General features: G+C 71.4%; 45 protein-coding genes. 22 read left to right on the top strand and 23 right to left on the bottom strand.

Annotated elements, in window-relative coordinates; all coding sequences use genetic code 11:
• Positions 1–191: 191 nt before the first annotated feature.
• Positions 192–878, bottom strand: coding sequence for an SDR family oxidoreductase (locus JFN87_RS14215; protein ID WP_209340394.1), 687 nt, complete (start codon positions 876–878; stop codon positions 192–194).
• An 87-nt stretch (positions 879–965) separates the two neighbouring features.
• Here JFN87_RS14215 and JFN87_RS14210 point away from each other — a divergent pair, with 87 nt between their 5' ends.
• Both JFN87_RS14210 and JFN87_RS14205 read left to right on the top strand, forming a co-directional pair.
• A complete protein-coding gene (locus JFN87_RS14210; protein WP_209340393.1) occupies positions 966–1,526 on the top strand; it encodes a TetR/AcrR family transcriptional regulator in 561 nt (186 codons plus the stop codon).
• Positions 1,527–2,009: 483 nt separating this feature from the next.
• Positions 2,010–3,251 carry an acyltransferase family protein gene (locus JFN87_RS14205; protein WP_245179575.1) on the top strand — a complete coding sequence of 414 codons (1,242 nt, stop codon included), beginning with the start codon at positions 2,010–2,012 and terminating at the stop codon, positions 3,249–3,251.
• Positions 3,252–3,412: 161 nt separating this feature from the next.
• Here the strand turns inward: JFN87_RS14205 and JFN87_RS14200 are convergent, their stop codons facing one another.
• Entirely contained in the window at positions 3,413–4,279 is an 867-nt protein-coding gene (locus tag JFN87_RS14200) for a Sco1979 family transcriptional regulator (protein ID WP_209340392.1), read from the bottom strand.
• Positions 4,280–4,646: 367 nt separating this feature from the next.
• Between JFN87_RS14200 and JFN87_RS14195 the strand changes: the two genes are divergently transcribed.
• Both JFN87_RS14195 and JFN87_RS14190 read left to right on the top strand, forming a co-directional pair.
• Entirely contained in the window at positions 4,647–5,522 is an 876-nt protein-coding gene (locus JFN87_RS14195; protein WP_209340391.1) for a glycosyltransferase family 2 protein, read from the top strand.
• A gap of 156 nt (positions 5,523–5,678) precedes the next feature.
• Complete coding sequence (locus JFN87_RS14190) at positions 5,679–6,899, top strand: hypothetical protein (protein ID WP_209340390.1); 1,221 nt, start codon at positions 5,679–5,681, stop codon at positions 6,897–6,899.
• An 87-nt stretch (positions 6,900–6,986) separates the two neighbouring features.
• On the opposite strand, the gene JFN87_RS14185 is transcribed toward JFN87_RS14190, so the two are convergent.
• The 5 genes from JFN87_RS14185 to JFN87_RS14165 all read right to left on the bottom strand — a co-directional run bounded on the left by JFN87_RS14185 (position 6,987) and on the right by JFN87_RS14165 (position 10,157).
• On the bottom strand, positions 6,987–7,175 hold the full coding sequence (locus JFN87_RS14185; RefSeq protein WP_209340389.1) for a hypothetical protein: 189 nt from the start codon (positions 7,173–7,175) through the stop codon (positions 6,987–6,989).
• On the bottom strand, positions 7,172–7,387 hold the full coding sequence (locus JFN87_RS14180) for a hypothetical protein (protein WP_209340388.1): 216 nt from the start codon (positions 7,385–7,387) through the stop codon (positions 7,172–7,174). Before JFN87_RS14180 ends, JFN87_RS14185 begins: the two co-directional genes overlap by 4 nt.
• Positions 7,388–7,491: 104 nt before the next feature.
• Positions 7,492–8,676, bottom strand: a complete 1,185-nt coding sequence (locus JFN87_RS14175) for a helix-turn-helix domain-containing protein (protein ID WP_209340387.1) — start codon at positions 8,674–8,676, stop codon at positions 7,492–7,494.
• Positions 8,677–8,855: 179 nt separating this feature from the next.
• Positions 8,856–9,539 carry a 2-phosphosulfolactate phosphatase gene (locus tag JFN87_RS14170; protein WP_209340386.1) on the bottom strand — a complete coding sequence of 228 codons (684 nt, stop codon included), beginning with the start codon at positions 9,537–9,539 and terminating at the stop codon, positions 8,856–8,858.
• A gap of 72 nt (positions 9,540–9,611) precedes the next feature.
• Complete coding sequence (locus JFN87_RS14165) at positions 9,612–10,157, bottom strand: ATP/GTP-binding protein (protein WP_209340385.1); 546 nt, start codon at positions 10,155–10,157, stop codon at positions 9,612–9,614.
• Positions 10,158–10,281: 124 nt separating this feature from the next.
• On the opposite strand from JFN87_RS14165, the gene JFN87_RS14160 reads away from it, so the two are divergent.
• Positions 10,282–11,517 (top strand): MFS transporter, encoded by a 1,236-nt coding sequence (locus JFN87_RS14160; RefSeq protein ID WP_209340384.1) that lies wholly within the window; start codon positions 10,282–10,284, stop codon positions 11,515–11,517.
• A 52-nt stretch (positions 11,518–11,569) separates the two neighbouring features.
• Here JFN87_RS14160 and JFN87_RS14155 read toward each other — a convergent pair whose 3' ends face one another.
• The gene (locus JFN87_RS14155) at positions 11,570–11,965 is read right to left on the bottom strand and encodes a tautomerase family protein (protein ID WP_209340383.1); all 396 of its coding nucleotides are present in this window, start codon (positions 11,963–11,965) and stop codon (positions 11,570–11,572) included.
• Positions 11,966–12,171: 206 nt separating this feature from the next.
• Between JFN87_RS14155 and JFN87_RS14150 the strand changes: the two genes are divergently transcribed.
• From JFN87_RS14150 to JFN87_RS14140, 3 genes are all read left to right on the top strand, one after another.
• Positions 12,172–12,816 carry a dihydrofolate reductase family protein gene (locus JFN87_RS14150; RefSeq protein WP_209340382.1) on the top strand — a complete coding sequence of 215 codons (645 nt, stop codon included), beginning with the start codon at positions 12,172–12,174 and terminating at the stop codon, positions 12,814–12,816.
• Positions 12,817–12,887: 71 nt separating this feature from the next.
• A complete protein-coding gene (locus JFN87_RS14145; RefSeq protein ID WP_209340381.1) occupies positions 12,888–13,787 on the top strand; it encodes a bifunctional helix-turn-helix transcriptional regulator/GNAT family N-acetyltransferase in 900 nt (299 codons plus the stop codon).
• Positions 13,788–13,959: 172 nt separating this feature from the next.
• Positions 13,960–14,961 (top strand): ABC transporter substrate-binding protein, encoded by a 1,002-nt coding sequence (locus JFN87_RS14140; protein ID WP_307865445.1) that lies wholly within the window; start codon positions 13,960–13,962, stop codon positions 14,959–14,961.
• A gap of 74 nt (positions 14,962–15,035) precedes the next feature.
• Here JFN87_RS14140 and JFN87_RS14135 read toward each other — a convergent pair whose 3' ends face one another.
• Positions 15,036–15,605 (bottom strand): GNAT family N-acetyltransferase, encoded by a 570-nt coding sequence (locus tag JFN87_RS14135; RefSeq protein ID WP_209340380.1) that lies wholly within the window; start codon positions 15,603–15,605, stop codon positions 15,036–15,038.
• Positions 15,606–16,016: 411 nt separating this feature from the next.
• On the opposite strand from JFN87_RS14135, the gene JFN87_RS14130 reads away from it, so the two are divergent.
• Together JFN87_RS14130 and JFN87_RS14125 are read left to right on the top strand one after the other, a co-directional pair.
• Positions 16,017–16,943 carry a L,D-transpeptidase family protein gene (locus JFN87_RS14130; protein ID WP_209340379.1) on the top strand — a complete coding sequence of 309 codons (927 nt, stop codon included), beginning with the start codon at positions 16,017–16,019 and terminating at the stop codon, positions 16,941–16,943.
• Between the two features lie 25 nt (positions 16,944–16,968).
• Positions 16,969–17,796 carry a YqjF family protein gene (locus JFN87_RS14125; RefSeq protein ID WP_209340378.1) on the top strand — a complete coding sequence of 276 codons (828 nt, stop codon included), beginning with the start codon at positions 16,969–16,971 and terminating at the stop codon, positions 17,794–17,796.
• Positions 17,797–18,183: 387 nt separating this feature from the next.
• Here the strand turns inward: JFN87_RS14125 and metG are convergent, their stop codons facing one another.
• Entirely contained in the window at positions 18,184–19,791 is a 1,608-nt protein-coding gene (gene metG / locus JFN87_RS14120; RefSeq protein WP_209340377.1) for a methionine--tRNA ligase, read from the bottom strand.
• A gap of 195 nt (positions 19,792–19,986) precedes the next feature.
• Here metG and JFN87_RS14115 point away from each other — a divergent pair, with 195 nt between their 5' ends.
• From JFN87_RS14115 to JFN87_RS34120, 7 genes are all read left to right on the top strand, one after another.
• A complete protein-coding gene (locus JFN87_RS14115; protein ID WP_209340376.1) occupies positions 19,987–21,042 on the top strand; it encodes a heavy metal-binding domain-containing protein in 1,056 nt (351 codons plus the stop codon).
• 79 nt (positions 21,043–21,121) lie between these two features.
• Positions 21,122–21,958, top strand: coding sequence for a heavy metal-binding domain-containing protein (locus tag JFN87_RS14110; RefSeq protein ID WP_030899042.1), 837 nt, complete (start codon positions 21,122–21,124; stop codon positions 21,956–21,958).
• A gap of 143 nt (positions 21,959–22,101) precedes the next feature.
• Complete coding sequence (locus JFN87_RS14105; protein ID WP_307865443.1) at positions 22,102–22,629, top strand: hypothetical protein; 528 nt, start codon at positions 22,102–22,104, stop codon at positions 22,627–22,629.
• 470 nt (positions 22,630–23,099) lie between these two features.
• Positions 23,100–23,753, top strand: a complete 654-nt coding sequence (locus tag JFN87_RS14100) for a response regulator transcription factor (RefSeq protein ID WP_209340375.1) — start codon at positions 23,100–23,102, stop codon at positions 23,751–23,753.
• Between the two features lie 122 nt (positions 23,754–23,875).
• A complete protein-coding gene (locus JFN87_RS14095) occupies positions 23,876–25,126 on the top strand; it encodes a HAMP domain-containing sensor histidine kinase (RefSeq protein WP_209340396.1) in 1,251 nt (416 codons plus the stop codon).
• A gap of 70 nt (positions 25,127–25,196) precedes the next feature.
• Entirely contained in the window at positions 25,197–25,532 is a 336-nt protein-coding gene (locus JFN87_RS14090; RefSeq protein WP_209340374.1) for a hypothetical protein, read from the top strand.
• Entirely contained in the window at positions 25,529–25,660 is a 132-nt protein-coding gene (locus JFN87_RS34120) for a hypothetical protein (RefSeq protein ID WP_282961597.1), read from the top strand. The genes JFN87_RS14090 and JFN87_RS34120 overlap by 4 nt, the downstream gene beginning before the upstream one ends.
• 127 nt (positions 25,661–25,787) lie before the next feature.
• Here JFN87_RS34120 and JFN87_RS14085 read toward each other — a convergent pair whose 3' ends face one another.
• On the bottom strand, positions 25,788–26,228 hold the full coding sequence (locus JFN87_RS14085; protein ID WP_209340373.1) for a MarR family winged helix-turn-helix transcriptional regulator: 441 nt from the start codon (positions 26,226–26,228) through the stop codon (positions 25,788–25,790).
• A 70-nt stretch (positions 26,229–26,298) separates the two neighbouring features.
• Here JFN87_RS14085 and JFN87_RS14080 point away from each other — a divergent pair, with 70 nt between their 5' ends.
• Positions 26,299–26,673 (top strand): cupin domain-containing protein, encoded by a 375-nt coding sequence (locus JFN87_RS14080; protein ID WP_209340372.1) that lies wholly within the window; start codon positions 26,299–26,301, stop codon positions 26,671–26,673.
• A gap of 389 nt (positions 26,674–27,062) precedes the next feature.
• Here the strand turns inward: JFN87_RS14080 and JFN87_RS14075 are convergent, their stop codons facing one another.
• On the bottom strand, positions 27,063–27,380 hold the full coding sequence (locus JFN87_RS14075; RefSeq protein WP_209340371.1) for a hypothetical protein: 318 nt from the start codon (positions 27,378–27,380) through the stop codon (positions 27,063–27,065).
• Between the two features lie 21 nt (positions 27,381–27,401).
• Positions 27,402–27,695 carry an AbrB/MazE/SpoVT family DNA-binding domain-containing protein gene (locus tag JFN87_RS14070; RefSeq protein WP_209340370.1) on the bottom strand — a complete coding sequence of 98 codons (294 nt, stop codon included), beginning with the start codon at positions 27,693–27,695 and terminating at the stop codon, positions 27,402–27,404.
• A gap of 201 nt (positions 27,696–27,896) precedes the next feature.
• Here JFN87_RS14070 and JFN87_RS14065 point away from each other — a divergent pair, with 201 nt between their 5' ends.
• Together JFN87_RS14065 and JFN87_RS14060 are read left to right on the top strand one after the other, a co-directional pair.
• On the top strand, positions 27,897–28,235 hold the full coding sequence (locus JFN87_RS14065) for a hypothetical protein (RefSeq protein ID WP_209340369.1): 339 nt from the start codon (positions 27,897–27,899) through the stop codon (positions 28,233–28,235).
• A gap of 175 nt (positions 28,236–28,410) precedes the next feature.
• Positions 28,411–29,289 carry a hypothetical protein gene (locus JFN87_RS14060; protein ID WP_245179567.1) on the top strand — a complete coding sequence of 293 codons (879 nt, stop codon included), beginning with the start codon at positions 28,411–28,413 and terminating at the stop codon, positions 29,287–29,289.
• A 28-nt stretch (positions 29,290–29,317) separates the two neighbouring features.
• On the opposite strand, the gene JFN87_RS14055 is transcribed toward JFN87_RS14060, so the two are convergent.
• Complete coding sequence (locus JFN87_RS14055) at positions 29,318–29,521, bottom strand: DUF397 domain-containing protein (protein ID WP_209340367.1); 204 nt, start codon at positions 29,519–29,521, stop codon at positions 29,318–29,320.
• Positions 29,521–30,381: a helix-turn-helix domain-containing protein gene (locus JFN87_RS14050; RefSeq protein ID WP_209340366.1), complete on the bottom strand. Its 861-nt coding sequence runs from the start codon at positions 30,379–30,381 to the stop codon at positions 29,521–29,523. Before JFN87_RS14050 ends, JFN87_RS14055 begins: the two co-directional genes overlap by 1 nt.
• Positions 30,382–30,558: 177 nt before the next feature.
• On the opposite strand from JFN87_RS14050, the gene JFN87_RS14045 reads away from it, so the two are divergent.
• Positions 30,559–31,023 (top strand): ATP-binding protein, encoded by a 465-nt coding sequence (locus JFN87_RS14045; protein WP_209340365.1) that lies wholly within the window; start codon positions 30,559–30,561, stop codon positions 31,021–31,023.
• A 36-nt stretch (positions 31,024–31,059) separates the two neighbouring features.
• Here JFN87_RS14045 and JFN87_RS14040 read toward each other — a convergent pair whose 3' ends face one another.
• From JFN87_RS14040 to JFN87_RS34115, 6 genes are all read right to left on the bottom strand, one after another.
• Positions 31,060–31,698: a DUF4291 domain-containing protein gene (locus JFN87_RS14040; protein ID WP_307865446.1), complete on the bottom strand. Its 639-nt coding sequence runs from the start codon at positions 31,696–31,698 to the stop codon at positions 31,060–31,062.
• A gap of 89 nt (positions 31,699–31,787) precedes the next feature.
• Complete coding sequence (locus JFN87_RS14035) at positions 31,788–32,231, bottom strand: hypothetical protein (protein ID WP_209340364.1); 444 nt, start codon at positions 32,229–32,231, stop codon at positions 31,788–31,790.
• A 30-nt stretch (positions 32,232–32,261) separates the two neighbouring features.
• Positions 32,262–37,037, bottom strand: a complete 4,776-nt coding sequence (locus tag JFN87_RS14030) for a putative T7SS-secreted protein (protein WP_209340363.1) — start codon at positions 37,035–37,037, stop codon at positions 32,262–32,264.
• On the bottom strand, positions 37,037–37,693 hold the full coding sequence (locus JFN87_RS14025; RefSeq protein WP_209340362.1) for a hypothetical protein: 657 nt from the start codon (positions 37,691–37,693) through the stop codon (positions 37,037–37,039). The genes JFN87_RS14030 and JFN87_RS14025 overlap by 1 nt, the downstream gene beginning before the upstream one ends.
• Positions 37,690–38,262, bottom strand: a complete 573-nt coding sequence (locus JFN87_RS14020) for a hypothetical protein (RefSeq protein ID WP_209340361.1) — start codon at positions 38,260–38,262, stop codon at positions 37,690–37,692. The genes JFN87_RS14025 and JFN87_RS14020 overlap by 4 nt, the downstream gene beginning before the upstream one ends.
• 93 nt (positions 38,263–38,355) lie before the next feature.
• Positions 38,356–39,693: a VWA domain-containing protein gene (locus JFN87_RS34115; protein ID WP_209340360.1), complete on the bottom strand. Its 1,338-nt coding sequence runs from the start codon at positions 39,691–39,693 to the stop codon at positions 38,356–38,358.
• Between the two features lie 223 nt (positions 39,694–39,916).
• On the opposite strand from JFN87_RS34115, the gene JFN87_RS14010 reads away from it, so the two are divergent.
• Positions 39,917–40,405: an RNA-binding S4 domain-containing protein gene (locus tag JFN87_RS14010; protein ID WP_209340359.1), complete on the top strand. Its 489-nt coding sequence runs from the start codon at positions 39,917–39,919 to the stop codon at positions 40,403–40,405.
• A 99-nt stretch (positions 40,406–40,504) separates the two neighbouring features.
• Here JFN87_RS14010 and JFN87_RS14005 read toward each other — a convergent pair whose 3' ends face one another.
• Together JFN87_RS14005 and JFN87_RS14000 are read right to left on the bottom strand one after the other, a co-directional pair.
• Positions 40,505–40,762: a DUF2630 family protein gene (locus JFN87_RS14005; RefSeq protein ID WP_209340358.1), complete on the bottom strand. Its 258-nt coding sequence runs from the start codon at positions 40,760–40,762 to the stop codon at positions 40,505–40,507.
• Positions 40,763–40,830: 68 nt separating this feature from the next.
• The coding region (locus tag JFN87_RS14000; protein ID WP_209340357.1) for an endonuclease/exonuclease/phosphatase family protein at positions 40,831–41,641 on the bottom strand (811 nt) is incomplete at its 5' end.

Raw genomic sequence — 41,641 nt, 5'->3', positions numbered from 1 at the left:
AGAAATACAGACGTGTGCTATGCCGATCACGACACCCTCCGCCTCGCCGGCGCCGGCACCCTCGCCGGGGATGACGTCGCCGCCGTCGCCGTCGCCGCCGTCGGGGATGACGGTGATCAGGCCGGGGACGCGGCCGTCGCGCTGATCCTGAGGCCCGCGCCCGGCCGCCCTCACGCCGCGCCCGGCCGCCCTCACGCCGCGTTCGGCGCCGCGGCCAGGCCTTGCTTCACCTGCCGGGTGACGTCGTCGGCGAGGATCTCGGGCAGGCCGGCCTCGATGCCGGACAGGGCCTGGGCGGCGACCTGTGCGGGGTCGACCTTCTGTCCTGCGGGGATGCTCGCGGCCATGTCGGTGTCCATGTATCCGACGTGGAGCGCCGAGACCGCGATGCCGCGGGGCGCGAGCTCCTCCCGGGTCGCGCCCGTCAGCGCCCACGCCGCGGCCTTGGCCGCCGCATAGGCCCCGACATCGGCCGGGTGCAGCCAGGACAGGACCGACAGGACGTTGAGCACGGCGCCGCCGCCGTTGGACTCGATGACGGGCGCGAAGGCCCGCGTGACCGCGAGCGGGCCGAAGAAGTTCGTGTCCATCTCCCGGCGCACCGCTTCCTGGCCGCCCGCGACCAGTGCCGTTCCGGTGGCGATTCCCGCGTTGTTCACCAGCAGCGTGGCGTCCGACGCGATGCCGGCCGCGGCCCGGATCGACTCCTCGTCCGTCACGTCGAGCCGCAGCGGAACGACTCCCGGCAGATCGACGGCCTCGGGGCGGCGGGCCGTCGCGTACACCTTCGCACCGCGCTCCACGAGCTGGGCGGCCAGATGCCGCCCGAGTCCGCGGTTGGCACCGGTGACCACCGCGACCGCGTTCTTCAACTCCATGACGCACTCCCACTCAATAGATTACGACCACAATCTAAACATGGGTCTACGATAGATGCCAGCCGACATCCAAACGGGAGGTGACCCATGGGCCGCGTATCGCAGGCACAGGCGGAGGAGAACCGCCGGCGTGTGGTGGAGACCGCGTCGCGCCTGTTCCGGGAGCGGGGGACCCACGTCAGCGTCGCCGACCTGATGAAGGAGGCCGGCCTGACCCACGGCGGCTTCTACAAGCAGTTCGCCTCGAAGGAGGCACTCGTCGACGAGGCGACCGCCCACGCCTTCGGCGAGCTCGACCGGCGCCACGCGGACGAACTCGCGGCGCACGGCGGGCAGCACGACGCCTCCCAGCGGGCGCTGATCGACAACTACCTGTCCCCCGAACACCGCGACAGCCCGGCGGACGGCTGCCCCGTCGCCGCACTCGCCACCGACATGGCGCGCGAGGGCGGGGACAACGAGGCGCGCCGGATCTACACGGAGGGCGTGGCCGACTTCGCCGAACGGCTCGGCACCGCGGACCAGGACGGCATCACCCGGCTGTGCACCATGCTCGGCGCACTCGTCCTGGCCAGGGCCACCAACGGCTCTCCGCTCTCCGAGGAGATCCTCACGGCCGCGCGCGCGGCACTGACGGTGGCCGACTGATCAGCGGTCCGCGGCGCGGCCAGTCGGCCCTCCGCGGACATATCATCTGCGACCAAAGCAGACATAACGGACACACCGCCGATTCGGCATAACGGTACGGCAACCCCATCGCATCGATACGGGCACTATGAGTTTTGGCTTAATGCATGGCGGCCACCGTGTGCGGCCGCGCTTTGCGGGCACGGGCACGACGTGGACGCTACCCCTGGAACCGACACGGCAGCGGTCGGCCGCACGCGCGGCTCGGCCGAGGAAGCGAACGGCGGCGGCAGACGCGATGCCCGTCCGCGCCCCTGCGCGCCCGCGCGAGCCGCCCCCGACTCCGGATCGGGCTCCGGGTCCGCCACCGACTCCGGCTCCGGATCGGGCTCCGGGTCCACCCCCGACTCCGCCTCGGCCTCGGGGCCCGCCCCTGGCTCGGGCTCCGCGTCCGAGGCCGGCGATGGGTCCGACGCCAGCGCTTCCGGCGAGTCGCACGGTGGCTTGCCCGTCCAGCCGAAGCTCGCCGCCGCTGCGGGCGGCGGGCGGGGGTTCCCGTCCGCGATCCGGCGCAGTGGGCGGGTGCCGGGCGTCGACGGGATGCGGACGCTCGCCGTCGGGCTCGTGATGGTCTACCACCTGGAGCCGGGGCTGCTGCCCGGCGGCTCGATCGGCGTGGACATCTTCTTCACCATCAGCGGTTTCGTGATCACGCGCCTGCTCGTCGCCGAGTACGCGCGCACGGGCAACGTCGCCATGGCCCCCTTCTACTGGCGGCGCTGGCTGCGGCTCGTCCCCGCGCTGCTGACGGTGTGCGCGCTGTGCGCGGTGCTGGCCGGGGTGACGGAGCTCGCCGGGTTCGACGGGGCGTGGACGTCGCTCCTGCTGTCCGTGACGTTCCTGGTCAACCTCGTACGGGCGACCGAGCCAGGACCGTACTCGAACGGCACCGCGCTGCTCGCGCAGAACTGGTCGCTCGGCGTGGAGGAGCAGTTCTACCTGCTGTGGCCGCCGCTGGTGCGCGCGCTGCTGCGCAAGGTGCGTCCGCGCACCGTGCTGATCTGGACCGGCGTGCTCTGCCTGCTGCCGGTCGCCTGGCGGTGGCTGCTGTGGAACCCGACCGAGGCGCACCGCATCTACAACGGCACCGACACGCGCGCCGACCAGCTGCTCGCCGGGGCGCTCCTGGCGATCGCCGTGGCCAGGCTGCGTCACGACGACCCGAGGCTCGCGGCGCTGCGGCGGTGGGCCGGGCGGCTGGCCTGGCCGGCCATGATCCTGCTCGGGCTGATCGTGTGGCAGATCCCGGTGACGGGCGCGACGGCGTGGACGGAGAGCTGGTACACGGTCGGCTTCCTGGCCACGGCGCTGTTCTCGGCGACGATCATCGCCGCGCTCGAGCTGCGGCCGCGCTCGGCGCTCTCCTGGGTGCTGTCGCTCGCGCCGCTCGCCTGGATCGGGCGCAACCTCAGCTATGGGCTCTACCTGTGGCACTACCCGCTGGGACGGCTGATGGCCGACCTCGGCGTGACCCGCTTCCACCTGGTGGCGACACTGGCCGCGTCGTTCGCCGCGGCGACCGCTTCGTACTACCTCGTCGAACGGCCGCTGAACCGGCGCTGGCGGCACCGCGGTCCCGGTGCGTCGCGTGAGCGCGGCGCGGCGGAGGCAGCGGGCGCGGGCTCTGGCTCGGGCTCGGGCTCGGGTCGTGACCGCGAGCGGCAGCAGCCGGTCGGGGTGTCGTGATCCACCGCGGGGGGGGCGGGCGGCCCGTACACGGGGTGCGGCGAGGGGGTCCGCGAGCGGGCGCGGCGATGGGTGCGAGCGGTGCGATGGGTGCGGCGGAAACGCGCCGCACCCTCGGACCTCGGCCCAGGTCGTCGGACCTCAGACCAGGTCGTCAGCCCTCAGACCAGGTCGTCGCGGAACCGCTCCAGCAGCCGGCGCGTGCCGGTGGCGGACTCGGCCATGGCGACCATGCGGTCCATGGCCTCCATGTGCTCGGAGACCTCGTTCTCCTCGTCCAGGTAGAGCGCGCCGGTCAGGTACTCGATGTAGACCATGTCCGGGATCTCCGGGACGTCGAACCTGAACAGCACGAAGGGGCTGTACGTGCCCGGGTGGTGGCCTGCCTCCAGCGTCGCTATCTGGAGCGTCACGTTGGGCAGCTCCGTCATCTCCAGCAGCCGCTCGACCTGTTCGCGCATCAGCTCGGGGCCGCCGACCGGCCTGCGCAGCACCGTCTCGTCGATGACGGCCCAGAACGTCGGGGGCGACTCGGTGCGGGTGAGGAACGACTGGCGGCGCATGCGCAGGGCGACCTGGCGCTCGACGCGCTCGGGGTCGGGCTGGCCGACGGCCCCGTTGATGAGGATCCCGCGCGTGTACGCCTCGGTCTGCAGGACGCCGGGCACGAAGTGCGGCTCGTACTCACGGATGGTCTTGGCTGACTCCTCCAGGCTCACGTACCCGCCGAACCAGTCGGGCAGTACGTCGTGGAACCGCTGCCACCAGCCGGGCTTGTTGGCCTCCTCGGTGAGCTCCAGGTACGCGGCGATCTCGTCGGGCGTCACGCCGTAGGCGGGCAGCAGCACCTGGAGGTACGGGATCTTCAGCGCGACCTCGGCCGACTCCATCCGGCGGATGGTGGCGACGGTCACATGCAGGAACTTGGCCGCTTCCTCGCGGCTGACCTTGGCACCCTCGCGCAGGGCCCGCAGCTGTCTGCTCAGGACGAGTTGACCGATCGTCGGGGCAGAACGCGGCTCACTCATGCCCACCCCTCGTCCGCCGTCCGCGCTGAACCATTCCGGCAGTCTGACACAAGGGGATCGCCGGGGGACCTGCACGGTACACATTGTTCCGCCGCAGTTCGCGCGGCCGTCCCCACGCGACCACGGCGTGACCGGAGGTGATCGTTCCGCGCGGGGGCGCCGGTGCCCCCGCTCCGATTCCGCTTTGGTGCCGGGTGCGCGCCGGCAAGGTGAACCCGCGGCGTCGGCGGCGGTACCTTGCAGTGACCTGACGGTGGAGAGGGCCCTATAGGCTCGGTACGACAGACCCCCGGACCCCCAGGCGGCCACGAGAACCGGCAGGCCGCCGGCGTGCACAGGGGCCCGAAGCAGAGCGGAGTGATGCGGCGTGACGCGACCACGCGTGGGAGTGGCCGTCCTGACCATGGGGACGAGGCCCGTCGAGCTGCGCGCGCTGCTGGACTCCGTCGCCAAGCAGCAGGAGCCCGCACAGCAAATCGTCGTCGTCTGCAACGGCGCGCCGCTGCCCGAGCTGCCCGAAGGGGTCATGGGCGTCGAGCTCCCGGAGAACCTGGGCGTCACGGGCGGCCGAAACGCGGCGATCGAGGAGCTGCGGAAGGCGGGCGACGTGGACCTCCTCGTCGATCTCGACGACGACGGCCTGCTGATCGACACGGACGTGTTCACGCGGGTCGCGGACCTGCACGAGGCGGACCCGCGGCTGGGCATCGTCTCCTTCCGCATCGCCGACGAGACCGGGTACACCGCCCGCAGGCACGTGCCGCGGCTGCGGGCGGACGACCCGATGCGGGGCGGCGAGGTCACCACGTTCCTCGGCGGCGGCCACTCCCTCTCGATGGAGATGCTGGCGGGGATCGGCGGCTGGCCCCAGGAGTTCTTCTTCGCCCACGAGGAGACGGACATGGCCTGGCGCGCGCTCGACGCGGGCTGGAAGATCCGCTACGAGCCGGAGCTGGTGCTCCAGCACCCCCGCACCTCGCCCGCGCGGCACGCCGTCTACTACCGGATGACCGCGCGCAACCGCGTCTGGCTCGCGCGCCGCAACCTCCCGGCCCCTCTCGTCCCCGTCTACCTGGGCACGTGGGTCCTGCTGACGATCGCCCGCACGCGCTCGGTGTCGGGCCTGCGCGCGTGGTTCGGCGGCTTCGGCGAGGGCATGCGCAAGCCGTGCGGCACGCGGCGGCCGATGCGGTGGCGCACGGTACGCAGAATGACGGCGCTCGGCCGGCCCCCGGTGATCTGACCGGCGGGCACGTCCGGTGACGGTGCCGGGCCGGACGACCTGACGGGGACGCGCGAAGGGGCGAGCGAGCACATGCGGGGAGCCGGAACCGGACGCGGAACCGGACGCGGACGCGGATCCGGAACGGAATCAGGCGGCGGGCGGGAGCGCGGGACGATGTCCCGGCGGCGCTTGCTCGCGCTGTCCACGGGCGCGGCGCTCGCGGTCGCCGGCGTGGCGAGCTGCGACGACGCACACGGCGACGGTCGTGGCGGCGGCGGTGACGGCGCTGACGACCCCACACCCGCAGCCGGCGGCCCGTCGCGGGCCGCGCCACCCGCCTCGGGCGTCCTGGCCGCCAACGTCAACGAGTCACTGGACAAGATCGACCACGCCGAGCTGGCGGCCCTCTCCGCGACGTGGATACGCGGCTTCTACCTGATGTCCAAGGCCGACGGGTCGAACCCGGCGACCCAGACCGGGATGGCGAAGCTGCTCCAAGCAGCCTCGGGCGGCTACGGCACCGTGCTCTCCACGAAGTTCCAGTACCACGGCACTCGGATCCCCGCGCCCGGCACCACCTCCATGGACACCGCCCTGGCGCGGCTCGACAAGGTACTCGCCGCGGTGCTCGGCAAGATCGACATCCTCACCATCGGCAACGAGCCGTTCTACGAGACGAGCCCGGCGGACCGGGCCACGTCCCGCATCAACGACTTCTACGAGGCGCTCGCGCGGCACGCCGTGAAGTACCGCAAGACCCACTTCGGCGCGCACTGCAAGACCGCCCTGTACATGGGCGCGCTCAACCGCCTTGAGGACCCCGCGTTCCGCAACGCGCAGACGAAGCGCTGGATGACCTTCGCGGCCGGCGACGCCGGCATCGCCGGCGTGGACATCCACCCGCACGTGGCGAGCATCGGCGCGGCGCGCAAGTACACCGACTTCGTACTGCCGTACCTACGCGCCGACCAGAAGTTCCTCGCCACCGAGTTCTCCCTGATCAAGCTCTGGAAGCAGCACATGCACGACCCGGTGGCCCCGTCCTTCGCCCGCGCCCACGGCACCCCGGCGCACACGCGCGTGTGGCAGGTCATCCACGAGGCGGCCAACAGCCCCTTCACGGAGGGGAAGTGGAACGACTTCCTGCTCTCCAACACGTGGTTCGCCCACCACAAGACGTTCCTCACCAACGAGATGGCGCGCCTGCGCGACACCGGCAAACTCGCCGTGGCCGCCTACGGCATCACGCAGGGCGCACCGATCCGCGACTTCGACGCGAACAGCTCGCCGTGGGTGCTCAACAGTGTGTTCTGCCCGTACGTCTGCCGCCAGGCAACGGACGGCCTGCCGGGCCGTGACCGCACCTGGGCGACGGCCTTCAAGGCCGCGCAGTAGAGCCGGGCGGCCGCCCGCCGGTGACCTCGATACGCGATGCGCGAGCCGCCCCAAAGTCACATCCTCGCCCTCGTGGAGGACGCCCCCTCACGACATGTGCGGGCCGCCCGCCGAGCGTGGCGGCGGCTCGTCCTCGGCGGACGGAGGCGTCGGGGGGTCATGCGGCACCCTTTTGTCGGGATGGCTCCAGATGGCGGTGACGCCGTGCTCTTCGCAGTACGCGCCGTACTCGTCCTCGATGGGGTAGTCATGGCCGCCCTTGAAACACTGCGTCATGACGCAACGTGCGAGGCGCAGTCGCGGTGCGCGCGCGGGAAGATTCGTACGCCGTCGCCGTCGTGGCGTACGCCGAGGTCGACGGCGCTGCCGGTCGACACGGCCAAACCGCAGTACGCGCACACCGCGCCCCGGCGCTGGTCGTCGGACAGATCGTGCGGAAGAAGCGGCAGGGGTAGTGAGGTGGCGTCGTCGCCTCGGCTTCGAACCATGGTCGGCTCCAGGTACGGAAGGGCTGGTGACGACATGGTGGGTGGGCCGCAAGGGCCCGACTATCACGCGGTATTGATAGCCAGGGCCAAGACATGGCGGCGCGTCAGACGCCCAGCCAATTTCCATAGGAGAGGAAGGAGCCAGGCAGTTGGCGCTTGGCAGCCTCCAGACCGGCGTACGTCTCCCGAACCGTCATGTGATACCGGGCCTGCTGGGGCGCGGCCTTCCTCGCCAGGAGCAGGTTCTTGAACGCGCTGTCCAGCTCCCCGGTCCACATCTGTGCTCGGGCCAGTTCGGCATAGTGGTGGCTTCGCCGTGAGGCCGGCCAGTCGGCACCGAACCTGATCCGGCCGCCGACGACCGCCGCGTCCCCGTACTCGTCCAGCTCGGCGGACACGGACACCCGGTGTACGGCGACGTTTGTCGGCCCGAAGGACAGCCAGTGCACCTTGACGGCCTCGCCGGTTCGGTCGGCAAGCGTGTCTGCCTCTGCGAGGTGGCCATCCGCGCGGACCTTGTCCTGCGCTCTCGCGGCCATGACCGCGGCTCCCAGGTGCAGCTGTCCAGCGACGACGTCGCGCTCTCGGCTCGGGTCGCTCTGCTGCAGCGTCGACAGGCCGAGGTTCACCAGGCGATCACCGGTGCGGAACTGGCCCTCTCGTAGGTAGGTGAGGGCGCGCATGTACCGGTACATGCCGCCGATCACGGCGCTCGATCCGCGCTGCGCCGCCCAGTCCATGCGAGTCAGCGCCATACCTGCCAGGTCACCGAACCCGAGCTTCGTGGCAACGTCGTATGCGGTGCGGTACGTGGATGCGAGCAGCAGCCACCCCGCAGTGGTGGGTGACGCGTGTGCCGCGGTCGTTGCCTCCTGGATGAGGCCGGCCACCTGTCCGGCTGCCTTCTTGATCTCGCCCGCACGGACGTCGGCGAGCAGCTGCTCGGCGTCGTCGGCAAGCAGCCGCCGGGGGCGGGGGGCGATGTCGGGGTCCGGACCGAGGTCGTACACGTCCAAGGCCTCGCGGATCGGCCGGACGAGGACGTCGAGTTCGTCTGCGCGCAGTTCGCTGAGGTAGGGCTGTCCGGTGATGGTGGCGACATCCACGCGCATGGCCCGTGCGAGGCTGGCGATGACGTGTGGAGTGGCCGCGATGACGCCTTGCTCGGTCTTGGTCAGGGTGCTGTACGGCACCGTGGACAGGTCGGACAGGGCCCGTTGGGTGAGGTGACGTTCCAGGCGCAGGCGCTTGATGCGTGTGCCGGTGTGGTCATGCGGCAAAGCGTGCATGCTGGCTCCTGTTCTGACTCGGCACAAGAACGGTACCCGCCGCGTGCACGCCGGAGGTTCGGGAGTTCGCCGCGCGGCTTGCAGAATCCCTCTGTACCTGCCCGCGCCAGGGCCTGGGCCCGAATCTGCCTAGCCAGGTCGATCGATCCCGTACCGTCCCGGCCTCGGCCACAGCTGCCTCACCCAGAAGGTACGGCGTACGGGCGCAGAATCATGAGCGAGTCCTCCAGCGTCGCCACCATGGCGAAGGAGAACCGGTCGAGTTCCAGGCAGAGCGCGGCGTCATCCGGATGGGCTCCTTGGCGCACACCTTCCGCCAGTTCCGTGGCGGCGCGCGATCCGCCGGCGCGACGGAGGAACCCGGCCGCGTTCGCTCCTGTCTCAGCAGCCCTGCGAGCGATGTACTGAGCGCATGCCAGATCCTCTTCGGCCTGGCCATCCTCGCCGGTGACCACGAACGTGACGCTGTCGCACTTGTGCGTTCGCAGCAGCCGAGCGGTAGCCTCCGCCACCACGAAGCCGGCGCACAGCAGCAGTGGTGCCTCCTTGACCGCGAGGGCGCCAACCGTCCCGGCGGTGGTCTTCTGCACCACGGTCCGTCCATCAAGGTCAACAGACCTCAGCAGGCCTGGCGAGTTGACCATGTCGAACCCGGGCGCGGGCGGACCGTCTTTGAGCGCCAGCCAATCCGGGTGGCGGACCTTGAGCCCCAGGGCTTCGTCCAGCGACTCAGCCAGAACGATCTTCTCCGCGCCCTGAGCAAAGACCCAGGCGGCCACCGTGAAGGCACGCATGACGTCGATCACGACCGCCACAGGAGGGGCTTCGGCCAGCTCGGCGATGCCAAGGAAACGAGTGTCCACCGCACCATGCTCCCGCATACCCATCCCGGAGGCATCCCACATGAGGTGCATGCAGGCCGGCCCGCAGGGCCCTCACCCGGTGGGCCGGGAGATCACCGCGTTGACCGCGGCGACACGTTGGGGCAGGTCAGCGGCAGGAATGTCGATGAGCTCGTAACCGAACGCGCGGTAGCTCTGTTCGTGGATCTCTTCGAAGACCAGCGACTCCTCGAAACTGATACGGCGGGCCGCGGTGGGCTCGCAGTGGCCCAGATTGCGGACGAAGAGCACCTGCCGCTCGTAGATCCCCATGGAGGTGACCCGTTCGAGCTCGGCCGACAGGACCGGCGATACGGGCCATCCCAGGTAGGTGGCGAGTGCGTGGGTGCAGACCGGTGACCGGTCGAAGACCTGGACGGAGCCGGTGGCGACCGTCTCCAACTGCCGTTGCCGCTGGAGCGCGGCGATCTCGTCGATGAAGGACGCCCGTGCCCACGGCTCGTCCTCGCCCCGCGCCTGCGACCGCGCGATGACCGCTGTCGCCGCCTCCTCGACGACCCCGTGGCCGAGCTCGGCCAGGCTCCGCAGGATCGACGTCTTGCCTGCACCAGGCGTGCCCGTGAGAACGTAACGCCGCATGATCCGTAAGCCTTTCGTTGGAAATCGTGGTCATTTCATCTGGCGAGGCGAAGTGGGGCGTCTCCGGCCTCCGCCGACGCGAACGCGTTGGACACGCGTGCCGTTCGAACCTAGAACGGAAACCATGTCCGCATTCCGTCTGCTACTGCTCTCCACGCTCGGGGCCTTCGCCAACTACGCGCCGCTGCTCCCCGTCGTCCCCGTCTGGGCCGCGCACGGCGGTGCCTCGTCAGCGGGGCTTGGGGCCACGACCGGTGTGACGATGGCGGCGACCGTCGGGGCGCAGTTCGCGATGCGGCGGCTGATTCCGCGGTTCGGGCTGCGGCGCCTGGCCGCTGTCGGGTCGCTGCTCATGGGCCTGCCGACGTTCGGGTACATCATCTCGGACGCGCTCGCGCCCGTGCTGGCCGTGTCCGCGGTGCGGGGCATGGGGTTCGGGATGGTCACGGTGGCCGGTAGCGCGCTCACCGCCGTCTTGGTGCCCGCCGAACGGCGTGGGCGGGCTGTGGGACTGTACGGGGCGGCGATCGGCGTCCCGCAGCTCGTCGGGCTGCCGCTGGGGCTGTGGGCGGCAGAACACCTCGGCTTCGCGGCCGTGTTCGTCGTCGCCGCGCTGCTCAGCGTGGCCGCGGCGCCGCTGGCCTGGGCGATCCGGGAGCCGGACGCCACCACGACCACGACCACGACCGCGACCGCCTCCGCCGACTCCACCGCGGCGGAGCCGGCCCCGCCGCGCGTTTCGGGCGCGGGGCGCGCGCTCGTCCGGCCCACCGCACTGATGGTGGCCGCGGCCATCGCGCTCGGCGTGCTCAGCGCGTTCCTCGCGCTCGCCCCCGGGATCTCCTCCGCCACCGTTTCGGGCGCGCTGTTCCTGCTCCCGGCCGGGATCACGGTCGGCCGGTGGGCGGCCGGGCACTGGTCCGACCGGCATGGCGCCGGCGGGTTGCAGCTGCCCTCCGCCGCCGCGTCCGCGCTCGGACTCGGCGCCCTGGCCGCCTGTGCCGCGGGCGGCTCTGCGGCGGGCGTCCTCGCCGGGGCCGCCCTCTACGGTCTGGGCTTCGGGGCGCTGCAGAACGACACGCTCAGCGTGATGTTTTTGCACACCGACGCCCACCGGGCGGGGACGGTGTGGAACGTCGCCTACGACGGCGGCACCGGGATCGGCTCGTTCGGCGGGGGAATGGTGAGCCACGCGATGGGCGTACCGGGCACGTTCGCCACCGCCGCCGCCGTACTCGCGGCCACGACGGCAGCGACGGCAGCGACGCTACGACGACGCAGGCGCGCTGCGGCCGCGGCGCCCGCGCGTGAGGCCGCGGCGGTCTCGGCGGTCTCGGCGAAGGACCGCTGCGACGTCTAGGCGACGGGGCACGGCGATGGCGCCCTCGGGCTCCGCGCCGCGCGTCGCGGGGTCAGACGCGTACGTTGAAGCCGAGGTCGATGTCGCAGGCCGCTTGGCCTCCTGCGATGCCCCAGTTCTCGGTCGGTGTATCACGGACGGTGATCGTCACGTGGTCTCGCGGGATACCGAATTCCGCCAGCCGATCGACGATTTCCCGGTACAGGTTCCGCTTGGCCTGCAAGGACCGGCCCTCGAAGCAGTCAATGGACACGAGGGTGGAGAACTCGGGCTTCGCCCTGCTGGGCGAGCAGGCGAACCGGTGCGGCTCATGCACGACGAGACGGACGCTCCTGTCCTGGGGCGGGATGAGGAAGGCAGCCACGAGCGCGCCGTGAACCGCATCGATGATGCCCGCCTCTTCGGCCTGTGAGTACTGGCGACGCACCTCGATGAGGGTCGTTGGCATGGCAGGATCCTTCCACCGGACCGATCGGACCATGGTCATGTGCCCGAGCCCATGACACCACCACTCTGTCCGCCGCGTGGCAAACCCATTAACGCTGTTGCACGCTCGGTAAGGGCGCCTTCCGAGCTGCCTCTCGGGCGATGAGTTTGTCCGATCCTGGGAGTCTCACCCTCGTCGTCCACATCGCCGGATCACCGGAGGAACCCGTGAAACAGCTACTGAGGGTGCAGAACTTCAACGTCTCGAGTGACGGGATCGGCGCCGGCGAGGATCAGACGCTGGAGCGGCCGTTCGGTCATGTCGACCCCGGGAAGCTGTTCGCCTGGGCGGGCGCCACGGCGAGCTGGCCCATGCGTGCCGAGCCCGGCGGGAGCCGGGGGCTGGACGACTACCTCACGCGGGACTACGGACGCAACATCGGCGCCGAGATCATGGGCCGCAACAAGTTCGGGCCCCAGCGCGGGCCCTGGCAGGACCACGAGTGGCAGGGCTGGTGGGGTGACGAGCCCCCGTTCCACTCGCCCGTGTTCGTCATGACGCACCACAAGCGTCCGTCCTTCACGCTCTCCGACACCACGTTCCACTTCGTCGACGACGACCCGGCCACGGTCCTGGAGCGGGCGCGGGAAGCCGCGCAGGGCAAGGACGTACGGCTCGGTGGCGGAGCCACCACCATCCGGGAGTTCCTCGACGCCGACCTCGTGGACAGCCTGCACGTGGCGGTGTCGCCGAAGGAGTTCGGGACCGGGATGCGGCTCTGGAAGTCGCCCGACGAGCTGCTCGACCGGTTCCATCTGGATGTCGTACCGAGCCCGAGCGGAGTGACGCACTACCTGTTCTGGCATCGGTGACCGGCGCGGGCGCGGGCGGTGGCTCGTCTGCGGGGTTGGCCGGAAGCTCAGTGTCTGACTAAGGTCAGAGAATGGACGAGACGCAGATCCAGCAGGTGCGGCGGTTCAACCGCGTCGTCACCCAGCGTGTGGGCGTGCTGCACGAGCACTACCTGGGCCGCGACCGGCCCGTCGGTGAGGCCCGGCTGTTGTGGGAGGTCGGGGAGCGTGGGCAGGACGTGCGGCAGTTGCGTGAGCGGCTCGGGCTCGACTCCGGGTACGTCAGCCGGCTGCTGCGCTCCCTGGAGGACGACGGCCTCGTCGTCGTGGAGCCGTCGGCGCGTGACCGGCGCGTGCGGACCGTGCGCCTCACCGAGGCGGGCCGCGCCGAGCACGCGCTGCTCGACGCCCGCAGCGACGAGCTCGCCGGGTCGCTGCTCGAGCCGCTCAACGCGGGGCAGCGCGCCCGGCTCGTCGCCGCCATGGCCGAGGCCGAGCGGCTGCTGACGGCCGCGACCGTCACGCTCGACGCCGTCGACCCGGCCCACCCGGACGCCGAGCACTGCCTGCGCCGCTATTTCGAGGAGCTCGCGGAACGCTTCGATACGGGCTTCGACCCGGCGCGCAGCCTGCTGCCCGACGCGGGCGAACTCCGGCTCCCCCGCGGCCTGTTCCTCGTGGCCAGGCTGCACGGCGAGCCGGTCGGCTGCGCCGGTCTCAAGCTCCCACCGGACGCGCCCGCCGAGATCAAGCGCATGTGGGTGGCGCCAAGTGCACGCGGGCTCGGCCTCGGCCGCCGCTTCCTCGCCGAGTTGGAGGCGCGGGCCGCCGAGCAGGGGCGGGAGGTGTTGCGACTCGATACCAACAAGACGCTGTCCGCGGCGATCGGGCTCTACCACTCCGCCGGATTCCAGGAGGTGCCCGCTTTCAACGACGAGCCGTACGCCCATCATTGGTTCGAGAAGCGGGTCGCGCGTCGGGTCGAGGGCTGACGGCCGAGGACTGAGGCATTGCGGCCCGGGCGGCGCACCGGTCTTCGCGCCCTCCCGTGCACGCAACGCGGTTGGGCTGAAGGGGACTTGTGGGGCCACACCGCCGTGGGCTAGGTTCGGCGGGTTAGGTTCACCTAACTTCGTCGTAACGGCCTAGGGGGGAGGCGCTGTCGTGGTGTTGCGCTGCAGTACGCGCGTCGGGGCGGGGGCCGTCGCCGTCGCGCTCGGGGTGGCGCTGACCGCCTGCGGTGGGAGCAGCGGCAGCGGCGGGAACGGCAGCGGGGCCGGCGCCGCCGCCTCCGGGAGCGGCGCGCACACGCTGAAGACCGCGATGGGCAGCGTCACCGTGAGCGCCCATCCGCACCGCGTCGTCGTGCTCGACACGGACGCCCTGGACTCCGCCGTCACCCTCGGCGTCACGCCCGTCGGCGCCACCACCGTCGCCGCCGGGGCGCCGCTGTCCACGTACCTGCCGAAGTCGGGGCTCGCGGGCGTACGGCCCGTCGGTGTCATCGGCTCCCCCGACCTGGAGACCATCGCGTCCCTCAAGCCCGACCTGATCCTCGGCAGCAAGGTGCGCGACGGCAAGAGCTACAAGGAGCTCTCGAAGATCGCCCCGACCGTCTTCACCAACACCACGGGCCCCAACTGGCGCGCCAACTTCACGCTGCACGCCCGCGCGCTGGGCGAGACCGCGCGCGCCGCGCGGGTCGAGAAGGCCTACACGGCGCACGTGCGGCAGGTCGTCCACGCGCTGGGCGGGCCCGCCAAGGCCGAGGCGACCACCGTCGGGTTCGTGCGGTTCGTGGAGGGCGCGGACATCCGCCTGTACCTCAACGACACGTTCGTCGGCTCGATCTTCCACGACCTCGGCCTCGGCAGGCCCGCCGACCAGGACAAGGACGGCTTCTCGCTGGACGTGAGCCCCGAGCGGATCGACAAGGCCGACGCGGGCCTCCTCTTCTACTCGACGTACGGCGACCCCAAGAAGGCCGGGGAGACCGCCGTCGTCGCGGGGCCGCTGTGGCGCGGGCTCACGGCGGTACGCGACGGGCGGGCCTTCCGGGTGGACGACAACCTCTGGATGCTCGGCATCGGTTACACCGGCGCCGGGCGGATCCTCTCCCGGATCGAGTCCGACTGGTCCAAGGCGGCCGCCACCGGGAGCGGGTGACGCCGGGAGCGGGTGACGCCGGGCCAGCCGTACCGCGCCCGGGCCAGGCGTACCCCGCCCCGGCGCCGGCCCGTTCACGCGCGGCGCAGGGCGCGTCCCCAGATCTCGGTGGCCGGTCCCGTTCCGACCGACGGCACGTGCGCGTCGTCCGCGCCCGCCATGCCGAGACGCACCCACCCCCACGAGCTCAGCGCGCCGAGCGCGCCCGCGTTGGCCGGGTCGACGCGCGTGACAGCGAGCGCCGCGTCCGTGCGCGTGAGCAGCGCGTCAAGCAGCCGGCCCGCCACGCCCGTACGCCTGAACGGGGGCCTCACGGTCAACTCGGCGAGCGCGAACACCTGGCCGGAGACGGTCAGTTCCTCCACGTCCCAGGGCTCGTCCGCGCCGAGCCCGCGCCACCAGCCGCCCGACCTGTCGATCAGGTACCCGTACGCGTGGCCCACCGTCCTGCCGGCCGCGCCGGCCACCACCATGTCGAAACCGTCCCTGGTGAAGGCCCGGTTGAACGCCTTCAGGAACGCCTGCCGGTCCTCGTACTCCGCGCCGTGCGCCCGCCGGTACGTCTCGATGAACTCGTCAGCGAGCTCTTCCTGCTGCTGCTCGGCCTGCCACCTGCTCAGATGGCGCAAGAAGACTTCTGCCACGTGAGGTTGTCCTCCCACCTGGGCCCGTGCGGACCGTGAACGTCTGCGTCCATCGTCGCAGGACGGACGGGGGCCGGGAAACCGCGGCGGAGATCTTTCACGGCCTGAGGCGGGTTCTTCGTATTGACATACGGTGACGTTCGGCAGGCCGCCCGTCACCCGCCGTGCACAGGACGGCTATTGTGTGCGGGACAGCTTCGGGTGTCGCAGGACACCTTCGGGTGCCGCAGGACAACCGAGGGACTGAGGGACACTTGACCGACCGGGTGCCACGCCGGCACGCGGTCGGGTGCCACGCAGATACCCGGTCGGGTGCCACGCAGGCACCCGCGACAGCGCAACAACAGGCGCCGCCTACAGGCCCGTACACCCCGTACGGGCGGGCGGCCTCGTACCGCGAAGGGCTCGTCCATGTCTCTGCCGTCCGTCCGCCCCCGCCTCCGCCGCGCGCTGCGCGGCGGGCAACGGCCGGCGGCCGCGCTGCTGGTCGGGGGCCTGCTGCTCGCCGGCTGCGGCACGGCCGGCCCGGCGGCCGTCCACCACGACGCGACGGGCGACAAGTCGGCGGGCCGTACCGAGTCCGACACGGACGCCGGGCACGGCGCGCAGGGCGGCGGCAGCGGGAAGCAGGGCGGCGGCGCGGGCGGCGGCGGCGGGAAGCAGTCGTCCGACGACGGCAAGGGGAACGCGAACCGCTCGGAGACGCGCTCCGCGCTGACCGCCCGTATCCCCGACCAGTCCGCGCCCACGCTCCCCGGCGTCGGCCCCCTGATGACCGGCGACATCTCCCCGTCGACCCGCCAGGCCGTCCTGGTGACGGGCGCGGACAGCGACACCAACACCGCGACCTTCCGCCTCTACGAGCGCGACAGCGCGGGCTCGCCCTGGCGGCCCGTCACCGACGTCTGGAGCGCGCACAACGCCCTGCACGGCTGGACGCGGCACCACATGATGGACGATCGGCGCTCGCCCGTGGGCGTCTTCTCGCTCACGGACGCGGGCGGCAAGCTCGCCGACCCCGGCACGAGGATGCCGTACGACCACAGCTTCCACTTCACGGCGTACGGGTACGGGTTCGACGGCGAGCCGCTCTCGGGCGCGTTCGACTACGTCGTGGCCATCGACTACAACCGCGACCCGGGCACGAGCCCGCTCGACAAGGACAAGCCGATGGGCGACGCGCGCGGCGGCGGCATTTGGATCCACGTCGACCACGGCGGGCCCACGCAGGGCTGCGTGTCCATCTCCAAGGACCACATCAGGAAGCTGCTGCGCCTGCTCGACCCGGAGAGCCACCCGGTCGTGGTGATGGGTGACGCGGCGTCACTCGCACGCTGACGCCTCCGGCTGCGATGGTGGGGGCATGCGCGGACACGAGGCACGTGAGGGCGGAACGTCCGAGCCAGTGAGCCCCGAACCGGTCAGCCCTGAGCCAGTCGGCCCCGAGCCAGTGAGCCCCGAACCGCTTGGCGGCGAGCTGCGGCGGCCGCTGCTGACGCAGCAGTGGCGTGACCTGACGATGCTGCACTGGGCCGTCGAGCCCGAGGCCGTGGCGCCGCTGCTGCCGGCGGGCACGGTGCCCGACGTGTTCGACGGTGCGGCCTACGTGGGGCTGATCGCGTTCCGGATGTATCGGGTGGGGTTCTTCCGGCTGCCCGGCGTGCCGTACCTCGGCACGTTCCCCGAGACGAACGTGCGGCTGTACTCCGTGGACGGGCGCGGCCGGCGCGCCGTCGTCTTCCGGTCGCTCGACGCGTCGCGCCTCGTCCCGGTGCTGGTGGCGCGCGCGTCGCTGCGGCTGCCTTACATGTGGGCGCGGATGCGGATCAGGCAGGACGAGGCCGGCACGTTCACGTACACCAGCGGCCGCAGGTGGCCGGGTCCCGTGGGCGCCGCCGCCCGGATCGGCGTCCGGGTCGGTGAGGCCATCGCGGAGCCGACCCCGCTCGAACACTTCCTGACCGCGCGCTGGGCCCTGCACACGACCGTGCTCGGCCGCCTCACCCACCTGCCGAACACGCACGCTCGCTGGCCGCTGCACCGCGCGGAACTCCTCGACTGCCGTGAGACGGTGATCACGGCCGCAGGCCTCCCGGCCCCCGTCGGCCCCCCGGCGAGCGTGCTCTACTCCCCGGGAGTCGCGGTCCGCTTCGGCCGCCCGGACGTGCGGGGTGGTCACGGATGTCCGTGATCACCCCGTCCGCGCCGCGCGTGAGGCCCCCCGACGGCCGCTACCGTCCGCGGGACGGGGCCGCCGCCGAGCCCGGGGCGGGCTGTCCGGCTCGTGCCGAACTCAGCCGCCGGACCGGCTCATAGCCCGCCGGGCTTCGGGCCCCACGGGCTCCCCCAGGCCGCTGCCCACCGAGCCCGAGCCCGAGCCCCCGGCGGGTGGCAACAGCGACCCGAGCGAATGCCGCAGACGACCTGAGGCCGCAAGCCCAGCGGCCGACGCGGGACAGAGGCCGCGCGCCCCGCGCCCGGGCGCGAGCCGGGGACATGTGTCCCCGCGGCCGGGCGCGAGCGCGGCACGCTGCTCAGGCGTGAGGCCTCACGCCCCAGGCCTCACGCCGCGACGGGCTCACGCCGTCGGCGGCTCTTCGAGCCTCGGGAAGAGCGCCGCCCCCTTGGTGACCTTCGCCCCCACGGGCAGCCTGCCCCAGTCGGCGACCTCGGCCACCCGCTGGTCGGCCAGCGCGCCGAGGCCTTCCGCCGCGCCGAGCGAGTCCCACAGCTTCGCGCTGGTCTCCGGCATCACCGGGTTCAGCAGCACCGCGATCGCGCGCAGCGACTCCGCCGCCGTGTACAGGATCGTCGCGAGCCGCGCCCGTCCCTGCTCGGAGGTGTCCTTGGCGACCTTCCACGGCTCCTGTTCCGTCAGGTAGCCGTTGACCTGCTTCACGAAGTCGAAGACCGCCGCGATGCCGCCGGAGAAGTCCAGCTCGTCGCCGATGCGCCGGTCCGCCTCCGCCGCCGCCTTCGCCAGGCCCTCGTGCACCGCCTTCTCGGCGTCGCCCGCGGCCGTCGCCTCGGGCAGCTCGCCGCCGAAGTACTTGCCGACCATCGCGGCGACCCTGGATGCCAGGTTGCCGTAGTCGTTGGCCAGCTCGGAGGTGTAGCGGGCGCTGAGGTCCTCCCAGGAGAACGAGCCGTCCTGCCCGAAGGCGATCGCGCGCAGGAAGTACCAGCGGTACGCGTCGACGCCGAAGTGCGTGGTGAGGTCCTGCGGCTTGATGCCGGTCAGGTTGGACTTCGACATCTTCTCGCCGCCGACGAGCAGCCAGCCGTTGGCCGCGACCTTCCCCGGCAGCGGCAGGCCGTTCGCCATCAGCATGGCGGGCCAGATGATGGCGTGGAAGCGGAGGATGTCCTTGCCGACGAGGTGCACGTCGGCCGGGAACGTCGACGCGAATTTCGCCTCGTCGGAGCCGTAGCCGACGGCCGTCGCGTAGTTGAGCAGCGCGTCGATCCACACGTAGATCACGTGCTTGGAGTCCCACGGGACGGGGACGCCCCAGTCGAACGTCGACCGGGAGATCGACAGGTCCTGCAACCCCTGCTTGACGAAGTTGACGACCTCGTTGCGCGCGGACTCGGGCTGGATGAAGCCGGGGTTCGCCTCGTAGTGCGCGAGCAGCTTCGGGCCGTACTCGCTGAGCTTGAAGAAGTAGTTCTCCTCCTTGAGGAGCTCCACCGGCTTCTTGTGGACGGCGCACAGCTGCGTGCCGTCCTCGCCCGCGATGAGGTCGCCGGGGAGCTTGTACTCCTCGCAGCTCACGCAGTACGGGCCCTCGTAGCCGCCCTTGTAGATCTCGCCCTTGTCGTACAGGTCCTGGACGAACTCCTGGACGCGGTCCGTGTGGCGCTTCTCCGTGGTGCGGATGAAGTCGTCGTTCGCGACGTCGAGGTGTTCCCACAGGGGGCGCCAGGACTCCTCGACGAGCTTGTCGCACCACTCCTGCGGGGTGACACCGTGCGCCTCGGCCGTGCGCAGGATCTTCTGACCGTGCTCGTCCGTGCCGGTGAGGAACCACACCTTCTCGCCGCGCTGCCGGTGCCAGCGCGTGAGCACGTCGCCTGCGACGGTCGTGTAGGCGTGGCCCAGATGGGGAGCGTCGTTGACGTAATAGATGGGGGTGGAGACGTAGTACGTCTTCCCGCCTCGCGCTTCTGGTTCTGTGGCCGCCATGGACGAAATGGTATCCGGCGCGTTCCGGTGGGTCCGAATCGTTTCCCGGCGGGTGGACGGCGCGGACGGACGCTTGCGTCTAAGGTTCGGTGCCGCGGGAGCAACCGCGCGGGGCCGATCGTTCGACTTCGTGCGCCGGGTTTCCGGCAGGTCGGTTGTCCGGCAGGTCGGTCGTGGCAGGGAGGTGGCGGTCCGGTGGCGGTGGCGAGTGGGTCGGACGATGCCGGCGGCGCGGAGCCGCCCTCGTGGGGCGCGGGCGAGGTGCTGCCCCCGGCCGCCCGCGAGCGCGTGGAGCGCGCGCACAGCGGCGGCACCTGGACGTCCGCCCTGTCGACGGGCGCGTTCGCGGCGGTGCGCTCGGTCGGGTTCGAGCCCGTGGGGCAGGTCATGGGGTCCGCCGTCTACCACGTAGATCGCGCGGGGCAGTACTGGGGCTACTACGACTGCCAGTACTTCGGCGCCGGCATCTCGCTCTCCCAGGCGCCCGCGCCCGTCGTCCTCTCCGGCGTCGGCGGCGCGAGCGAGCGGCTCGTCGCCGTCTTCGACGAGGCGCGCCGTACGGCCCTGACCCGGTTGCGCGCGGAGTGCTCGGCGCTCGGCGGCGACGGGGTGGTGGCGGCTGAGCTGACGATCGCGCCGTTCGCCACCCAGCAGAACTGCCTGGAGTTCAAGGTCATCGGCACCGCCGTACGGGCGCGGGGCGGGGTGCGCTCGCCGCGCCCGTTCACGTGCCACCTCGACGGCCAGGGCTTCGCGAAGCTCGTCGACAGCGGGTGGGTGCCGGTGGAGCTGCTCGTCGGCATGTCCATCGGCGTCACGCACGACACGTTCCTCACCAGCATGCAGGCCAACGGCTGGGACAACTCCGAGGTCGACGGGTGGACGGAACTCGTGGGTGGCGCCCGCGCCGACTCCCGTCACCAGCTCGAACTGCAGGCGCGCTCGCGCGGCGGCGACGGCGTGATCCTCGCCAACGGCTCGCTGCGGGTGTGGGAGCGCGCGTGCCAGCGCAGCGTGCTGAACGGCTCGGAGGCGCGGGATCGCATCGCGGAGTCCACGATGATCGGCACGACCGTCGCCGGCTTCCGCCGCCGCCCCGCCGAGCCGCGCACGCTGGCCGTCCTGCCGCTCGGCCGCCGCTCGGAGCGGCTGCGCGCACGGCTCGCGGCCGTGGCCTCGTCGCCGTACGGGGACCCGCTGGAACGCGCGCGCCTCGCGGACGAGCTGCGCGAACTGGGGGACCAGGGATGACCAGGGGGCCAGGGACGACCACAGGGCCAGGGATGACCAGGGACAACAGGACGTTTCACACGACAGGGGTGACGACGACGTGAGCGGTACGCGACCGGAGTTCTCGCAGGAGGGCGTGCCCGAGGACGCCATGCGCAGGCTCTCGGAGCTCCAGCCGGGCAAGGCGGGGTCGATCTTCACCAGCGACCTGTCCGTCAACGAGTTCCTGCTCGTCAGGGAGGCCGGGTTCCGGCCCATCGGGCTGGTGCTCGGCAGTTCGATCTACCACGTCGGCATCCAGATCGGCCGATGGAGCAAGAACCAGGAGCTGGAGACGCTCAGCCAGGCCATGTACCACGCACGCGAGCTGGCCATGACGCGCATGGAGGCCGAGGCCGCGCAGCTCGGGGCCGACGGCATCGTCGGCGTGCGGCTCAGCGTCGAGGCGCGGGACTTCGGCAACGACATCGCCGAGTTCATCGCCATCGGCACCGCCGTCAAGGCGGACGAGCCCGCGCCGGGCGGCACGTCCTGGCGCAACAACAAGGGCCAGCCCTTCACGTCCGACCTGTCAGGGCAGGACTTCTGGACCCTGATCAGGGCGGGGTACGCGCCGCTCGGCATGGTGATGGGCACGTGCGTCTACCACGTCGCGCACCAGCGGATGGGCGCCGCGCTGTCGAACATCGGCAAGAACGTCGAGATCGAGAAGTTCACCCAGGCCCTGTACGACGCGCGCGAGCTGGCCATGGCCCGGATGCAGGCCGAGGCGGAGGAGCTGCACGCGGAGGGCGTCGTCGGCGTCCAGCTCAACGCGCACAACCACCGGTGGGGCGGGCACACCACGGAGTTCTTCTCCATCGGCACGGCGGTACGGCCGCTGCGCGAGGACCACGAGATCGCCAGGCCGACGATGGTGCTGAGCCTCGACGGCTGAGGGGCGCGCGGGCGCGAGGGGTCACCATGGTGCTGACGGACGACCATGGACCACATGATCCTCATGGACACCATGGTCACGATGGCGGATGCCGGAGCCGGACTCGGGGCCGGCCGTGGAGCGAGCGAAGGGGGACGTGCACGGTGAACGCGGCGGGAGACGGGCCGGGCGGGACCGGCGGGACCGGCGGGCCGATCGAGCCGAAGGGTCCGGACGAGCCGGGCGTACCGGGTGGCCCGAGTGGGTCGGGGGAGCCGCGGGGCCCGGAGGGCACGGGCGCGTCCGTCGAGCTGCTCGCCGCGGCGCTGCGCAGGGACGCGGCGGACCTGGACGTGTACGCGCAGGTGCTGAGCGGCTCGCTCGCCGAGGCGCTGCCGCCGGGCGCGGTGGAGCTGGAGCGCAAGCGCTCGGTCGCGGACCGGATGGCGGGCCGTGAGGGCAGGATCCAGCGGGCCGAGGTGACGCTCGGCGACGACCGGCTCGTGCTCACCATGGCGCACGGGCGCGTCGCGGCCGAGGTCGTGAAGGTGGTGCGGGGCGTGGCCCTGTCCCGTACGCCGGTGGAGATGGACGACTGGGCGCGCCGGCTCGCCCGGGCCATCACGGACCGCGCCCGCTCGGACGCCAGGGCGCGGGCGGCGCTGGAGCGGCTGGTGGTGGGCGAACAGTAGGCGCGCGCACGCCTACTGGTCTCCCGCACGCGCCTACGTGCCGCCCGCACGACCGCCTGCCTGGTCGGCCCCCAGGGCCGTTGGCGTGGAGAGCTTTGCGAAACACCCGGTCGGGTAGGAGTGGCAGCGGCTGTCATATCTCGGGTGATCCAGGTCAACCAGGTGACCCAATTGAACCCGGCTGAATCCGGTGCTGCGGACGGAGACGAGGGCCGGAGGTCCGGTCCCGGCCCGGCACGGGGCAGGGCAGGCGGAGGCCGCCGGCGGTCGCCCCGAACGGCGGATTCCGTCGAAGGGCGGGGATCATTTGCCGAGGGCCGGGTGCCGAAGCCCAGGGGCCAGGGCGCACCGTGGGGTTCCGGGTCCGGGCGCCGGTGTCGCAGGGCGCTGGGGCACATTCCGGCAGGGGGCCGCACAGGCCCGCACGGCCGCGGGGCCGAAGGAACGGGGCGGAAGGCGGGAGACGTCGCATGCGGGTGCTGGTCGCGGAGGACGAGGAGATCCTGGCGGAGCTGGTCGCCACGGGGCTGCGCCGGGCGGGGTTCGCCGTCGACACGGTCTACAGCGGCGATGCCGCCCTCGCCTACCTGGGACTGCACGACTACGACGTCGTCGTCCTCGACCGGGACCTGCCCCGCGTGCACGGGGACGACGTGGCGCGCAAGCTCGTCGCCGAGTCGTCACGTACGCGCATCCTGATGCTCACCGCGTCCGCGTCCATGGAGGACCGGGTGGAGGGGCTCGACCTGGGCGCCGACGACTACCTGGGCAAGCCGTTCGAGTTCCCCGAGCTGGTGTCGCGGGTGCGTGCGCTGCGCCGCCGCAGCTCGAGACCCGTCCCGCCGCAGCTCGAACGCGCGGGTGTGCGGCTCGACTCCGTACGGCGCGAGGCATCGCGCGAGGGACGCAGGCTCGACCTGTCGCCCAAGGAGTTCTCGGTGCTCCAGATCCTGCTGGAGGCGGACGGTGCGCCCGTCTCGGCGGAGGAGCTGCTGGCGCGGGCATGGGACGCGCACGCCGACCCCTTCACGGGGGCGGTACGGGTGTGCCTGAGCAAGCTGCGCGGGAAACTCGGGGATCCGCCGGTGATCAGGACGGTGCAGGGAGTGGGGTACGCGCTGTGAGTGCCACGACGTCCGCCGCACACGTACCGGGGCCGAGGCCGGGTTCCGGCTCGGGCCCCGGGTCCGGCTTGGGTTCCGGGTCCGGCTCGGGCCCCAGGTCCGGCCGGCCGCCCCGCAAGACCGTGCTCGGGCACGGCTCGGGCGTCAGGACCCGCATCGCGCTGATCTACGGCGCGGTCTTCGTCGTACTCGGCGCGGGCCTGCTCGGCGTCGTGAACCTGCTCTCCGCCGCCAGCACCCGTGACGAGGCGGCGGAGATCGCCTCGCGTGCCGACGTCGTACCGGTGTGGAGCGCCGTGCCGGGCGCGGGGCACGGGATCGGCTCGCCGGGCGTCGTCGAGCAGCGGTCGAGCCGGCCGGCGCGGGTGACGCTGTTCCAGCTCACGGACCACGTCAGCGACGCGGCACGCAACGAGCTGATGTTCTGGTCGCTGGTCGCGCTGCTGGCGATGGCGCTGTTCGCGGTGGTGGTCGGCTGGTGGACGGCGGGCCGGGTGCTGCGGCCGGTGCGTGCGATGACGGAGAAGGCGCGCGGCCTGTCGGAGCAGAACCTGTACGAGCGGATCGCGGCGAGCGGCCCCGACGACGAGCTCAAGGAGCTCGGCGACACGCTCGACGCCCTGCTCGCCCGCCTGGAGAACGCGTTCGACAGCCAGCGTCGCTTCATCGCCAACGCCTCGCACGAGCTGCGCACCCCGCTGGCCACGCAGCGCACGGCGATCCAGGTGGGCCTCGACGACGCGTCGTCGCCAGAGGAACTCGCCGAGACCAAGCGGACGCTGCTGGACAACAACCGCAGGAGCGAGCAGCTCATCGAGGGACTGCTGGTGCTGGCGCGCAGCGAGCGCGGGCTCGCCGACGAGGAACTGGAGGACGTGGACCTGCGCGAACTCGTCGCACAGGAGGCGGCACGCCACGGCGTCGCGGGCCCCGTGGACACGCGCCCCGTCGCCGGGGACGCGCCCGACCCGCCGCGCGTGGTGCGCGCGAACCGTCTCCTCCTGTCGCGCCTGGTGGCCAACCTGCTGACGAACGCCAAGAAGTACAACGTGCCGGGCGGCACGGTCGACGTCTCGGTCGAGCACGGCACGCTGCGCGTGCGGAACACGGGCCCCACCGTCCCGGCCGACGAGATTCCGGCGCTGTTCGAACCGTTCCGCAGGGGCGAGGGCAGGGACCGCCTGGGCGGCGGCACGGGCGCGGGGCTCGGCCTGTCGATCGTGCGCTCCATCGCGGAGGCGCACGGGGGCAGCGTCTCCGCGATACCGGGCCGCGGCGACACGGGCGGCCTGGAGATCACGGTCACCCTCCCCACCACCCGCACGGACCGCCTGGCGGGGGCAGGGACGCGAGGGCCCGGCGGGCGCGCCTGAGACGGCGAGCAGGGCTTGGTCAGGTACCTGGGGTGCCCTGTGGTGAGCTGCAAAGGGAGGGTGATCGCTCATGTCCGAGGGTCTCGCACGGCAATCGCCGATCAAGGTCTCTCACGAGGGCGACCAACTGATCACCAGTGGTGCCAACTTCCTCGGGATGACGAAGAAGGACCTGGTCGAGCAGGCTGTTGCGTTCTATCTGGATGCGCGGCGCGAGGAGATGCAGGCCCGGATGCAGGGGCTGCTCAGCCGTCTCGACGGGACAAGGGCCGCGCGTGTTTCGCTGCTGACCGGCATCGATCGGGAGACGCTTGAGCGGCTCGGTGGTGTCCCTGAAGAGGAAGACGGCCGGCGGCCGTCAGGCACTTCCGAGAGCGGTGGCGGCCGCGATGGATCCGCCTCGTGAGCCCGGTGCGTCCGACGCTGCGTGCGCTGCGCGAGGACCTGGATGTGCCCGTCTCGCCGTTGACTCGGCGCCTGGAGGACGCCTCCGCCCCCGAACTGTCGGTGGCCCTCGACCTGCTAGTGCCCTGACCGGGAAGGTTCACCGGTCCGCGGAGGGGCTCGGCACGGCGACTCGCGTGTCGTCCTCCCCTTGGCCGGTTGCCCTGGCGGACGGTTCGTTCACGGCCAGCGGTCTCCAGGGCGGTGGGCCATCGGCTCACCAGGCAGGGCGGATCGGTCCCGGCGGTGCAAGGTGTGTCAGGTCGGCGACGAGTTCGCTGAAGCGCGCCTGGCCCAGTACTTCTCGCCATGGTGCGACGGCAGCCCGGGCTGCCTGGTCGGCGGCGCGCGTAGCGGCCCAACCGGTCTCGGTCAGTTCCAGGAGGCGGGCGCGGGCGTCGTGCGGGTGTGGATGCCGCTCCACGTACCCCTTTCGGACCAGTTCCTCGACCAGCTGGGCGGCGGCCTGCTTGGTCACCCCCAGGTGCTCGGCCAGGTCGGCCGTGGTGGCGCCGCCTGCAGAGATGCGGGCGAAGGCGAAGCCGTGTGCGGGTCGTAGGTCCTGGAATCCCTGCTGGGACACGCTGGTGTGGATTTCCTGCACCAACTGCCCGGAGAGTGCCAGCACGAGTGCGGAGAAGGCCAGGGCGTCGTCCATGGGCTTGACTATAACTCGTCAAGTTGCTTGTCTATCTAGACAAGCAACTTGTCTAGAGGAAGGCTGGAGCATGCCGTTCATCCGCAGTGACGAGGCCGTCGTACACGAGATTCACGGTGGCCGTTTCGTTTCCTACATCCGTCCGGACACCGGCAGCCGGGACCTCGCCGCCTGGCGCGTCGAGATCCCGGCCGCAATGGTGGGGCCGACCCACACGATCAGCGACGAGGAGACCTTCTGCGTCCTCTCCGGTCGCCTCCGACTCACCATCGACGGTGAGAGCGCCGAACTCCGCGAAGGTGACGCGGCAGTGGCCCCTGCAGGCTCCGAACTGGCGGTCGCCAACACCACCGACCAGCCCGCCCACATGTGGGTCACCACACGTGTCGGGCTCACCGCCAAACTGGCTGACGGCAACACCATCACACCACCCTGGGCTCACTAGTGTGCTGGTGACCGCGTAGGTTCGCCGGGTTCCTCAGGCTGCGGTGGCGAGGGGGCGTCCGCCCGGGCCGCGCTCGACCAGGCGCTGACTGTACGGCGCGGCCAGGGCTACGCCCTGCGCGTCAGCGCCATCCCGGCCGTGCACCACCGACCCCTCGCCCGCTGCCGGCCGCTCGACGGCGGCCCGGGCGCTCCGGCGGCCCCGGCACAGCGCAAGGCACGCCGCGAGCACGAGAACCGCGTCAGCACCCTCGCACCGACCGGACCATGATCGTCCCCACCGGGACTTCGTATACGCCAACTGCTCACCCCCGTATCCCAAGCACGGCCGCGCCGTAGGCAGCGATGCGAGAGGAGCCCACCACATGTGCTGGTGGGCTCCTCGCTCTGTCAGGGCGGTCCGGGATCGAAAATCTCGTGGCCGCCAACCCGGCGCCAGACGATGTGCGTCTCGTCGTCGCGAACCTGCGCACCGAACTGCCAGGTGGCCCGGCCGTCAGGAGCCCACGTCATCTCCATGATAGGGCTCTGACCTGCGGGAACGCTGACTCCCTGCATGGGCTTGACCCGGAGGCCGGGTCGGAACTGCCCTGCTACCACATCCGGAACGAACTTGGTCTGGATGACCTCCTCGAAGCGCTTCTTGTCTTCCGGGCTGAGCCTTTTGAAGTCGCGCTTGAAGTGGGCAGCAGTCTCAAACGTTGGCAATAGGCCTCCAGGTGCTAGGGATCAGTCGTCTGCGTTGAGGTGCGCGAACATAGCGTCCGCGTCCTCGTGGACGGTGGTGCGTCCGGCGGCGATGTCCTCGCTTGCCTGGCGCTCACCCTCCCTCCACTCCCGCGTCCAGAACCATGCCTGGTCGGAGCGGATCCTTGTAAGTCCGTGGACCTCGACAGTGCCGGCGTCGCTGACCTCGAACTCAAGCTCGTCTCCCGGGGCGACCCCCAGTGCCTCCCGCACGCGTGCCGGAAGCGTCAACTGCCCCTTTTCGCGCATCCGGGTCTGGTATGTGGTCATAGTCATGGAATTCCCTCCTATCCATGTCATCGACAGCCAGTCTACCCGGGAAATAGCAACTATCAAACTCTCTCACTTTCCTACTTTCTCAATTCTACTACGCCGGCTCGTAGGCATGACCACTCCGCCGTCCCCATCACCGCAGCGGGGCGCGGGAAGGACCCGGCCCTGGCCGCATCCCGGGCAGGTGCCGCGTGTCCGGACGGTGTGGTCCGAGCAGGTCCGGCAGACGTATCCGTCCGGCCAGGCGCCGGCCTTGTCCACGGCGAGGACGGCCTGGCCACGCGCCGCGAGCAGGCGGCCGCGGCCCGGAAGAAGTACGAGGAGAGCGGCGAGGCGACGACCATCACCGTCTACAGCGAGACCGACAAGGACGCGGCGAACTACGCCCGTCACTGGGACAGCTTCCGCTGGGTGGGCGACCCCGACCAGCACCTGACCTCCCTCGTGGGAGAGATGTCCGTCTCCAGCCCAGTTCCGCCGATGGTGGGCGGCCCACTGCGGGTGCTGCGTCCGCCGACCGAGGCAGGTCCACACGCGCGATGACCATGCGTGACCGACGTGGTACCGTCTGTTGCGACAAACTCAATAGATGACCCCGGCAGCGCACAAACGCTCCGGGGCCGGGCACAAGGAGCACCAACTCCCCATGCACATCCATCGTAGCCGCCTTACGCGCGGTTTCACTGTTCTACCCAACACGTTGTTGCAGGACCGGCGGTTGTCCTATACCGCTCGCGGCCTGCTCGCCGACCTCTTGTCGAGGCCCGACGGCTGGAGCGAGGACGGCCGGAAGATGGCCGACACCAGCCCCCAGGGGCGCCTCGCCGTGGCGAAGGCGCTGCGCGAACTCACCGCGTTCGGCTACTACCTCGTCGAACGGGTACGGCACGCGGACGGCACGGTCAGCAGTCAGGCCCATGTCTTCGATGTCCCCCGGGGCGCCGGGGTGGCGGCGCCGGGTGCCGTGGACCCGGGTCCCGGTCCGCTGGCCGCCGACGAAGCGGGCGCTCACCCCGTAAAGAACCCGGAGAAACAACCCACCCTCCCCCGCCAGCGCGCACGGGCGGTAGGGCGGGAGGCAAGCTCCCCGCCACCCGCACCCGCGCCCGCCCCCGCCCCCGCGCCCTCATCGGACACGGCCATGGGCGAGGCCGCCGCCCTGCTGCATCGCGTGACGGCACCGGAACCGCGCCTGCGCCTCGGCGCGGCCGAGGCCGTGGCACTCGCCCCGCTGGTGACACCCTGGCTGGAACGCGGCCACGGACCCCGCGAGCTCGCAAACGCCCTGCTCGGCGGCCTGCCGGGCCGGATCCACAGCGCATCCGCGCTTCTGCGCGACCGCCTCACCCGCAAACTGCCACCAGCCGCAGAACCGCCCGCCGTCACGTCTACCGCGCCGCGCTGGCACGAGTGCACGGAGTGCGGCCGGCCAACGGCACACGAAGGCGCCTGCCGCGGCTGCGAGAACCTGAACGTCCCGCCGGCGGACGCACCTTCCCAGCAGGCCGCCACGGCCACGCGAGGACGAGCCCTGGTGCGCGCCTACCTTGAGAGCGACGTCCCCGACTCCGAGCCCCTGGCCCCTGTGGGCGCCTGACCGGCGCGCGAGCGAGGGGCGGGGCTGGTCAGCTCGGCAGGTTCTGCGCGATACCGGCGACGAAGCCGGTCCACGCGTCACGCGCGAAGGCGAGCTGCGGGCCGGTTCGTTCCTTGGAGTCCCGTATGTGCACCACGGTGTCCTCTGCGGCGATCTCGATGCACTCGCCGCCGTCGCCGCCGCTGTGGGTGCTCTTGAACCAGCGGAGCCCGTCGGCCTGTTCGCTCTTCATCATTCTCCCAGCAGCTTCTCGATGAGCGCCCGAGAGTCCGGCGGGGTGAGCGCCTGACCACGGATGCTTCCGTAGCGTGCGGCCAGCATACGGACCTCGTCGGGGTCCGTGATGATTCGGTTGACACTCTGGAACTCGCCGTACCCCAGCTGGGACTTACCCCTGGGAGTAAGGAGGATGAACGGACCCTCCATCCCTGCGTGCCCTTCGCAGGCCAGCGGCAGCACCTGGATCTCCACGTTGCGCAGTTGGCTCAGTGCCACCAGATGCTCCAGTTGCCCGCGCTGCACCAGTCGCCCACCGATCTCCCGCAGGAGCACTGACTCCTCGACCACAGCAGTCACTACAGGCGGCGGCCACTGTGCCAGGATCTGCTGGCGAGCGAGGCGTGTGGAAACGCGCTGCTCGATGGTGTCCTCGTCGAGAATGGGACGCCGCGCGGTGAAAACGGTCCGCGCGTACTCCTCGGTCTGCAACAGGCCCGGCACGGTCAGTGTGCTGTAGAAGCAGATCTCGACCGCCTGCGCCTCCAGCTCCGCGTAGTCGCGGAACCATTCCGGGTGCCGCAGGCGCCGCCGCTTCTTCGCCCGCTCCACGTCCTCGGCTGCAACCGCCAGCAGTCCGCCGCAGCCGAGGAGTTCGTCGACGGCGGTCAGGAAGGCCGGCTGCGGGGTGCGGCGACCCCGTTCGATGGACGAGATCTGCTCCTCGCTGTACCCCGTCCGCTCGCCCAGCTCCTTCTGGCTCAGCCCGCCCCGTTCCCGCGCCGCCTTGACCTGGCGGCCGACAGCACGGAACAGGTCCGCCACCTCGTCCGAGCCCGCCGGGTCCTCCGGGCCCGCGTCCGGTCGTACCGCCATGTCCGCCACCCCGTTCTCGTTCTCCTGACCACCGACCGTCATCGGCCGGTGTCACGCCCGGACGCCCGGACAAGTACCGCCCGCCGCCCGGACAACCCGCCCGCACCGCCGGACAGTCACTCACCGTACGTACTCGACTACTACCCACCGTAGTGCCGTTGCCTCACGCTCGGTGAGGTGAATCAGGAATCCGGGACCGCGACCCGCGTAGCACTCGCGCACGCCAACCACGCATGTTTCAGCAGGCCCTTCCCCACCACCAGGCGCGGCGCCCATGCTGTTCGGCACGACGCCGAGCGGTGGCTGGCGGACCAACTGCCGTCCACCGCACCCGATCGTGACGACCTCCTCGCCGTCGCGGCCCTTCTCGTCGGCGAACTGACCGCGAACGCGGCTGTGCACGGCCGGGTGCGCGGGCGCCGGGCGAGGCTCGATGTCCTGCTCGGCCCGGCAGAGCTGAGGATCGAGGTCTCGGACTGCCGTGGCGACCGGCTGCCGGTCAGGTCCCCCGACCCGTGCGGAGCGGAAGGCGGCGAGTCGGGTCGCGGGCTGCTGCTCGTCGAGGCTCTGGCGGATGACTGGGGAGTACGGCCGTACCCGCCTTCGGGCAAGACGGTATGGGCAGTGTGCCGCCGGCGGTGACAGGCGAGTGGCAGCGGCCCGGCCCGCCGACTCCTGTCAGCGCCCGCCGATCCGGGCGGCGATGTGGTCCGGCAGCGGGTACGTCCGCTCCCGGGGGAGCAGGCCGCGAGCCTCATCGGCGTCCCCGCGGGTCACGGCTGCGTGCACCTCGTGGGCGAGCGCCGTCACGTCGCGGATCGAGGTGATCCAGTCGTCCACGTACCGGTCGACCGCCTCGCCCGACAGACCGATCTGGATCGCGCGGTGCGGCAGGGGGTTGAGCCCCAGGTCGCGCTCCGGGTCCCATTGCACGCGGACCGGACTGCCCCGCAGCTGCTCGCGCCAGGCGGACTCGGTGGGGTGGTGGTCGCGATCGAAATGGCTGAGGGACGCGTGGGCGAGGGCCCACTCGAAGCCCTCCCGCGTGATGTCGACGGCGACGACCCGCTCCTGGTCGGGCTTGGCCGCCCAGCCGGAGCGGTACATCATCCACAGGAACGACGGCTTGACCCAGGTCATGCGGGCCCGCTTGAAAGGCTCGACGAAGTTTCCGGCGCGCAGCGCGGGTTCGGCGATCCGGTCCGGGTAAGCCTGGTAGACCGTGACGACCTCCGCGTCGAAAACTGCGCGGACCTCGCGGGCGGTGAAGTTATCGGCCGCATGGAGGCCTCCTTCGCCCACGACTATCCGATTCACCACGACCTCTTCCGTTCGTCGATTCCAGGGAGCACTTCCGGCCCCGAATCGGTCAACATACCCGGCGGTGGCGCTCGGGTTGGATCGAATCACGTGAAATCGTGCTGCACAACCCAATATTCATCGTCCTCGACCGATACTGCACACAGGTGGCAGCCGTTCAACGAGGCAGCGATGAACTCCGGCGATCCAGTCGCCGCCGCGATACGGGAAGGAAGTCGTTCGCCGACGGGATCACTCACCTTCACCCAGCCGGTACGGCTGCCACCGGAAACAGGGGGGAGAATAAGAAAAACTCCCTGCCCGTCGTACAAACTGCACGCCCGGGCGCGCTCATGCCATTTCTCGTCCAGTTCTTCAGCGGCGCGAGGATCAGACGCAGAGATCTCTGCCGCCGGTTGGACTTCCCATCCTGCTACGGCATGGATGGCGTCGCTCACCTGAGGAGCTTCTTCCGGTGGTGGGCCCTGAAGCACGCTGAGCCCGCTTCGCTCCAAAGCATCCAGCCACCTCGGCTTTTCATCAATTGTCACGCACGTGCTCCTTTCTCACCCGATAATGAGCTACTTGCCCACGTAGAAGAAGTGATGATCACCACCCGGTTTGTTGATCTTCGCATACCGCTCCATGTCGGATGGATATCCAGAAGTTCCATCAGGGCGCATCATGCGCCCATTGTCCCATCCGAAGTTGACGAGGTTCCTCGTGTCGTCAATCTTTGGCTTTCCGGCATGGAAATGAGTTCCCGCAGGATCACTCGTATGTTCGACGACGACCCTTGATCCACTATCCGTCTCATACTGTCGGAAATTTCCCCAATGAGCTTCATCCGGCGAATAAACGAACCCAGGCGCATGCTTGAGTGCCTTATCCCCAGTCACCATCCATTCCGCGTCGGGAGTTGTTCCATAGGGGACACCTGCCGCGTCGAAAGCAGCCCTCTCCGCATCCGCCCTCTCCTCAAATGGGTTGCTCTTCTCGCCTTTGGGACAGGGAGAAAGGCCTGATGGATCGGCCCAAACGTGGGGGTTACGCACATAAGTTATCGGGTTGGGCGCGGGTGCGAGGCCCAGGGGGTCCGGAGAGAGGTAGCGGGCCGTTTCCGGGTCGTAGTGGCGGAAGTAGTTGTAGTGGAGGCCGGATTCCGGGTCGTAGTACTGGCCTGGGAAACGCAGGGGCGTGTACGTGGTGCTGTCGGCTGTCCAGGCCGTCGTGCCCCAGAGGGTGGAGCGGGTGCGCCAGGCGATGTCGCCCTGTTCGTCGATGAGTTCGCTGGGGGTGCCGACGAGGTCGGTGACGATGGCGAAGAAGCGGGAGTCGATGTCCCGCTGGGGCGCGTCAGCGACGTCCGTGGTGGTGGCGCGGCGTTCTGTTTGTGCGAGGGGGCGCAGGCCGTGGTGGTCCCAGGTGAGGGTGACGGGGGCGGGGAGAGCCGGGGACGTGGTGGTCTGCTCGCAGAGGGTCGTGCCGTCCCACGTGAAGTCGACGCGTTCGGCGACTGTTTCGCCGTCCGGCGCGAGGCGGAGCTTGGCGGTGCGTCGGCCCAGGGGGTCGTAGGTGTAGCGCCAGCGCGTGCCGTCAGGGGTGGTGACCTGGGTGAGGCGGTTTTCGGGGTCCCACTCGTAGTGCCAGGTGTCCGGCTTGCGGGACAAGCGGGTTGTCCGGCGGAGGGTCGTGCGGCCGAGGGCGTCGTGTTCGTAGCGGACCCTGCCGGCGCGGGTGACTCGGGTGCCGGTGTACTCGCGGGTGCCCACGGCGGCCTGCCCCGGGTGCTCGGCCGGCCAGGACGCGTGGGTCTGGTTGCCCGCCTCGTCGTAGGCGTAGGACTCGGTCCAGTCGGACGCATGGACGGTCGTGACGCGGCCTGACGTGTCGAGGTCGTAGTGGTGGTGGCCGGAGAGTTGGTCATCGATGTCGGTGATGTTGCCGTCGGCGCGGTAGGTGTAGGCGCGGCGCTGAACCGGGCGGCCGCCTGCGGCCGTTACCGACTCCTCCGTCAGGCGTCCCAGGGCGTCGAAGGTGTGGTTCAAAGCGATCGCCCCGCCGACGCGGCGGGTCTGCTCGCGGCCCGCCGCGTCGTAGGTGAGGTCGATGGCACGGCCGGAGGCGTTCATGCCGGTCAGGCGGCCTGCGGCGTCGTAGGCGTAGGTGGTGGTGGCGCCGGCGGGCGTGGTGCGGGCGGTGCGGCGGCCCAGGTCGTCGTAGATGTACGTCAGGGTTCGGCCGTCGACCGTCTCCGAGCGCAGGTGGCCGTGGCGGTCGCGCAGGAGCGTGAGGGTCGTGCCGTCCGGGCCGGTCGCCTGCGCGAGGTGGCCGGTGAGGTCGTAGGCGTAGGTCGTCGTCGCCCCGCCCGACGCGTTCTTGCGGAGCACCTGGCCGAGTTCGTTGCGTTCGTAATCCACGCTGTGGCCGAGGGCGTTGGTGTGGGAGGCCAGCTGCCCGGCGGCGTCGTAGGTGTAGGCGAGCGTACGGTCGTCGAAGTCCGTCTCCTCGGCCAGGCGGCCTGCCGCGTCGTAGGTGTAACTCCAGGTCAGTCCTTGCGGGTTGGTGACGTTCGTCAGGCGCAGTTCGGTGTCGTGGCCGAACTCGTAGCGCACACCGTCGGGGCCTGTGCGGGCCGCGAGCAGGTCGAAGTGCGTGAACTCGTACCGGGACACGCCGCCGAGTGGGTCGGAGTGGCTGGTGCAGTTGCCTTCGCCGTCGTACGTCCATGACTCGGCCGTGCCGTCCGGAGCCGTGCGCCGGGCCAGGTGGCCCTCGACCGTCCACGTCATGCGTGCCGTCGCGCCCGTCGGGTCCGTGATCGAGGTCGGGCGGCCGAAGGCGTCCCGCTGGTAGCGGGTGGTCGCGCCAAGCGGGTCGGTGACCAGCAGCGGGAGTCCGGCGGAGTCGGAGGCCACGGTGGTGGTGCTGCCGAGAGGGTCGGTCACGGAGGTGAGGTGACCGGCCGTGTTGTAGGTGAAGCGTGTGGACTGGCCGGTGGGGCCGGTGAGCGAGGTGCGGTTGCCGTGCTCGTCGTAGGTCTGTCTGATGGCCGTGCCGTCGGTGTTCACCACCTTCGTCGGCAGGCCCAGGTCGTTGTATTCGGCCCGCGTGGCCCGGCCGTCCGGGCGGGTCACGGTCACCAGGTCGCCGGCCTGGTCGTAGTGGAACGACGTGGTGCGGCCGAGGGGGTCCGTGCGGGCCAGCAGGCGGCCGCGGTGGTCGCGCTGGTAGCGCGTGGTGGCGCCGAGCGGGTCGGTCTCGGCGATCACCTGGCAGTGCGCGTCGACCACGTAGTGGGTGGGGTGGCCGAGCGAGTCCGTGATGGTGGTGGTGTGTTCGCCGGTGTCCGGGTCGACCGGGCTGTAGGTGAAGGACGAGCGCAGGTGGCCTGCGGCACCTGACTGGTGGGTGCAGCGGTCCTGGTCGTCGTAGGTGTAGTCGAAGTGGCTGTCGTTGGTGTCGGTCCAGGATGTGATGCGGCCGTGTTCGTCGTAGCCGAACCGGGTCGGGTCGCCGGATGAGTTGGTGACGGTCGTGAGGTGGCCGCCGGTGTAGCCGTAGCGCAGCAGCTCCTGGTCGCCGCCGTCCGCGGCGGCACCTTCCAGGTGCAGGGCCGTCACCCGGCCGTCCGCCGTCGATATGCGCAGCCGGTACCCAGCGCTGTGGGCCATGGCGCGTGGCGTGCCGTCGGCGTCGCGCTCGAACGCGATCCAGTTGCCGTTGCGGTCGTCGAGCTGCTCCAGCAGTGCGAGGCCGTCACCCCGGTCTTCGAAGTGCAGCACCTGACCCGACTCGGGGTCGGTGACCGTGTAGCCGTCCTCCGTGCGGTCCAGGGGCCGGCGTGGACCGTGGGCAGGCAGGGTGGGGATGCCGGGCGCGGGGTGCGGGTAGGCCAGGGTCACGCCGTCCTCGCCGACGTGGACGACGCCCTGCGCGTCGATCTCCAAGCGCTGGTCGAGCGTGGAGGACCAGGTGGGCCCGAACCAGCCGCCGATCCGGTACGACGACTCGAACTGGCGCCGCAGGATGAGCGGGAGCACTCCCGGCAGCGACACGTCGGTGGACGGCAGCACCATGCGGCCGGTCGCGACGTCGACGGGGTCCTTCGCGCACACCTTCTCGCCCGGCCGCCGCGAGACGTCCTCGGCCCCGTCCTCCACCGCCTTGCGCGCACTCGTGCGCAGGCCCTGCTCCGCGGCCTCCTTCACCCCGTCCTCCACCGCCAGCCGCAGGCCGCCCCGGACCAGGCCCACACCCTTGGTGCCGACGAGTTCGGGGATGAGGCGGCCGACGAATTCCGACGGGTCCTTCTTGAACCCGTCGACGGCCGTCCGGACGACCCGCTCGGGATGCGCGGCCGTGGAGACCAGGCCCGACAGGGTCATGCTGACGTTCTGCAGGTATGCGGCCGGGTGCGTGAGGTTGTAGGGGTCCATCGGATCGAGACCGCGGGCGAACGTCACGAGGCCTGCGGTGCCCTTGATGACGCCGCCCGCGACATGGGTCAGCTCGGTGCTGACGGCCATGTTGGCGTCGAGGAAGTCGTCGCCGAGGCGGGTCAGCGGCGGGGGCTCGGCCGGTGCGTGGGCGAGCGCCGCCTTGATCTTGCCCTGGGCCTCAGAGCCGGCGGTGTTGCGCTGCTTGCGTGCCTCGGCCAGCTTGGCGCGGGCCGCCTTGACGTCCGCCTCGCCGGGGTCGGTGAACGGGTCGGGTTCGGGCCCGGGGTCCTCGTTCGCGTCGACCTTCGCGTTGTACGCGTCGACCTTCTTGTTGTACGCGTTGACGGCCTCCTTGGAGGCCTTGACGCCCTTCTTGTACAGGGCGATGGCCTCCTTGGCCTGGCCCTGCGCCCAGGTGACGGTGTGCGCGTAGGCGTCGAGAGCGCCGGCCGCCGCCTCGCAGGCGGCGGCCGCCTGCGCCCACTTCGCGGGGTGGAGTCCGAACTCCTCCCGGAACGCGTCGCCGCCCTCGCCCTTCCAGCCCGAGGAGTCGACCTTCTTCATCCCGGTGGCGACCTTGCCGAACGCGGAGTGGAAGTCCGTCAGGTGCCCCGCGCTGTCGCGTATCTTGCCGGTATCGCCGTGGACGAGCTCGTTCGGCTCGTCGCTCTGCCCGAGTTGCTGCTCACCGGGGGTGGCGCCCAGGTCGGAGGCGAGGCCGTCGCCCCAGTCCTCCACGTGGTCGGCCCAGTCGTGCAGGCCGACGTGGTCCAGGCCGTCGCCGACCTTGTTCGTGACCCAGTCGACGCCCTCGCCGGCCTTCTTCTTGCCCTCGTCGAAGAGGTGCTCGCCGTAGCCGAGGCCCTTGTTGAGGCCGCCGCTGATGCCGTCGCCTATGTCCCCCAGCAGGCCCATCAGTCCTCGCCGTCCTGCTGAGCCGCTTCGGCGCGGGCCTCGGGGGAGGGACCGAAGGTGTTGTCGAGGTACTGGTTGTACTGATCGTCCGAGATGCCGAACGCACCGTGCAGATTCTCCGGGTTCAGGCCCGGCGGGCCGAGGGGGCCCAGGGTGTGCGACGTCATGACGTCACGGCCCGCGTCCTTCCAGCCCTGTTCGCTGTTGGCCAGCGCCCGGTCGAAGGACTCCTTGCTGAAGTCCGTGCTCGCCCCGGAGGTGACGATGTCGCCCCAGCCCGTCTTCTCGATCTCGTCCTCGGACGCGTACGGGTTGCCGACCGCCGCGTTCGTGGCGACCTTGAAGCTGCCCTCCAGATAGTGCTCGGTCTCGTACTGCGCACCCGCCGACATGCCCGTCTTGGCCGCCAGCGCGTTGCCCTCGCCGACCAGCGCCCGCACCCCCCACTCCCAGCGGTCGCAGAACGTCTTCAACTCGCCCGTCAGGCCCTCGTGACCAAGTTGCAGGCCTGAGAGTGCGATGTCGCTGAAGCCGCGCCCCGCGCCGGCCTCACCGACCATGCCGAGCTCTTTCAGCTCGCCCAGAGCCGCCGTCAGGCCCTGCGCGATCAGGCCGAGCCCCTCCGTCTCCAGGTCCTTGCCGTCGCTGCCCGTCATGCCGCGCCCCCTTCGTCCGCTGGACGGTCCACGGCCACCGCGTCGGGCACGATTCCGCGCACCGGCGGGAAGACCATGCCGCCCTCCCCGTCCGCGCAGTCCAGCGCCACTCCGCACGGCACCCCCGCCGCCGGTACCGCCACGTCCAGCAGACGCGCGCCGAGGACGCTCTGGTACACCCACTCACGCGCCGCCTCGCCACGCGCCACCGCGTAACGGGCCAGCGCCTGCTCGTCGGAGAACGCCAGGATGAAACGGACACCGTTGAAGTCGGCCGTCAGCACGCCCCGCTCCTCGTCGGGCGCCTGTCCGCCGCCCAACGGCACGAGAACGGCGGTGCGGCGGAACTCGCCCAGCAGCTCGGCGAACGCCCGCCTGCGCGCCGCCGCGCTGTGCGCCTCGACGGTCGGCTCGGGTGTGGTCGGCTCCGCCGGGGTCGGCTCGGGTGCGGTCGGCCCGGGTGTCGTCGGCGCGGGTGCGGCCGGCTCCGCCGTTTCCGCTACGTCCGCGAGGCGCAGCACGCGCGCGCCGCCCTGCGGCTGCGCCGCCTCGTCCCCCTGGTCAGGCATGTACGCCATCCTGCCAACGGCCATGGCGGCGCCGCAACGACTATCCGTCACACCCCGGTCACAACGAGCCGCGGACGTGCGCCTCGTGGTGGGTCAGGCGCGGCCGCCCGCCGCGTCCCAGGCCGCGACGAGGCCGGTGTACAGCTCGGCGTCGCTCAGGCCGCGGGGCTCGGGGCCCGCGTGGAAGAAGCCGACGTGGTCCATCTCCTGCTCCGCCTTGCGCAGGAAGTCGAACGCCTTGGAGTCGGACGGGCCGAACGCGATGAACGCCCAGGCCAGCGGCTTGCCCGCGACGTCATTCAGCGCCTGGCGCGCGACGAGCTTGGCGTCGGGGGCGCCGTCGGTCTGGAAGACGACCAGGGCGGGGCGGCCCTCGGACGCGGCCTCGGACTTCTCGTAGTGCTCGACGACGTCCTCGACGGCGCGGTGGTAGCTCGTGCGGCCGAGCCGCCCGAGGCCCGCGTGCGTCTCGTCGATGACGTTCTCGTACGCGCCGAGGGAGAGGTCGGCCGAGCCGTCGATGTCGGTGGAGAAGAACACCGTGTGGACGACGGGGTCCTCGCCGCCCAGCCGCGCGGCCAGCGCGAGCACCTGCTCGGCCAGGCCCTGCACGCTGCCGTCCTTGTAGAACGTCCGCATGGAGCCCGACCGGTCGAGCACGAGGTAGACGGCGCGCTCGGGCGCACGGTCTCCCAGCGCCTCCCCCGCTGCGGCGTACGCACCGCGCAGGCCCTCGGGGACGTGGCCGCCGGAGGCGGCGTCGGTGGGCGCCGCGTTCTCGGCGTCGGCCGGCGGTTCCGCTCCCGGCTGCACGGGCTGCGTGGGCTCCGCGGCCTCGGGCTGCGTGGACTCCGGGGGCTCCGCGGCGTCGGGCTCCGGGGGCTCCGCAGCCTCGGGCTCCGGGGTCGATGCCGCGTCCGGCTCGGGAGCCGGCTCTGCGGCCGGTTCCGCTTCTGGCTGCTCGGAGTGCGAGTCCTCCGCAGTCTCCGGCGCCGTGGCCGGGGCCTCGGCCGGGGTGTCGGCGTGCGCTTCCTGCTCGTCGGCTTCGGGGGCCGCTGCGGACGCCGCCTCCGTCGGCTCGGGTTCGTGGGCCGCCTGCGGGTTCTCCGGGGCCGGTTCGGGCTCCGGCTCGGGCGCCGTCACCGGTTCCGTGGTGGTCTTCGTGTCCGGGGCCTGGTCCGGCGTCGCCTGGGCCGGGACCTTCGGGGTCGTCGGCATCGTGGCACGCGGGTTGTCGAAGGCCGCCGCCACCAGGTCCGACACCGCGTCCTCGGACTCCGGGGCGGCCGGAGCCGGCTGCGTGCGGTCCGCGTGCTCGCGGTCCGCCTGCGGCGGGAGGACGGTACCGGCCGACTCGTCGCGCCCCTCGGGGCCGCTCGTGTCGCCACCGTCGCGTCCGAACACCTTGCGCAGCAAGCTCCGAATGCCCATGAGGGAGCCCTTTCAGATGAGTTGTGGGTGCCGGGGGGAGACCTGGGGGACCGTGGTTCGGGCCCGGGTGACCCCGCAATTCTGGCCAGGGCGGGTACGTAAGGTTAGCCGCCCCGGCCGCGGGCCCCCAGCCTCGCCCCGTGCTCGCCCCGGGCTCCGGGCTGACCTGCGCCTTTCGCTCGGGCTGGGGAGAGAGCCGCCCCCGTTGGTTAGGCTCGGTGGCATGGCTTCCGAGGACGCGACCGAACCGAACGCACCGGCCGCCACCACACCCGCGCCCATGACGGACGCGCCCACGCCGCCGCCCGCCGCCGCGCCGACCGCGCCCACGCCGCCCGCGGGCAGCGGTCCTTCCGTGCGGGTGGACAGCTGGGTGTGGTCCGTGCGCCTGACGAAGACGCGCTCCCAGGCCGCCGCCGCGTGCAAGGGCGGCCACGTCCGCGTGAACGGTGAGCGCGTGAAGCCGTCCCAGCCGGTGAAGGCGGGCGACGAAGTGCGCGTGTGGCACGCCGGGCGCGAACGGCTCGTCGTCGTCCGGCAGGTGATCAAGAAGCGCGTGGGCGCGCCGGTGGCCGTGACGTGCTACGTCGACAACAGCCCGCCCCCGCCGCCCAAGGAGTACACGGCACCGGCCGCGCTGCGCCCCCGCGGTGCCGGCCGTCCGACGAAGCGGGAGCGCAGGGACCTGGACCGGCTGCACGGCCACCACTGATGAGCGGCTGGGCGTCCCGGCATCTTCAGCCCGGGCGCCCCAGCCCCGGCGCCCCCAGCCCTCGCGACCTCAGCCCCGGCGCGCTCAGCCCTGGGGCCCTCAGCCCCGGTAGCCCTCGACCTCGTTGGCCGGGCGCACCTTCGCCTCCGACGGGTCCTCGCCGAACTCGGTCTTGGCCCTGCGCTGCCGCAGCAGGTCCCAGCACTGGTCGAGTTCGACCTCGACCGCCCGCAGCCGTGCGCGCTCCTCGTCGGCGAGTCCCTGGTTGCCGGTGGAGCGCTCGCGCAGCGCGTGTTCCTCGTCAACGAGGCCGTTGATCGTGTGCAAGATGCCCTGGTCGTCCTTTGAAGGGGTCATCGCCGCATCCACCTCTCACTCGTACGGGTCCAGGGTCCGCCCGCCGGGCCATCCCGTCACCCGCTCCGTCACCCGTGCAGGTCGAGGCGGACGCGCAGGGCCCGGTGGTCCGTGCCGGACAGATCGATGAACCGCGCGTCCCGCACCTGGAATTCCCGGCTGACGAGTACGTGGTCGATCTGCACGCCCAGCGGCCGCGGCGCCGCGTGCGGCCAGGACGGGGTGTGCGCCGCGCCGCCGTACAGGGCGCTGTCGCGCAGGTTGCCCGCCGCGAGCAGGTCGCGGAAGGCCGCGTGGTCGCGTGTCGCGTTGAAGTCGCCCGCGACGATCCCGGGTGTGCCGTCGTGGCCGGACTCCGCCGCGTACGCGCGGATCCGGCCGAGTTCGGTGCGCCAGGCCGCCACCTGCCCGGGGATCGGGGGCAGCGGGTGGGCGAGTTGCAGCCGTACCGCGCGGCCGCCGATCCGCGCGACCGCGCCGGGCATCGCCATCGTCGACGGGATGCCGGCCGTGTTCCGCAGCGGGTAGACGGACAGGATCGCCGACCCCTTCGAACCGTCCTGCCTGACGACGTCGCGGTACGGGTAGATCGCCGGCGGCAGCCGCTCGTCCAGCAGCGCGGAGCAGCGCAGCGAGCACTCCTCGACGAAGACGATCCCGGGCCCCCGCCCCTGCGCCGTCTCGCGCCGCACCTCGTCGATCAGCGCAGGCGTGGCCTGGCCGAACTCGACGTTGGACGTCAGGACGCTCACGTGCGCGACGACGGGCCCGGGCGGCGCGGGCGCGGTCTCGCCCGCGCCGAAGGGCCGCGCGAACCAGGCCGTCACCGCGAGCACCGCCACCGCCCACAGCGCGCCCGAGCGCCACCGCAGCGCGGCC

The sequence above is a fragment of the Streptomyces montanisoli genome, assembly GCF_017813245.1.
Taxonomy (GTDB): Bacteria; Actinomycetota; Actinomycetes; order Streptomycetales; family Streptomycetaceae; genus Streptomyces; species Streptomyces montanisoli.
This window is presented reverse-complemented; position numbering and strand designations above follow the sequence as displayed.

Coding starts and splice junctions, on each gene's coding strand:
- JFN87_RS14215 (WP_209340394.1), bottom strand. CDS start 878: ATGGAGTTGAAGAACGCGGTCGCGGTGGTCACCGGTGCCAACCGCGGA.
- JFN87_RS14210 (WP_209340393.1), top strand. CDS start 966: ATGGGCCGCGTATCGCAGGCACAGGCGGAGGAGAACCGCCGGCGTGTG.
- JFN87_RS14200 (WP_209340392.1), bottom strand. CDS start 4,279: ATGAGTGAGCCGCGTTCTGCCCCGACGATCGGTCAACTCGTCCTGAGC.
- JFN87_RS14190 (WP_209340390.1), top strand. CDS start 5,679: ATGTCCCGGCGGCGCTTGCTCGCGCTGTCCACGGGCGCGGCGCTCGCG.
- JFN87_RS14185 (WP_209340389.1), bottom strand. CDS start 7,175: ATGACGCAGTGTTTCAAGGGCGGCCATGACTACCCCATCGAGGACGAG.
- JFN87_RS14180 (WP_209340388.1), bottom strand. CDS start 7,387: ATGGTTCGAAGCCGAGGCGACGACGCCACCTCACTACCCCTGCCGCTT.
- JFN87_RS14175 (WP_209340387.1), bottom strand. CDS start 8,676: ATGCACGCTTTGCCGCATGACCACACCGGCACACGCATCAAGCGCCTG.
- JFN87_RS14165 (WP_209340385.1), bottom strand. CDS start 10,157: ATGCGGCGTTACGTTCTCACGGGCACGCCTGGTGCAGGCAAGACGTCG.
- JFN87_RS14160 (WP_209340384.1), top strand. CDS start 10,282: ATGTCCGCATTCCGTCTGCTACTGCTCTCCACGCTCGGGGCCTTCGCC.
- JFN87_RS14155 (WP_209340383.1), bottom strand. CDS start 11,965: ATGCCAACGACCCTCATCGAGGTGCGTCGCCAGTACTCACAGGCCGAA.
- JFN87_RS14145 (WP_209340381.1), top strand. CDS start 12,888: ATGGACGAGACGCAGATCCAGCAGGTGCGGCGGTTCAACCGCGTCGTC.
- JFN87_RS14130 (WP_209340379.1), top strand. CDS start 16,017: ATGTCTCTGCCGTCCGTCCGCCCCCGCCTCCGCCGCGCGCTGCGCGGC.
- JFN87_RS14125 (WP_209340378.1), top strand. CDS start 16,969: ATGCGCGGACACGAGGCACGTGAGGGCGGAACGTCCGAGCCAGTGAGC.
- metG (WP_209340377.1), bottom strand. CDS start 19,791: ATGGCGGCCACAGAACCAGAAGCGCGAGGCGGGAAGACGTACTACGTC.
- JFN87_RS14100 (WP_209340375.1), top strand. CDS start 23,100: ATGCGGGTGCTGGTCGCGGAGGACGAGGAGATCCTGGCGGAGCTGGTC.
- JFN87_RS14090 (WP_209340374.1), top strand. CDS start 25,197: ATGTCCGAGGGTCTCGCACGGCAATCGCCGATCAAGGTCTCTCACGAG.
- JFN87_RS14085 (WP_209340373.1), bottom strand. CDS start 26,228: ATGGACGACGCCCTGGCCTTCTCCGCACTCGTGCTGGCACTCTCCGGG.
- JFN87_RS14080 (WP_209340372.1), top strand. CDS start 26,299: ATGCCGTTCATCCGCAGTGACGAGGCCGTCGTACACGAGATTCACGGT.
- JFN87_RS14070 (WP_209340370.1), bottom strand. CDS start 27,695: ATGACTATGACCACATACCAGACCCGGATGCGCGAAAAGGGGCAGTTG.
- JFN87_RS14055 (WP_209340367.1), bottom strand. CDS start 29,521: ATGAAGAGCGAACAGGCCGACGGGCTCCGCTGGTTCAAGAGCACCCAC.
- JFN87_RS14050 (WP_209340366.1), bottom strand. CDS start 30,381: ATGGCGGTACGACCGGACGCGGGCCCGGAGGACCCGGCGGGCTCGGAC.
- JFN87_RS14030 (WP_209340363.1), bottom strand. CDS start 37,037: ATGGGCCTGCTGGGGGACATAGGCGACGGCATCAGCGGCGGCCTCAAC.
- JFN87_RS14025 (WP_209340362.1), bottom strand. CDS start 37,693: ATGACGGGCAGCGACGGCAAGGACCTGGAGACGGAGGGGCTCGGCCTG.
- JFN87_RS14020 (WP_209340361.1), bottom strand. CDS start 38,262: ATGCCTGACCAGGGGGACGAGGCGGCGCAGCCGCAGGGCGGCGCGCGC.
- JFN87_RS34115 (WP_209340360.1), bottom strand. CDS start 39,693: ATGGGCATTCGGAGCTTGCTGCGCAAGGTGTTCGGACGCGACGGTGGC.
- JFN87_RS14010 (WP_209340359.1), top strand. CDS start 39,917: ATGGCTTCCGAGGACGCGACCGAACCGAACGCACCGGCCGCCACCACA.
- JFN87_RS14005 (WP_209340358.1), bottom strand. CDS start 40,762: ATGACCCCTTCAAAGGACGACCAGGGCATCTTGCACACGATCAACGGC.